This window comes from Streptomyces sp. NPDC046866 (genome assembly GCF_040704625.1).
Classification (GTDB): domain Bacteria; phylum Actinomycetota; class Actinomycetes; order Streptomycetales; family Streptomycetaceae; genus Streptomyces.
This window is the reverse complement of the sequence record NZ_JBEYXN010000024.1, coordinates 1-57,671: the sequence shown is the minus strand read 5'-3', so window position 1 is coordinate 57,671 and position 57,671 is coordinate 1. Positions and strand designations below refer to the sequence as shown.

General features: G+C 75.1%; 49 protein-coding genes (1 of these 49 running past the window's edge). 33 read left to right on the top strand and 16 right to left on the bottom strand.

The window, feature by feature from the left end; translation table 11 throughout:
* The 4 genes from AB0953_RS28345 to AB0953_RS28330 all read right to left on the bottom strand — a co-directional run.
* Window positions 1-418: the 5' portion of a hypothetical protein gene (locus AB0953_RS28345; protein ID WP_366862412.1), read on the bottom strand. It extends 41 nt beyond the left edge of the window; only the first 418 of its 459 coding nucleotides appear in the window; the start codon lies at window positions 416-418; the stop codon falls past the left edge of the window.
* Window positions 415-1,254, bottom strand: a complete 840-nt coding sequence (locus AB0953_RS28340) for a GNAT family N-acetyltransferase (protein WP_366862411.1) — start codon at window positions 1,252-1,254, stop codon at window positions 415-417. The genes AB0953_RS28345 and AB0953_RS28340 overlap by 4 nt, the downstream gene beginning before the upstream one ends.
* Window positions 1,255-1,401: 147 nt before the next feature.
* Window positions 1,402-2,217, bottom strand: a complete 816-nt coding sequence (locus AB0953_RS28335) for a PaaX family transcriptional regulator C-terminal domain-containing protein (protein ID WP_366862410.1) — start codon at window positions 2,215-2,217, stop codon at window positions 1,402-1,404.
* 4 nt (window positions 2,218-2,221) lie between these two features.
* Window positions 2,222-3,841 (bottom strand): AMP-binding protein, encoded by a 1,620-nt coding sequence (locus AB0953_RS28330; protein WP_366862409.1) that lies wholly within the window; start codon window positions 3,839-3,841, stop codon window positions 2,222-2,224.
* A gap of 138 nt (window positions 3,842-3,979) precedes the next feature.
* Between AB0953_RS28330 and AB0953_RS28325 the strand changes: the two genes are divergently transcribed.
* From AB0953_RS28325 to AB0953_RS28315, 3 genes are all read left to right on the top strand, one after another.
* Window positions 3,980-5,104 (top strand): acyl-CoA dehydrogenase family protein, encoded by a 1,125-nt coding sequence (locus tag AB0953_RS28325; RefSeq protein WP_366862408.1) that lies wholly within the window; start codon window positions 3,980-3,982, stop codon window positions 5,102-5,104.
* On the top strand, window positions 5,101-5,520 hold the full coding sequence (locus AB0953_RS28320; RefSeq protein ID WP_366862407.1) for a Rid family hydrolase: 420 nt from the start codon (window positions 5,101-5,103) through the stop codon (window positions 5,518-5,520). Before AB0953_RS28325 ends, AB0953_RS28320 begins: the two co-directional genes overlap by 4 nt.
* Window positions 5,521-5,596: 76 nt before the next feature.
* Window positions 5,597-5,926: a hypothetical protein gene (locus AB0953_RS28315; RefSeq protein ID WP_366862406.1), complete on the top strand. Its 330-nt coding sequence runs from the start codon at window positions 5,597-5,599 to the stop codon at window positions 5,924-5,926.
* A gap of 146 nt (window positions 5,927-6,072) precedes the next feature.
* On the opposite strand, the gene AB0953_RS28310 is transcribed toward AB0953_RS28315, so the two are convergent.
* The gene (locus AB0953_RS28310) at window positions 6,073-7,443 is read right to left on the bottom strand and encodes an aminopeptidase P family protein (RefSeq protein WP_366862405.1); all 1,371 of its coding nucleotides are present in this window, start codon (window positions 7,441-7,443) and stop codon (window positions 6,073-6,075) included.
* Window positions 7,444-7,699: 256 nt separating this feature from the next.
* On the opposite strand from AB0953_RS28310, the gene AB0953_RS28305 reads away from it, so the two are divergent.
* From AB0953_RS28305 to AB0953_RS28240, 14 genes are all read left to right on the top strand, one after another.
* The gene (locus AB0953_RS28305) at window positions 7,700-10,129 is read left to right on the top strand and encodes a collagenase (protein ID WP_366862404.1); all 2,430 of its coding nucleotides are present in this window, start codon (window positions 7,700-7,702) and stop codon (window positions 10,127-10,129) included.
* Window positions 10,130-10,233: 104 nt separating this feature from the next.
* The gene (locus AB0953_RS28300; protein WP_366862403.1) at window positions 10,234-11,391 is read left to right on the top strand and encodes an FAD-binding oxidoreductase; all 1,158 of its coding nucleotides are present in this window, start codon (window positions 10,234-10,236) and stop codon (window positions 11,389-11,391) included.
* Window positions 11,392-11,600: 209 nt separating this feature from the next.
* Window positions 11,601-11,936, top strand: coding sequence for a (2Fe-2S)-binding protein (locus AB0953_RS28295; protein WP_366862402.1), 336 nt, complete (start codon window positions 11,601-11,603; stop codon window positions 11,934-11,936).
* Window positions 11,917-13,386, top strand: coding sequence for an NAD(P)/FAD-dependent oxidoreductase (locus tag AB0953_RS28290; RefSeq protein ID WP_366862401.1), 1,470 nt, complete (start codon window positions 11,917-11,919; stop codon window positions 13,384-13,386). Before AB0953_RS28295 ends, AB0953_RS28290 begins: the two co-directional genes overlap by 20 nt.
* 130 nt (window positions 13,387-13,516) lie before the next feature.
* Entirely contained in the window at window positions 13,517-14,455 is a 939-nt protein-coding gene (locus AB0953_RS28285) for a dihydrodipicolinate synthase family protein (protein ID WP_366862400.1), read from the top strand.
* A gap of 17 nt (window positions 14,456-14,472) precedes the next feature.
* Complete coding sequence (locus AB0953_RS28280) at window positions 14,473-15,477, top strand: proline racemase family protein (protein ID WP_366862399.1); 1,005 nt, start codon at window positions 14,473-14,475, stop codon at window positions 15,475-15,477.
* The gene (locus tag AB0953_RS28275) at window positions 15,474-16,526 is read left to right on the top strand and encodes a proline racemase family protein (RefSeq protein WP_366862398.1); all 1,053 of its coding nucleotides are present in this window, start codon (window positions 15,474-15,476) and stop codon (window positions 16,524-16,526) included. The genes AB0953_RS28280 and AB0953_RS28275 overlap by 4 nt, the downstream gene beginning before the upstream one ends.
* Entirely contained in the window at window positions 16,523-17,479 is a 957-nt protein-coding gene (locus AB0953_RS28270; RefSeq protein ID WP_366862397.1) for an ornithine cyclodeaminase family protein, read from the top strand. Before AB0953_RS28275 ends, AB0953_RS28270 begins: the two co-directional genes overlap by 4 nt.
* A 56-nt stretch (window positions 17,480-17,535) precedes the next feature.
* Window positions 17,536-18,249, top strand: coding sequence for a GntR family transcriptional regulator (locus AB0953_RS28265; protein ID WP_366862396.1), 714 nt, complete (start codon window positions 17,536-17,538; stop codon window positions 18,247-18,249).
* 228 nt (window positions 18,250-18,477) lie between these two features.
* The gene (locus AB0953_RS28260) at window positions 18,478-20,220 is read left to right on the top strand and encodes an ABC transporter substrate-binding protein (RefSeq protein ID WP_366862395.1); all 1,743 of its coding nucleotides are present in this window, start codon (window positions 18,478-18,480) and stop codon (window positions 20,218-20,220) included.
* A gap of 30 nt (window positions 20,221-20,250) precedes the next feature.
* A complete protein-coding gene (locus AB0953_RS28255; RefSeq protein ID WP_366862394.1) occupies window positions 20,251-21,198 on the top strand; it encodes an ABC transporter permease in 948 nt (315 codons plus the stop codon).
* Complete coding sequence (locus AB0953_RS28250; RefSeq protein ID WP_366862393.1) at window positions 21,195-22,181, top strand: ABC transporter permease; 987 nt, start codon at window positions 21,195-21,197, stop codon at window positions 22,179-22,181. Before AB0953_RS28255 ends, AB0953_RS28250 begins: the two co-directional genes overlap by 4 nt.
* Window positions 22,181-23,209 carry an ABC transporter ATP-binding protein gene (locus AB0953_RS28245; protein WP_366862392.1) on the top strand — a complete coding sequence of 343 codons (1,029 nt, stop codon included), beginning with the start codon at window positions 22,181-22,183 and terminating at the stop codon, window positions 23,207-23,209. Before AB0953_RS28250 ends, AB0953_RS28245 begins: the two co-directional genes overlap by 1 nt.
* Window positions 23,210-23,310: 101 nt before the next feature.
* Window positions 23,311-24,246 (top strand): oligopeptide/dipeptide ABC transporter ATP-binding protein, encoded by a 936-nt coding sequence (locus tag AB0953_RS28240; protein ID WP_366862463.1) that lies wholly within the window; start codon window positions 23,311-23,313, stop codon window positions 24,244-24,246.
* Between the two features lie 98 nt (window positions 24,247-24,344).
* Here the strand turns inward: AB0953_RS28240 and AB0953_RS28235 are convergent, their stop codons facing one another.
* A complete protein-coding gene (locus AB0953_RS28235) occupies window positions 24,345-26,456 on the bottom strand; it encodes a prolyl oligopeptidase family serine peptidase (RefSeq protein ID WP_366862391.1) in 2,112 nt (703 codons plus the stop codon).
* A 185-nt stretch (window positions 26,457-26,641) separates the two neighbouring features.
* On the opposite strand from AB0953_RS28235, the gene AB0953_RS28230 reads away from it, so the two are divergent.
* A complete protein-coding gene (locus AB0953_RS28230; RefSeq protein ID WP_366862462.1) occupies window positions 26,642-28,129 on the top strand; it encodes an MFS transporter in 1,488 nt (495 codons plus the stop codon).
* Window positions 28,130-28,187: 58 nt separating this feature from the next.
* On the opposite strand, the gene AB0953_RS28225 is transcribed toward AB0953_RS28230, so the two are convergent.
* Window positions 28,188-29,798: a serine/threonine-protein kinase gene (locus tag AB0953_RS28225; protein WP_366862390.1), complete on the bottom strand. Its 1,611-nt coding sequence runs from the start codon at window positions 29,796-29,798 to the stop codon at window positions 28,188-28,190.
* A 280-nt stretch (window positions 29,799-30,078) separates the two neighbouring features.
* Here AB0953_RS28225 and AB0953_RS28220 point away from each other — a divergent pair, with 280 nt between their 5' ends.
* From AB0953_RS28220 to AB0953_RS28175, 10 genes are all read left to right on the top strand, one after another.
* Window positions 30,079-30,489, top strand: a complete 411-nt coding sequence (locus AB0953_RS28220; protein WP_366862389.1) for a hypothetical protein — start codon at window positions 30,079-30,081, stop codon at window positions 30,487-30,489.
* Between the two features lie 426 nt (window positions 30,490-30,915).
* The gene (locus AB0953_RS28215) at window positions 30,916-34,041 is read left to right on the top strand and encodes an AAA family ATPase (protein ID WP_366862388.1); all 3,126 of its coding nucleotides are present in this window, start codon (window positions 30,916-30,918) and stop codon (window positions 34,039-34,041) included.
* Between the two features lie 450 nt (window positions 34,042-34,491).
* Window positions 34,492-37,326, top strand: a complete 2,835-nt coding sequence (gene lanL, locus AB0953_RS28210; protein WP_366862387.1) for a class IV lanthionine synthetase LanL — start codon at window positions 34,492-34,494, stop codon at window positions 37,324-37,326.
* Window positions 37,323-39,149, top strand: a complete 1,827-nt coding sequence (locus AB0953_RS28205; protein ID WP_366862386.1) for a prolyl oligopeptidase family serine peptidase — start codon at window positions 37,323-37,325, stop codon at window positions 39,147-39,149. Before lanL ends, AB0953_RS28205 begins: the two co-directional genes overlap by 4 nt.
* A 6-nt stretch (window positions 39,150-39,155) precedes the next feature.
* The gene (locus AB0953_RS28200; protein WP_366862385.1) at window positions 39,156-39,272 is read left to right on the top strand and encodes an ALQxL family class IV lanthipeptide; all 117 of its coding nucleotides are present in this window, start codon (window positions 39,156-39,158) and stop codon (window positions 39,270-39,272) included.
* 81 nt (window positions 39,273-39,353) lie between these two features.
* Window positions 39,354-39,464 (top strand): ALQxL family class IV lanthipeptide, encoded by a 111-nt coding sequence (locus tag AB0953_RS28195; protein WP_366862384.1) that lies wholly within the window; start codon window positions 39,354-39,356, stop codon window positions 39,462-39,464.
* A 93-nt stretch (window positions 39,465-39,557) separates the two neighbouring features.
* A complete protein-coding gene (locus AB0953_RS28190) occupies window positions 39,558-39,674 on the top strand; it encodes an ALQxL family class IV lanthipeptide (protein WP_366862383.1) in 117 nt (38 codons plus the stop codon).
* 155 nt (window positions 39,675-39,829) lie between these two features.
* Window positions 39,830-39,946: an ALQxL family class IV lanthipeptide gene (locus AB0953_RS28185; protein WP_366862382.1), complete on the top strand. Its 117-nt coding sequence runs from the start codon at window positions 39,830-39,832 to the stop codon at window positions 39,944-39,946.
* A gap of 187 nt (window positions 39,947-40,133) precedes the next feature.
* Complete coding sequence (locus AB0953_RS28180) at window positions 40,134-41,951, top strand: ABC transporter ATP-binding protein (RefSeq protein ID WP_366862381.1); 1,818 nt, start codon at window positions 40,134-40,136, stop codon at window positions 41,949-41,951.
* Window positions 41,930-43,729, top strand: coding sequence for an ABC transporter ATP-binding protein (locus AB0953_RS28175; RefSeq protein WP_366862380.1), 1,800 nt, complete (start codon window positions 41,930-41,932; stop codon window positions 43,727-43,729). Before AB0953_RS28180 ends, AB0953_RS28175 begins: the two co-directional genes overlap by 22 nt.
* Window positions 43,730-43,959: 230 nt before the next feature.
* Here the strand turns inward: AB0953_RS28175 and AB0953_RS28170 are convergent, their stop codons facing one another.
* The 4 genes from AB0953_RS28170 to AB0953_RS28155 form a co-directional block, all read right to left on the bottom strand.
* The gene (locus AB0953_RS28170; protein WP_366862379.1) at window positions 43,960-44,682 is read right to left on the bottom strand and encodes a DUF1963 domain-containing protein; all 723 of its coding nucleotides are present in this window, start codon (window positions 44,680-44,682) and stop codon (window positions 43,960-43,962) included.
* A gap of 331 nt (window positions 44,683-45,013) precedes the next feature.
* The gene (locus tag AB0953_RS28165) at window positions 45,014-46,459 is read right to left on the bottom strand and encodes a cytochrome P450 (RefSeq protein WP_366862378.1); all 1,446 of its coding nucleotides are present in this window, start codon (window positions 46,457-46,459) and stop codon (window positions 45,014-45,016) included.
* Between the two features lie 118 nt (window positions 46,460-46,577).
* Window positions 46,578-47,192 carry an excalibur calcium-binding domain-containing protein gene (locus AB0953_RS28160; RefSeq protein WP_366862377.1) on the bottom strand — a complete coding sequence of 205 codons (615 nt, stop codon included), beginning with the start codon at window positions 47,190-47,192 and terminating at the stop codon, window positions 46,578-46,580.
* A 138-nt stretch (window positions 47,193-47,330) separates the two neighbouring features.
* Window positions 47,331-47,696, bottom strand: coding sequence for a helix-turn-helix domain-containing protein (locus AB0953_RS28155; RefSeq protein ID WP_366862376.1), 366 nt, complete (start codon window positions 47,694-47,696; stop codon window positions 47,331-47,333).
* Window positions 47,697-47,755: 59 nt separating this feature from the next.
* Here AB0953_RS28155 and AB0953_RS28150 point away from each other — a divergent pair, with 59 nt between their 5' ends.
* The gene (locus AB0953_RS28150; RefSeq protein WP_366862375.1) at window positions 47,756-48,394 is read left to right on the top strand and encodes an NAD(P)H-binding protein; all 639 of its coding nucleotides are present in this window, start codon (window positions 47,756-47,758) and stop codon (window positions 48,392-48,394) included.
* Window positions 48,395-48,424: 30 nt separating this feature from the next.
* On the opposite strand, the gene AB0953_RS28145 is transcribed toward AB0953_RS28150, so the two are convergent.
* Together AB0953_RS28145 and AB0953_RS28140 are read right to left on the bottom strand one after the other, a co-directional pair.
* Complete coding sequence (locus AB0953_RS28145; RefSeq protein WP_366862374.1) at window positions 48,425-48,940, bottom strand: NUDIX hydrolase; 516 nt, start codon at window positions 48,938-48,940, stop codon at window positions 48,425-48,427.
* Entirely contained in the window at window positions 48,937-49,137 is a 201-nt protein-coding gene (locus AB0953_RS28140; protein ID WP_366862373.1) for a ferredoxin, read from the bottom strand. The genes AB0953_RS28145 and AB0953_RS28140 overlap by 4 nt, the downstream gene beginning before the upstream one ends.
* Before the next feature lie 212 nt (window positions 49,138-49,349).
* Between AB0953_RS28140 and AB0953_RS28135 the strand changes: the two genes are divergently transcribed.
* Together AB0953_RS28135 and AB0953_RS28130 are read left to right on the top strand one after the other, a co-directional pair.
* Complete coding sequence (locus AB0953_RS28135; protein WP_366862372.1) at window positions 49,350-50,234, top strand: hypothetical protein; 885 nt, start codon at window positions 49,350-49,352, stop codon at window positions 50,232-50,234.
* A gap of 285 nt (window positions 50,235-50,519) precedes the next feature.
* Window positions 50,520-51,080 (top strand): hypothetical protein, encoded by a 561-nt coding sequence (locus AB0953_RS28130; RefSeq protein ID WP_366862371.1) that lies wholly within the window; start codon window positions 50,520-50,522, stop codon window positions 51,078-51,080.
* A 146-nt stretch (window positions 51,081-51,226) separates the two neighbouring features.
* Here AB0953_RS28130 and AB0953_RS28125 read toward each other — a convergent pair whose 3' ends face one another.
* Together AB0953_RS28125 and AB0953_RS28120 are read right to left on the bottom strand one after the other, a co-directional pair.
* The gene (locus AB0953_RS28125) at window positions 51,227-52,756 is read right to left on the bottom strand and encodes a UDP-N-acetylglucosamine 1-carboxyvinyltransferase (protein ID WP_366862370.1); all 1,530 of its coding nucleotides are present in this window, start codon (window positions 52,754-52,756) and stop codon (window positions 51,227-51,229) included.
* 111 nt (window positions 52,757-52,867) lie between these two features.
* Complete coding sequence (locus AB0953_RS28120; protein ID WP_366862369.1) at window positions 52,868-53,359, bottom strand: MarR family transcriptional regulator; 492 nt, start codon at window positions 53,357-53,359, stop codon at window positions 52,868-52,870.
* Between the two features lie 98 nt (window positions 53,360-53,457).
* On the opposite strand from AB0953_RS28120, the gene AB0953_RS28115 reads away from it, so the two are divergent.
* Window positions 53,458-54,342: a haloalkane dehalogenase gene (locus AB0953_RS28115; protein ID WP_366862368.1), complete on the top strand. Its 885-nt coding sequence runs from the start codon at window positions 53,458-53,460 to the stop codon at window positions 54,340-54,342.
* A 69-nt stretch (window positions 54,343-54,411) separates the two neighbouring features.
* Here AB0953_RS28115 and AB0953_RS28110 read toward each other — a convergent pair whose 3' ends face one another.
* Window positions 54,412-56,394 carry an amidohydrolase gene (locus tag AB0953_RS28110; RefSeq protein ID WP_366862367.1) on the bottom strand — a complete coding sequence of 661 codons (1,983 nt, stop codon included), beginning with the start codon at window positions 56,392-56,394 and terminating at the stop codon, window positions 54,412-54,414.
* 98 nt (window positions 56,395-56,492) lie between these two features.
* Here AB0953_RS28110 and AB0953_RS28105 point away from each other — a divergent pair, with 98 nt between their 5' ends.
* Window positions 56,493-57,494, top strand: coding sequence for a LacI family DNA-binding transcriptional regulator (locus AB0953_RS28105; RefSeq protein WP_366862366.1), 1,002 nt, complete (start codon window positions 56,493-56,495; stop codon window positions 57,492-57,494).
* The last annotated feature ends 177 nt before the right edge of the window (window positions 57,495-57,671 follow it).

Sequence of the window (57,671 nt, the reverse complement as noted above, 5' to 3'; positions counted from 1 at the left end):
GCTCGGGATGGTGCCACTCCGCCCAGCGCCAGGTCCGCAGCTCGCGCGCCTTGCGCTCGTACACGGCCGCGGCGTGCGCCGCGGCCGCCCCGTCCGGGAAGCCGGACCACTCGGCGGTCCGCAGGACGGCCGGGCTGCGCACCAGTTTCGGGCGGAAGGTGTGCAGGTGGCGGGTGGACACGAACGCCGCGACGTACCGCCTGGTGTGCCGGGGACGCCCGATCACCATGCAGTTCTCCGCTCCGTCCACCGACTCCTGGACGTACAGCCGGGAGCCGCCCTTGAAGCTCTTCGTGCCCGGACGCTGCCCCTGGCCGCCCTCGCCGTAGCGGCGCCACTGCACGACGTTCGCCACCACCATCCACAGCGGCTCGGGGCACTGTTCCCGGGCCTCCTGCGCCTCCCGCGAGCCGGTCACGCCGGGACCACCACCGCACGGTCCTCCACCGGGCGGAAGCCGAGGCGGAGGTACACGCCGGTGCTGGTCGGGTTCGCCGTGTCCGCGAACAGCAGCACCTCCGAGGCCCCGGCGGCCCGCGCCGCCCCGACCGCGGCATGCGTCACCCCGCCCGCGTACCCGCGCCGCCGCTCGGCCGGCGGGGTGTACACCGGGCCGATCCGCGAGGCCCCGCCCACCTCGGGGCTGAACGAGGCCACCGCGACCGGCCGCCCCGCGCCGTCCTCCCACAGCACCACCCCGCGCTGCGCGACCCGGTCGCGCATCATCGCGTCCCCCGGGTCGGGGTCGCCGAGTTCCCGCGAGAACGCGGTGAACCAGTCCCGTACGAGCGGCAGGTCCGCCTCGGCGGCGGTCCGGGCCCGCCCCGCGGGCGCGGGGTCGGGCGCGGCCAGCTCGCCCAGCCGGTACAGCCGCAGCACCTCCGGGGCAGCCACCGGCCGCCCCCAGGCCCGCGCGAGCCGCTCCCCGTCGGCGCGCCGCGCGTTGAACCCGCCGATGCCGCCCAGCAGCGGCTCCCGGTGCAGCGCCTCGCCGAGCGCCCTGACGGCCTCGTCCGGGACCCGGCCCAGCACCAGCGGGAACGGCGGTGTGCACATCAGAGCGCCCGCGACGGCCCCGTCGGCGCCGGTCCACCAGCCGAACACCGGGTCCTGGCCGGAGTAGGCGTGGAGCCCCCGGCGCACCAGGGAGCCCTCCACCGTCAGCAGCAGGGTGTTGGACACCGGGTCGGCGGCCACGGCCGGCCCGGCCGCGGCCCGGTAGGCGGCCAGATCGTGCGTGAAGGTCCAGGTCATGGCCTCATGATGGCGCCGCCCGCCACCCGCCCGCACCCGAAATTCCGGCCCGCCGGACCGGGCCCCCGGGCCGGGGAAGCCCCGAGCACGCCCACCGCCGGGTGCGCGCGCCGGGCACACGTCCGCCGGTGACGCGCCCGCCCTCCGCTACGGTTCCACGAACTGCGCCCCGACGTCCCGCAGCCGCGCGTGGAGTTCGCCGAAGACGGCCGCGGCCCGGTCGCCCGGCCAGTCCGACGGCAGCAGCTCGCGCGGCAGGCCGGGGTCGGCGTACGGCAGCCGCCGCCAGCTGTCCAGAGCCCGCAGGTAGTTCCGGTAGGCCTCCTCCGGGGTGGGCTCGGCGCCCTGCTGGAGGGCGCGCAGCACCGGCTCGTGCAGGTCGAGGAACTCCTCGTGGGCCTTGGCCAGGGCCGCCAGGTCCCACCAGCGGGCCACCGCCTCCGCGGTCGGCGCGAACCCCAGGTGCGCGCCGCGGAACAGTTCCACGTACGCCGTCAGGTGCAGCCGCTCCAGGGTGTGCCCGGTCTCCTGCTCCACATGGGCGGGGGCGATCCACACGCCCGGCGCCACCGCGCCGAAGCCGAGCCGGGCCAGGCGGGAGCGCAGCAGGTGCCGCTTGTGCCGCTCCTGCTCGGGGACCGAGAAGACCGCCAGCAGCCATTCCCCGGGGGCCTGCGGGGTTCCGGCGCCGCGGTCCCCGTAGATCCGCCGGTCGCCGTCGTCCAGCAGCCGGCGGGCCTCCGCGGAGAGCTCGTACCCGGCGGAGCCGTCCGCGGCGCGCGCGGGCAGCAGGAAGCCGCGCCGCTTGAGCCGGGACACCGACGAGCGGACCGACGGCGCGTCCACGCCGGCCGCGCCCAGCAGCCGGACCAGCGCGGACACCGGGACCGGGCCCCCGAAGGACCGCCCGTAGGCGCCGTAGAACGTGACGATCAGGGATCGCGGGGTGTGCTGCTCTGCCACGGGCTCACTCTAGATCGCGCAGCCGGTAGCGTTGCAGTTTGCCGGTGGCGGTTCGCGGCAGGGCGGGGACGAAGACGAACACGCGCGGGCACTTGTGCGGGGCGAGCTCGGCCCGCATGAACGTGCGCAGCGCCTCCTCCGACAGGGTGGACCCGGCCCGGGCGACGGTGTACGCGACCACGATCTGCCCGCGCCGCTCGTCCGGCCGCCCGACCACCGCCGCCTCGGCCACGTCGGGGTGGCGCATCAGGGCCTCCTCCACCTCCGGGCCCGCGATGTTGTACCCCGCCGAGACGATCATGTCGTCGGCGCGGGCGACGTAGCGGAAGTAGCCCTCCGGATCCCGGACGTAGGTGTCGCCGGTCAGGTTCCAGCCGCCGCGGACGTACTCCTCCTGCCGCGGGTCCGCCAGGTACCGGCAGCCCACGGGCCCGCGCACGGCGAGCAGCCCCGGCTCGTTGTCCGCGACCGGCCGGCCCGCGGCGTCGACCACGCGGGCCTGCCAGCCGGGGACGACCCGGCCGGTGGTCCCGGGGCGGATGTCGTCGTCGGCGGCGGAGATGAAGATGTGCAGCAGCTCGGTGGCGCCGATCCCGTTGATGATCCGCAGTCCGGTCCGCTCGTACCAGGCCTGCCAGGTCGCGGCCGGGAGGTTCTCGCCCGCCGAGACGCAGCGGCGCAGCGCGGAGAGGTCGTAGGCCCCGACGTGGTACGGGCCCAGCGCGTCCAGCATCGCCCGGTAGGCGGTGGGGGCGGTGAACAGGACCGTCACCCGGTGTTCGGCGAGGGCGGGCAGCAGCCGGCGCGGCCCGGCCTGGTCCATCAGCAGCGCGCAGGCGCCCGCGCGCAGCGGGAAGACGACCAGGCCGCCGAGGCCGAAGGTGAACCCGAGCGGCGGACTGCCCGCGAAGACGTCGTCGGGCCGGGGTCTGAGCACGTTGCGGGAGAAGGTGTCGGCCACCGACAGCAGGTCCCGGTGGAAGTGCATGCAGCCCTTGGGGCGGCCGGTGGTCCCGGAGGTGAAGGCGATCAGGGCCACGTCGTCGGCGGAGGTCTCCACGGCCGGGAAGGGCTCCCGGCGGCGCTCGGCGAGCCGCAGCAGGTCGCCGGGCCCCTCGCCGCCGTACGGGGCGATCCGCAGGCCGGGCACCGCCGCCCGGGCCAGATCGTCCAGCACCGACACGTGGCACAGCGCGTGCCGCACCCGGGCCATCGCGCACACCGTGGCCAGCTCCTGGGCCCGCTGCTGGGCCAGCACGGTGACGGCCACCGCGCCCGCCTTCATCACCGCGAGCCAGCAGGCGGCCAGCCACGGCCCGGTCGGGCCGCGCAGCAGCACCCGGTTGCCGGGGACCACGCCGAGGTCGGCGGTGAGCACGTGCGCCAGGCCGTCCACGCGGTCGCGCAGCTCCCCGTACGTCCACACCTCGCCGCTCTCGCTGCGGAAGGCGGGGCGGTCCGGGCCGAGGCGGGCGATGGTGCCGTCGAGGAGCTCGGCCCCGCAGTTGAGGCGGTCCGGGTAGGCCAGTTCGGGCAGTTCGAAGAGGAGCTGCGGCCAGGTGTGGGCCGGCGGCAGGTGGTCGCGGGCGAAGGTGTCGGTGTGGGCGGATGGCTTGAGCTCCAAGGCGGGTTCGCCCCCTTGCAACGGCAGCGGCCCCCTGGCGGGGACCGAAGTGGGTGGAGCCGGCCGTGCGGTGTTGCCACGAGCGTATCGTGATGGTGACGGCAGTCAATACGACGCGATAGAAGCGGGGATGTTCGGATGACCGGATTCGCGCTCGGAGCGGAACAAGAGGAGTGGTGCGCCGAACTGCGCACCCTGGCGGCCGCGCGGCTGCGTCCGCTGGCCGACAAGGGGGAGCCCGGGCGGGTCAACCGCCCGCTGCTGGCCGAGCTCGGCGCGCTCGGCCTGCTGGAGCGGGTCTTCGACGCGGGCGCCCTGGAGCTGTGCCTGCTGCGCGAGTCCCTCGCGTACGGGTGCACGGAGGCGGAGACGGCCCTGGCCCTCCAGGGCCTGGGCGCCCACCCGGTGCTGAGCGCGGGCACGGCGGAGCAGCGGGAGCACTGGCTGCCGCAGGTGCGGGCGGGGCGGGCGGTGGCGGCCTTCGCGCTGAGCGAGCCGGGGGCAGGGTCGGACGCGGCGGCGCTGGCCCTGGGGGCCGAGCCGGACGCGGCCGCGGGCGGAGCGGGCGGCTGGCGGCTGACCGGGGAGAAGTGCTGGATCTCCAACGCGCCCGAGGCGGATTTCTACACCGTGTTCGCCCGGACGGGTGAAGGGCCGGGCGCCAAGGGCGTCACCGCCTTCCTGGTCCCGGCCGACCGGCCGGGCCTGTCGGGGGAGCCCCTGGACATGCTCTCCCCGCACCCCATCGGCCGCCTGGTCTTCGACGGGGTCCCCGTGGGCCCGCAGGACCTGCTGGGCGAGCCGGGCCGCGGCTTCGCGGTGGCCATGGCCACGCTGAACCTGTTCCGGCCCAGCGTCGGGGCCTTCGCGGTCGGCATGGCCCGGGCCGCGCTGGACGCGACGCTCGCCCACACCGCGCGCCGGCCGGCGTTCGGCGGGGTCCTCGGCGACCTCCAGGCGGTCGGGCACCGGGTGGCCGAGATGGCCACCCGGACGGAAGCCGCCCGGCTGCTGGTCTACGCGGCCGCCGGCGCCTACGACGCGGGCGCCGCGGACGTCCCGCGCCGCTCGGCGATGGCGAAGCTGCTGGCGACGGAGACGGCACAGTACGTGGTCGACCACGCCGTCCAGCTGCACGGGGCGGCGGCGCTGCAGCGCGGCCACCTCCTGGAGCACCTGTACCGGGAGGTCCGCGCCCCGCGGATCTACGAGGGTGCGAGCGAGGTCCAGCGGACGATCATCGCGCGGGAGCTTTACCGGTGAGCCCCGAGCGCATCAACCCGGCCGAGCTCTCCCCGCCGGCGGGCTTCTCCCACGCGGTGGCCGCGACCGGGTCCCGGCTGGTCTTCCTCGCGGGCCAGACCGCCCTGGATGCCTCGGGCAAGATCGTCGGCGACACCCTGCCCGAGCAGTTCGAGCGGGCCCTGTCCGGGCTGCTGACGGCGCTGGCCGCGGCCGGCGGCACGGCGGCGGACCTGGTGCGCGTGACGGTGTACGCGGTGGACGTGGCGGAGTACCGGGCCTGCGCCCGCGAACTGGGCCGCATCTGGCGGCGCTTGGCGGGCCGCGACTACCCCGCGATGGCGGTGGTGGGGATCGTCCGGCTCTGGGACGTGGAGGCCCTGGTCGAACTGGACGGCATCGCCGTCCTCGACGGGGCGGCTCCACCACGGCTTTGACAGGGGGCGGACGAGGAGGGAGGGTGGATATGTCCCGGTTTGTGACATCATCAACAATGCTCGGAGGTGCATGGCCATGCGCCGAGGGATCATTGCAGCAGTCGTGGCGGGGGTCGCGGGCGCGACGCTCGGCCTCATGCCGGTGAGCAGTGCTTTCGCCGCGGGACCCACGCAGGTGCCCCAGAACAACCGCTGGTGCGACGACTGGCGCGGCGACTGGCGCGACTGCTGTGACTGGAACTACCGCGGCGACCGCTACGACCGGTGCTGGGACGTAGACGCCTGGTACGGCTACCGCAACTACGACCGGTACGACCACGGGAACCGCCACTACAACCACGACCACGGACGCGGCTACGTCATCGTGTACGGCAACTGGTACGACCCCTGGTACGACGGCCGCTAGCACGCACCCCTGAAGCGCATCGCCGGAGCGCCTCGCCGAAGCCCGCCGAGCCGCCTCGTGCGACGAGGGGCCGGCCCGGGACACCCCGGGCCGGCCCCTCCGCTTGCTGCCCGGTCGGCGCGGGCGGCCGGGCGCGCGCCCCGCGCTCAGCCCTCCAGCAGCGTCCCCATCCACTCCTCGATCCCGGCGACGGTGCGCGGCAGCGCCCCCGACATCAGGCGCGCCCCGGTCGCCGTGATGACGAGGTCGTCCTCGATGCGGACGCCGATGCCCCGCAGTTCCGGCGGCAGCGTCTCGTCGTCGGGCTGGAGGTACAGGCCGGGCTCCACGGTCAGCACCTGCCCCTCCTCCAGCACCCCGTCGAGGTAGGTCCCGGCGCGCGCCTTGGCGCAGTCGTGGACGTCGAGGCCGAGCATGTGGCCGCTGCTGCAGAGGGTGTAGCGCCGGTGGAGGTCGCCCTGCGCGTCCTTGAGCACGCCCCACTCCGCCAGTCCCTCCGCGATCACCCGCATCCCGGCGCGGTGGAAGTCGCGGAAGCTCGCGCCGGGGCGCAGCGCGGCGATGCCCGCCTCCTGGGCGGCGAGCACCAGCTCGTACACCTGCTTCTGGACGGGGGAGAAGCGGCCCGACAGCGGGAGGGTGCGGGTGACGTCTGCCGTGTAGAGGGTGTCGGTCTCCACGCCCGCGTCCAGCAGCAGCAGTTCGTCCCGGTCGAGCCGCCCGTCGTTGCGGATCCAGTGCAGGACGCACGCGTGGGCCCCTGATGCCGCGATGGTGTCGTACCCGGTGCCGTTGCCCTCGGCGCGGGCGCGCAGGTCGAAGACGCCCTCGATCCACCGCTCGCCGCGCGGGTGCGCCAGCGCCCGCGGCAGCGCCCGTACGACGTCCTCGAACCCGGCGGTGGTGTGGTCGACCGCGAGCTGGAGCTGCTCGACCTCCCAGGCGTCCTTGACCAGGCGCAGTTCGGAGAGCGCGGCCGCCAGCTCCGGGTCGGTGGCGGGATTGCGGCCCTCCGGGGTCCCCAGGGTGTCCAGGTGGGCGCAGCGCAGCCCGGTCAGGCGCTCCGCCTCCGCCAGGTCGGGGCGGCGGCCCACCCAGAACTCGCCGTAGCGGCGGTCCCGGTAGAACTCCTCGTTGCCGTCCGTGCGCGCGGAGCGCGGGCGCAGGTAGAGCACGGCCTCGTGGCCGTGCGGGCCCGCGGGCTCCAGCACCAGGACGTGGCCCACCTGGTCCTCGCCGGTCAGGCCGGTCAGCCAGGCGTACGCGCTGTGCGGGCGGAAGCGGTGGTCGCAGTCGTTGGAGCGGACCTTCAGCTCACCGGCGGGGACGATCAGCCGCTCGCCCGGGAACAGCGCCGAGAGCCGCGCGCGCCGGGCGGGGGTGACGTCGTACCCGGGGACCCGTGCCGCGTCGGGGAGCGGCGACGGTGCCCAGTTGCCGGCCATGAAGCGGGACAACTCGGGGGATACCGGCAGGTCGTGGCTGCCGATGTTGAGGCGGGAGGAGGCGTCGGTCACGGGGGCTCCCTGGGGAGGACGAGAACTGGTGGGTGCACAGGTCTTGTCAGTGCAATTTCACATTACTATGTTACAGCTCACACCGCGGCGCGTTAATCCCCGTCAAACGCCGTGCGTCACAAGGCAGTTCGCGTACCACGCGCGAGGCGCCATGCCCGCACCACGCACCCGCACCACGCACCAGCCTCACGCACCGCGTCCCACCCCAGCACCCTGCGCGCCATGTCCCCCACCTCCCCTTTTCCAGGAGTCCTTGGTGTCCCAGCACAGAGCCGTGCGTACGTCCCTCCTCTCGGCCGCCGTGGCCGTCACCCTCCTCGCCACCGCCGGGCAGGCCGTGACCCAGGCCGCCGAGACCGTGGCCGCCCCCGCCCCCGCCCGGGCCGGTGCCGCAGCCGCGCCCGCGGCCTTCACCGGCGGGGCGCCCGGCGCGAACCCGTTCGACGAGGTCGACCGCGTCGCCACGCAGAAGGAGGCCGTTCCCGCCCCGGCCCCCGCCCCCGGTGCCGACCGGGCCCCCGGCACCGCCCCGGCCCCCGCCCCCGCAGCAGGCCGTACGCCGGGCGCCGCCACGGCCGCGGCCGCGCCCGCCGAGCGCACCGAGAAGAGCCGCAGGTCCGTCGCCGCCCAGGCCGCGCCCGCCGGCAAGACCACCGCGGGGGTCCCCTGCACCCTCGACGGGATCACCGGCCTGTCGCCGGAGCAGTTCGCCGACTTCCTCGGCGACCAGGCCGTCACCGCCGAGGGCTGTCTGCGGAACCTGATCTGGACCTGGGACGCCCGCCTGGCCCCGGTCATGTCCGACGCCCACGTCCAGGCCGTCTCCCGGCGGATATCCGCCCTGGCCGCCGCCCACGACGGCCGCAACTCCTCCCACCTGGAGGAGATGTTCACCTACCTGCACGCCGTGGCCTACCACGACTACTCGCGCTCCGAGATCGACGTCACCGACGCCCCGACCGTCGACGCCATGCGCCGGGCCATCGCCGACTTCGGCGCCGCCGCCCACACCTTCGACACCACGGCCTCCAACGCCCGCACCCTGCGCGAGGCCCTCTACGCCGGCAGCGCGCCCGGCCTGCGCCAGCACCAGCTGGAGCTGATCAAGAAGGTCCTGGCCACCATGGACCCGGCGCACCCGGCCACGCACCAGGACACCGCCTGGGCGGGCGCCGCCCTGGCCGCCCTGTCCGTGAACTACCTCGGCGTCTACCCGGGCAACCAGGACACCGCCTTCCACGCGGCGGTGGCCGCCGACGCCGCGTACCGCGACGTCTTCAAGGCCTTCGCCGGATACGGCCACCTCAAGGGCACCGCCAACTCCTGGGTGGCGCGCGACGCGCTCGGCGAGTTCGGCCGCTTCGGCCAGGTCGACGCGGTCAAGGACCGCACCGTCGCCGACCTCGGCGCCCTGCTCCCGGTCGCCCGCTCCACCTTCGGCGACGGGAGCGAGCAGTGGGCCAAGGTGGTCTCCTGGCTCAACTTCTACGGGGCGTGCAAGCCGTACGGGGTGTGCAAGGAGGACATCGAGAAGCAGCTCTTCCCCCACACGTACACCTACGACAACGGCGGCATCAAGGTCCGCACCGCCCTGGACCGGGCCACCGTCGACCAGCTCTACTACGCCAGCAAGCAGGTCAAGACGCAGTTCCACCGGGTCCTGGGCACCGACCAGCCGCTCGCCGGCGATCCGAACACCACCCTGAACATCGTCCTGTACGCCTCCCGCGCCGACTACGTGAACTACCACCCGATCCTGACGGGCTACGGCACCAACAACGGCGGCATCTACATCGAGAACGGCGCCACCTTCTACACCTACCAGCGGCGCGTCCCGCAGGACTCCACCCTCACCCTCGAGGAGCTCTTCCGCCACGAGTACACGCACTACCTCAACGGGCGCTTCGCCGTCCCCGGCTTCTTCGGCCAGGGAGCCTGGTACGAGAACGACCGCACGACCGCCATGGACGAGGGCACCGCCGAGTTCTTCGACGGCGCCACCCGCGACAACGGCATCGCCGTCCGCAAGTCCCTGGTCCGCGGCATCATCAGCGACACCGCGGGGGGCGGCCCGCGCATGAGCGTCGACCAGCTGCTGCACGCCACGTACGACGGGGACGGCTTCCGCTTCTACAACTACGCGGGCACCTTCTTCGAGTTCCTGTGGACCGAGAAGCCCTCGCTGCTGCGCGAGATGTACACCCACCTGCGCAGCGACGACGTGGCCGGCTTCGACGCCTGGCGCCACCGGATGGGCTCGGACACCTACCTCCAGCGCGACTACGACCGCTTCCTGGACGCGCAGATCGCCAAGGTCAACGACCTGTACGTGCCGAACACCGTCTTCACGCCCAACGAGCAGCTGCGCGACTCCGCGCTCGCGGCCGTGAAGTCCTCCTTCGCCACGGCCACGTACAACACGCCGGACTGCGTGGAGAACGGGGACCCGGGCAAGCGGCGGTTCACCTGCACCGGGCGGATCACCGCGAACCTGAGCAACTGGCACAGCGACGACCAGAACTTCAAGGACATGTCGGAGACGGTGGACTACTTCCTCCTGGACCGGGCGGGCGCGGCCTCCAACAACCTCGCCGACATGAACTGCACCTTCGGCCCGGTGGAGGTCTGGTCCAACCACAAGGCCGGGACCTCGGGTTACAGCTGCGAGGGACCGCTGCGCAGCTGAGCGGCGCCGGCGGTCGGCCCCGCTGCCACGGGGGGCGGGGCCGGCCGCCGCGCAGGCCCGAGAGGGGCCTAGGCACCCACTAAAGAATGTGACATATTACTGCCGTGCCCAAGAGACATCCCCTGGACGTCGTGATCATCGGAGCCGGCGTCGTCGGCGCTGCCTGCGCGTACTACGCGGCCCGCGCCGGCCTGCGCACGGCCGTCGTCGACCGCGGCCCCGTCGCCGGCGGCACCACCGGTGCGGGGGAGGGCAACCTCCTCGTCTCCGACAAGGAGGCCGGCCCGGAGCTCGACCTCGCCTTGCTGTCGGCGGCCCTGTGGCGCCAACTCGCCGCGGAGCTCCCGCAGGAGGTCGAGTACGAGCCCAAGGGCGGCCTCGTCGTCGCCCCTGACGAAGCCACCCTGAAGGCACTGCGCGACTTCGCCGCCAGCCAGCGCGCCGCCGGGGTGGAGGCGCGGGAGGCCGACCCCGCCGCACTGCGCGACCTGGAGCCGCACCTCGCACCGGGGGCGGCCGGCGGGTTCCACTACCCCCAGGACGCCCAGGTCCAGCCGGCCCAGGCGGCGGCCCGGATGCTGGCCGCCTCCGGGGCCGAGCTCCACCTGGGCGAGGAGGTCACGGCCGTGCTGCGCACCGCCGACGGCCGCGTCCGGGGCGTCCGCACGCCCCGGGGCGACCTCGCGGCCCCCGCGGTGGTCAACGCCGCCGGGACCTGGGGCGGCCGCATCGCCGAACTCGCCGGCACCACGCTGCCGGTGCTTCCGCGGCGCGGGTTCGTCCTGGTGACGGAGCCGCTGCCGCGGCTGGTCCGGCACAAGGTCTACGCCGCGGACTACATCGCGGACGTCGCCAGCGGCTCCGCGGCCCTGCAGTCCTCGGCCGTGGTCGAGGGCACCCCGGCGGGCCCGGTGCTGATCGGGGCCACCCGGGAGCGGGTCGGCTTCGACCGCTCCCTGTCGGTGGAGGCCCTGCGCCGCCTCGGCGCCCAGGCGGCCGCGCTGTTCCCGGTCCTGGCGGACGTCCGGGTGCTGCGCACCTACCACGGCTTCCGCCCCTACCTCCCCGACCACCTCCCGGCCATCGGCCCGGACCCCCGCGTCCCCGGCCTCCTCCACGCCTGCGGCCACGAGGGCGCCGGCATCGGCCTGGCCCCGGCCACGGGGGTGCTCATCGCCTCGTCCCTGACCGACACCCCGCCCCCCGTCCCCCTCGCGCCGTTCGACCCGAACCGTTTCCCTCCCAGCCCGTCCGGCGTTTGAGGACCGGAAGTCCGGGGGCGGAGCCCCCGGGATACGGAGAAAGGGCGGGGCGGGGAGAGGCTCCGCGCAGCGGCCCCCGCCCCGGACCGCCCACCCCCCGCCCGACCGCACCACAGCCCACCCCCCGCCCGACCGCAACAGGCCCACCCGCCCGGACCACCCTGCCCGCCCGGTGGCGACCGGCCCCACCCGCCGAGGGAGACACGAAGATGACCCACCCCGCCCCCCGGCCGGACCGGACCCCCCGCACCCTGGTCGGAGGCCACCCGGACGCCACCTACACCCTCCGCTTCGACGGCCGCGAACTGACCGCCGGCGCGGGCCAGAGCATCGCCGCCGTCCTGTGGGCCGCCGGGATCCTCGCCTGGCGCACCACCCGCGTCGGCGGCCGCCCCCGCGGCGCGTTCTGCGGCATCGGCAGCTGCTACGACTGCCTCGTCACCGTCAACGGGCGCCCGAACCAGCGCGCCTGCCTCGTCCCCGCCCAGCCGGGCGACACCGTCACCACCCAGGAAGGGACCGGCCGTGCCGACCTCGCCGTCTGACCCGCGACCGAAGCCTTCGCAGCCGCCGCAGCCCCCGGCCGACCTCGCGGTGGTCGGCGCCGGCCCGGCCGGCCTGGCCGCCACGGTGGCCGCGGCCTCCCTCGGCCTGCGCGTGGTCCTGCTGGACGCGGGGGAGCGGCCCGGCGGCCAGTTCTACCGGCACCCGGCCCCCGCCCTGGGGGCCGAGCGCCCCGAGGCCCTGCACCACGGCTGGGGCGCCTTCGCCGAGCGGGACGCCGCCCTCGCGGCCCACGTCGCGGCGGGCCGCGTCACCCACCTCGCCGGCCACCACGTCTGGACGGTGGTCCCGGCGGCCGCGGAGGCCCCGGCGGCGACTCCTGGGCCGGCCGAAGCCTCCCCCGCCTGGACCCTGCACGCCGTCGCCGCCCCCGACGACCGCCCGGCCACCGTCCACGCCCGAGCCGTCCTGCTGGCCACCGGCGCGTACGAACGCCAGCTCCCCTTCCCCGGCTGGACCCTCCCCGGGGTGGTCGGCGCGGGCGGCGCCCAGGCCATGCTCAAGTCCGGCCTCGTCCTGCCGGGCCGGCGCGTCGTCGTGGCCGGCAGCGGCCCCCTGCTCCTCGCCGTCGCCGGCTCGCTCGCCGCGGCCGGGGCCCGGGTGCCGGCCGTGGTCGAGGCCGCCGCCTACACCGCGTACGCCCCGTACCTGCCGGCCCTGCTGCGCAATCCGGCCAAGCTCGCCGAAGGCGCCACGTACGGCGGCGCCCTGCTGCGCCGTCACATCCGGCTCCTGACCCGCCACGCGGTGACCGCCGCGCACGGCACCGACCGCGTCGAGGCCGTCACCGTGGCCCGCCTGGACCGGGACTGGCGGCCGGTGCCCGGCACGGCCCGCCGGATCCCGTGCGACGCCGTCGCCGTGGGCCACGGGCTGGTTCCGCAGCTGGAACTGGCCACCTCCCTCGGCTGCGCCACCCGCCGCGCCGCGGACGGCACGGTGGCCCTGGAGCTCGATGCGCGCCAGCGGACCTCCGTTCCCGGCATCTGGTCCGCGGGCGAGACCGGCGGCATCGGTGGCGCCCAACTGGCCGTGGTCGAGGGGGAGATCGCCGCCCATGCGATCGCCGGCCGACCCGTTCCCGCCGCCCTGTCCCGCCACCGCGCCCGGCTGCGCGCCTTCGCCGACGCCATGGGCGCGGCCCACCGCCCGGGCGCCGGCTGGACGGACTGGCTGACCGACGACACCGACGTGTGCCGGTGCGAGGAGGTCCCGGCCGCCCGGATCCGGGAGGCCGTGTGCGACCTCGGCGCCCGGGACGCCCGTACGGCCAAGCTCCTCACCCGCGCCGGGATGGGCTGGTGCCAGGGCCGGATGTGCGGCCCGGCCGTGGCGGCGCTCGCCGGCGAGGAGCCGGCCGCGGACCGCCGGCCCCTGTCCTGCCCGGTGCCCCTGCGCCATCTGGCCGAACTGCCCGCCCCCGAGGCCTGATCGGCGGCGCACCCACGGCCCGCCGGGTTCCCGCCCGCACTCCGCCCGCCGCCGAACCGCAGGCTCCGGCCCCTTGTGGCCGAGTCGCACCCCCAAGTAAAATGTCACACACCACTCTAGGGAGCTCTCCATGACCGACGCGCACACCGCCGCGCCCGCGCCCTCCGCCCCCGCGGACACCCGTACCCGCCCCTGGCACGGCATCATGGTCGCCACCGCCCTGCCGCTGCGGGAGGACCTCTCCGTCGACTACGACGCCTACGCCGAACACGTCGCCTGGCTCATCGCCAACGGCTGCGACGGCGTGGTCCCCAACGGCTCCCTCGGCGAATACCAGACCCTCACCGACGAGGAGCGCGCCCGCGTCGTCCGCACGGCCGTCGAGGCCGCCGGCGACGGCGGCCGCGTCATGCCCGGCGTCGCCGCCTACGGCAGCGCCGAGGCCCGCCGCTGGGCCGACCAGGCCGCCGAGGCCGGCGCCGGCTCCGTCCTCCTCCTGCCGCCCAACGCCTTCCGCGCCGACACCGAGGCGGTCCGCGCGCACTACGCCGAGGCGGCCCGCTCCGGCCTGCCGGTGGTCGCGTACAACAACCCCATCGACACCAAGGTGGACCTGACCCCCGAACTGCTCGCCCGGCTCCACGCCGACGGCAGCATCGTCGCCGTCAAGGAGTTCAGCGGCGACGTGCGCCGCGCCTACGAGATCGCCGAACTCGCCCCGGGCCTGGACCTGCTGATCGGCGCCGACGACGTCCTGCTCGAACTCGCCCTCGCCGGCGCGGTCGGCTGGATCGCCGGCTACCCCAACGCCCTGCCGCGCTCCTGCGCCACCCTCTACCGGGCCGCCGTCGCCGGCGACCTCGCCACCGCGCTGCCGCTCTACAAGTCCCTGCACTCCCTGCTGCGCTGGGACTCCAAGACCGAGTTCGTCCAGGCCATCAAGCTCTCCATGGACCTGGCCGGACGCCACGGCGGCGCCACCCGCCCGCCCCGCTTCCCGCTGGCCGGGGACACCGAGGCGGCCGTCCGCGCCGCCACCGAGAAGGCCCTCGCCGAGGGACTCAACTAGCCGACCGGGGGGACCCCATGCGCACGCGCCACATCTACCACGCGGTGGACTCGCACACCGAGGGCATGCCGACCCGGGTGATCACCGGCGGCGTCGGGGTGATCCCCGGCGCCACCATGGCCGACAAGCGGCTCCACTTCATCGAGCACATGGACCACGTCCGCACCCTGCTCATGTACGAGCCGCGCGGCCACTCCGCGATGAGCGGCGCGATCCTCCAGCCCCCCACCCGGCCCGACGCCGACTACGGCGTGCTCTACATCGAGGTGTCGGGCCTGCTGCCCATGTGCGGGCACGGCACCATTGGGGTCGCCACCGTCCTCGTCGAGACGGGCATGGTGGCGGCCGTCGAGCCGGTCACCACCGTCCGCCTCGACACCCCGGCCGGACTCGTCGCGGTCGACGTCCGCGTGGAGGACGGGGCGGCCACCGCCGTCACCCTCACCAACGTCCCCGCCTTCTGCGTCGGCCTCGACCTCAAGGCCGAGGTCCCCGGCTACGGCACGGTCACCTACGACCTCGCCTACGGCGGCAACTTCTACGCCTTCGTCGAACTCGACGCCCTGGGCCTGCCCTTCGACCGCGCCCGCAAGGAAGACCTGATCGCCGCCGGCCTCGCCGTCATGGACGCCGTCAACGCCTCCGGGGACCGGCCCGTCCACCCCGAGAACCCCTCCATCGCCGGGGTCAAGCACGTCTACCTCGCCGCCCCCGGCTCCGACGCCCGCCGCTCCCGGCACGCCATGGCCATCCACCCGGGCTGGTTCGACCGCTCACCCTGCGGTACGGGCACCAGCGCGCGCATGGCCCAGCTGCACGCGCGCGGCCTGCTCGCCCTCGACACCGACTTCGTCAACGAGTCCTTCATCGGCACCGAGTTCACCGGCCGCCTCGTCGGACGCACCACGGTCGGCCCGTACGAGGCCGTCGTCCCCACCGTCACCGGCCGCGCCTGGATCACCGGCACCGCCCAGTACTTCCTGGACCCGACCGACCCCTTCCCCGGAGGCTTCCTGCTGTGACCGAGCTGACCGCCGTACGGACCGTCGACTACCACACGGGCGGCGAGCCCTTCCGGATCGTCGACACCCGCGCCGCCGGGCTGCCGGCCGTGCCCGGGGACACGGTCGCCGAGCGCTGCGCGACCGCCATCGGGCCCGGCGGCTCCGGGACGGCCCCGCGGCGGGGCGGGCTGGACGACGTACGGCGGCTCCTCGTGCAGGAGCCGCGCGGGCACGCCGGCATGTACGGCGGGTTCGTCGTGCCGCCCGACGACGACGGCGCCCACCTCGGAGTGCTGTTCTGGCACAAGGACGGCTACTCCACCGCCTGCGGCCACGGCACCATGGCGCTCGGCGCCTGGGCGGTGGACACCGGCCTCGTCGCCGCCCCCGACCACGGGGACGTGCAGGTGCGGATCGACGTGCCCTCGGGGCGGGTCGCGGCCACCGTGCACCGCGACGGCGGCCGCACCACCGGCGTCACCTTCCGCAACGTGCCGGCCCGGGTCGCCGCCCGCAAGGTGCCCGTCGCGACCACCCTCGGGCTCGCGGAGGCGGACATCGCGCACGCCGGCGCCTGCTACGCCTCCGTGCGCGCCCGCGACCTCGGCCTGGAGGTCTCCCGGGCCGCCCTGCCCGACCTGGTGCGCGCCGGGCGGGAGATCCGCACCGCGCTCGCCACCCATCCCGCGACCTGGCATCCGGGCGGGCCGCTGCTCTCCGGGGTCTACGGGGTGATCCTTTACGAGGAGCTGCCCGACACCCCGTTCGGCCCGCACCAGCGCAACGTCACCGTCTTCGCCGACGGGCAGATCGACCGCTCGCCCTGCGGCTCCGGCACCTCGGCGCGGCTCGCGCTGCTGGCGGAGGACGGGCGGCTGGGGGCGGGGGAGGACCTGCTGCACGAGTCGGTGGTGGGCACGGTGTTCACGGGCCGGTTGCTCGCGCCGGACGCGGGCCACGAGGCCGAGGGAGTGGTCACGGAGGTCACCGGCACTGCGTACCGGACCGGCGAGCACCTGTTCACCCTCGCGCCGCACGACGCCCTCGGCCAGGGCTTCCACCTGTGATCCGGCAGTTCGGGGCCGAGGAGCTCGCCGGGCTGATCGGCCCGGCCGGGGCCGCCGACGCCCTGGCCGACGCGCTGCGGGCCGGGCTGGACCCGGAGTCCTGCCCGCAGCGCAGTGCGGTGGCCGTGCCGGGCGGGGGAGAGCTGCTGCTGATGCCGGCCGCGCAGGGGGCGTACGCCGGGGTGAAGATCGCCGGGGTCGCGCCCGGCAACCCGGCGCGCGGCCTGCCCCGCATCACCGGCTCGTACCTGCTGCTGGACGGGGCCACCCTGCGCCCGGTCGCCCTGCTGGACGGCGCCGCCCTCACGGCGCTGCGCACGCCCGCGGTCTCGGCGCTGGCGCTGCGGTACCTGGCGCCCGAGGGGCGGCCGCTGCGGCTGGTGCTGTTCGGCAGCGGGCCGCAGGCGTACGGCCACCTCCACGCCGCCGCGGCCGTACGGGAGTTGGGGAGGGCCGTGGTCGTGGCCCGCGACCCGGCCGGGGTGCGGAAGCTGGTCGGGCACGCCGAGTCCCTCGGGATCCCCGCCCGCGCGGGCACGGCGGCGGACGTGGCCGGCGCCGACCTGGTGCTGTGCTGCACGACGGCCCGCACCCCGCTCTTCGACGGGCGCCTGGTGGACCCCGGGGCGGTGGTCGTCGCGGTCGGCTCGCACGAGCCGGACGCCCGGGAGACCGACACGGCCCTGGTGCGGCGCTCGGCCGTGTACGTGGAGGCGCGCTCGGCGGCCCTGCGGGAGGCGGGGGACCTGCTGATCCCGGAGGCGGAGGGGGCGATCGGCCCCGGTCATATCAACGGCACCCTGGCCGACCTGGTGGCGGGCCGGATGCCGGCGCCCGGACCGCCGGGTTGTCCACAGCTCTTCAAGAGCGTGGGCATGGCCTGGGAGGATCTTGCCGTGGCGGTGGCGATGTACCACGCGGCCGGGGCGGGCGGGGCACACAGCGAAACGTGACATTGTACGCTGTTCCTCTGCACCTCGGTGGTGTGATGGGGTCTCGGAGGAAAGCAATGGGTGACCTGAAGCAGCACAGTCTCATCAAGGCCCAGGAGCGGCTGCGCGACCAGGTCGGCCACGCCCTGCGGGCCGCCCTGATAGCGGGCGAACTCCGCCCCGGCAGCGTCTACTCGGCGCCCGGGCTCGCCGCCGAGCTCGGCGTCTCGGCCACCCCGGTCCGCGAGGCCATGCTCGACCTCGCCCGCGAGGGACTGGTGGAACCTGTCCGCAACAAGGGCTTCCGGATCACCGAGGTCAGCGAGCGCGACCTGGACCAGTACACGGAACTCCGCACGATGATCGAGGTCCCGACGGTGGGCAAGGTCACCAAGATCGCCACCAAGGACCAACTGGAGGCCCTCCGCCCGATCGCGGAGGAGATCGTCACCAGCGCCCGCGAGCACAACCTCATCGGCTACCTCGAAGCGGACCGCCGCTTCCACCTCACCCTCCTCGGCCTGGCCGGCAACGACCGCCTGGTCGAAACGGTGGGCGACCTGCGCAAGCGCTCCCGCCTCTACGGCCTGACCGGCCTCGACGAGGCGGGCAAGCTGGTCTCCAGCGCGGAGGAGCACATCGAGCTCCTGGACCTGATGCTCTCGGGCGACGCGGAGGCCGCCGAGGCCTGCATGCTCCGCCACCTGGGCCACGTCCGCTCCCTGTGGGCCCAGGGCCGCAACGAACCGGTGGGCCGCCCCACCCCCACCACCCTCGGCTCCGCCCTCTGACCGAAGGCCCGGCGCCGCGCGGCGCATAGGACGCCGCGGCCGCCCGGTCGCTGACCGCCGCATCGGCCCGGCGGTGCGCCGGGCTGCGTCCGCGGGGTCCCAACTGCCGTGCGGAGCCTTCCGTTTGGACACGGGTGGGTAACGGCGCCGGTCAGGGGTTGTCAGTGCAATTTCACATTACTATGTTACCGGTCACATCATAGAGCGCGGCCCTTCACTGGAGTGACCATGACCAAGCGCACCCAACTCGCCCTCGCCACCGCCCTGGTGGCCGCTCTCGCACTCGGTGCCTCCGGCTGCTCCGACCCCAAGAAGGGTTCCGCCGGCGGCGGTGCGTCCAACCCCGCCTCCGCCAACGACGGCAAGGTCCTCGGCGGCACCCCCGTCAAGGGCGGCACCCTCACCGTCCTGTCCAACCAGGACTTCGCCCACCTCGACCCCGCCCGCAACTGGGTCATGCCGACCATGGACTTCGGGACCCGGCTGCTCTACCGCACCCTCGTCACCTTCAAGGCCGAGCCCGGCAAGGGCGGCAGCGAACTCGTCCCCGACCTCGCCACCGACCTCGGCACCCCCTCCAACGGCGGCCGCACCTGGACCTTCACCCTGAAGGAGGGCCTCAAGTACGAGGACGGCTCGCCCATCAAGGCCCAGGACATCAAGTACAACGTCGAGCGCTCCTTCGCCCCCGACCTCACCGGCGGCCCCGACTACGCCGCCCAGTACCTGGCCGGCACCGAGGGCTACAAGGGGCCGCTCCAGGGGCAGCACCTGGACTCCGTCAAGACCCCCGACGACCGCACCATCGTCTTCGAACTCAAGCGGCCGGTCGCCGAGTTCTCCGCCACCGCCACCCTCCCCACCTTCGCGCCCGTCCCCCAGTCCCAGGAGAAGGGCACCCAGTACGACGCCCGCCCCTTCTCCTCCGGCCCGTACAAGATCGAGACGTACGACCGCGACAAGAAGCTCGTCCTCGTCCGCAACGAGCACTGGGACCCCAAGACCGACACCGTCCGCAAGGCCTACCCGGACAAGTTCGTCGTCGTCATGGGCCTCAAGGGCGGCCAGATCGACGACCGCATCATCGCCGGCGAGGGCGCCGACGCCTCCGCCGTCGAGTACTCCAACATGCGCCCCGAGAGCGCCCCCAAGGTCCTGCCCAAGCCGGAGGTCAAGTCCCGCCTGCTCGCCGAGTCCCAGGGCTGTACGACCATGCTCCACCTGAACAACTCCCGCGCCCCCTTCGACGACCCCAAGGTCCGCGAGGCCCTGCAGTACGCCGTCGACAAGGAGGCCGTGGTCACCGCCGGCGGCGGCCCCGCCTTCAACGAGGTCGCCACCGCCTACCTGCCGCCCGCCCTCACCGGCGGCAAGCAGGCCGACACCCTCAAGATCGCCCCGGCCGGCGACCCCGCCAAGGCCAAGGAGCTCCTCAAGGCCGTCGGCAAGGACAAGCTGAAGGTCTCCCTCGCCGTCTCCACCGGCGACAAGGCCAAGGCGGAGGCCCTCCAGCAGGGGCTGGCCCGCGCGGGCGTCGAGGTCGTCATCGACACCGTCGACCCGGGCGCCTACTACGACGTCATCGGCGACCTGTCCACCACCCCCGACATGACGTTCACCGGCTGGTGCCCCGACTACCCCTCCGGCTCGACCTGGATCCCGTTCGTCTTCGACGGACGAACCATCAAGGACAAGGGCAACCAGGGCAACTACGCCCAGTTCCGCGACGAGGCCACCATGAAGCGGATCGACGAGATCAACGCCATGGCCGACGCCAAGCAGGCCAACCAGGCCTGGATCGACCTCGACGCCGAGATCATGAAGAAGTCCCCCGCCATCCCGGTCCTCCTGGAGCGCAAGCCGCTGCTCGTCGGCCCCAACATCGCCGGCGCCTACGGCCACCCCGCCTGGACCGGAACCATCGACTACGGGACCGTCGGCCTGAAGGACCCCGCGAAGAGCCAGGGCTGAGCAGGCCAGCGACCGAAGGCCACCACCGCCATGACCACCACCGCAGCCCCCCAGGGCGCGCCGGTGAAGGACCTCCCGCCCGGCAGCAGCCCCTGGCAGCTCGCCCGGCGGGAGCTCCGCCGCCGCCCCGCCGTCCGCATCAGCCTCTGCCTCGTCGCCCTCTTCGTCCTGATGGCCGCCACCGCCCCCTGGCTCAGCGCCCTGGGCGGCTGGTCCCCGCAGGAGTTCGACAAGGCCGCCGTCGACCCCTACCTCGGCGGGCAGCCGCTCGGCTCCCTCGGCGGGATCAGCCCCGAGCACTGGCTCGGCGTCGAACCCGTCACCGGCCGCGACCTGTTCGCCCGCGTCGTCACCGGCGCGCAGGTCTCGCTGCTCATCGCGTTCGCCGCCACCGCGATCGTCGTCGTCACCGGCACCGCGGCCGGGATCGCCGCCGGCTACTTCGGCGGGCGCACCGATGCGGTCCTGTCCCGCCTGATGGACCTGACCATGTCCTTCCCGTCCCTCATCTTCATGATCGCGATGCTGTCGGTCGCCAAGGACGTCAACCGCATCGTCCTCATGACCGCCGTCATCGGCGTCTTCGGCTGGCCCGGCGTCGCCCGCGTCGTGCGCGGTCAGACCCTCTCCCTCAAGCACCGCGAGTACGTCGACGCCGCCCGCGTCGGCGGCTCCGGCCCCTGGCGGATCCTCACCCGGGACATCCTCCCGGGCGTCTCCGGCCCGGTCATCGCCTACACCACCCTGCTGATCCCCGGCATGATCAGCACCGAGGCCGCGCTCAGCTACCTCGGCGTCGGGGTCCGCCCGCCGACCCCCTCCTGGGGCCAGATGATCGCCGAGTCCGTCGCCTTCTACGAGACCGACCCGATGTACTTCGTCATCCCCAGCGCCTTCCTCTTCCTCGCGGTCCTCGCCTTCACCCTCCTCGGCGACGCCCTGCGCGACATCCTCGACCCGAGGGGAGCCCGCAGTTGATCCTCTACCTCGTGCGCCGGCTCCTCGCCCTCGCCGGCGTCCTGCTCGCCATCGCCGCCGTCACCTTCCTCATCTTCTACGTCCTGCCCGCCGACCCCGCCGCGGCCGCCTGCGGAAAGACCTGCAGCGCCGAGCGCATCGCCGACGTACGGGCCTACCTCGGCCTGGACCAGCCGCTGTGGCGCCAGTTCTGGGACTTCCTCACCGGCATCTTCACCGGCCGCACCCTCGGCACCGGCCAGTACGCCGTGCGCTGCGACTTCCCCTGCCTGGGCTACTCGTACGAGAACTCCCTGCCCGTGTGGGACCTGCTGATGGACCGCCTGCCGGTCTCCGCCTCCCTCGCCGTCGGCGCCGCCGTGCTCTGGCTCGTCCTCGGCCTCGGCGCCGGCGTCACCGCCGCCCTGCGCAAGGACACCGCCACCGACAAGACGCTGATGGTCGGCGCGGTCGCCGCCGCCTCCCTGCCCGTCTACTTCACCTCCGTGATGCTCATCTACGGGGTCATCCGCGTCGCCGGGCTGCTGCCCTACCCCTCCTACCGCTCCCTCGGCGACGACCCGCTCGGCTGGGCCTCCAACCTGCTGCTGCCCTGGACCGCGCTCGCCCTGCTGTACGCCGCCATGTACGCCCGCCAGAGCCGCGGCTCCATGATCGAGGCGATGGCCGAGCCGTACATCCGCACCGCCCGCGCCAAGGGCATGCCCGAGCGGACCGTCGTCGTCAAGCACGGGCTGCGCTCCGGGATGACCCCGATCCTCACCATCTTCGGCATGGACCTCGGGGGGCTCCTCGCCGGCGCCGTCATCACGGAGTCCATCTTCGGACTCCCGGGCGTCGGGCGGCTGTTCTACGGCGCCCTCGTCAGCTCCGACCAGCCGGTCGTCCTCGGGGTCACCCTGATGGCCGCCTTCTTCATCGTCGTCGCCAATCTCGCCGTCGACCTCCTGTACGCCGTCGTCGACCCGAGGGTGAGGTACTGATGCCCGCCTCCACCGCCTCCACCGCCCCAGAGGCACAGCCCCCGCTGCTCGAAGTGCGCGAGCTGAGCGTCACCTTCGACACCCCGCGCGGCCCCGTCCGCGCCGTCGACTCGCTCGGCTTCACCGTCGAGGCCGGCCGCACCCTCGGCATCGTCGGCGAGTCGGGCTCCGGCAAGTCGGTGACCTCCCTCGCCGTCATGGGCCTGCACCGCGGCGCCGAGGTCACCGGCTCCATCCGGCTCGCGGGCCGGGAGCTCACCACGACCGGCGAGAAGGAGCTCTCCCGGCTCCGCGGCCGCAGGATGGCCATGATCTTCCAGGACCCGCTGTCCAGCCTGCACCCCTACTACACCGTCGGCGAGCAGATCGCCGAGCACGTCCGCGTCCACTTCAAGGCCCGCCGCAGCGCCGCCCGCAAGCGGGCCGTGGAGATGCTCGGCGAGGTCGGCATCCCCGAGCCGGGCCGCCGCGCGGGGGAGTACCCGCACCAGTTCTCCGGCGGCATGCGCCAGCGCGCGATGATCGCCATGGCGCTGGCCTGCGAACCCGACCTGCTCATCGCCGACGAGCCGACCACCGCGCTCGACGTCACCGTCCAGGCGCAGATCCTCGAGCTCCTCGCCCGCCTCCAGCAGGAGCGAGGCCTCGGCATCGTGATGATCACCCACGACCTGGGCGTCGTCGCCCGCGTGGCCCACGAGGTGCTCGTCATGTACGGCGGCCGCGCCGCCGAACAGGCCGGAGCCGACGCCCTGTTCGCCGACCCGGCCCACCCCTACACGCGCGGCCTGCTCGACTCGCTGCCCCGCCTGGACGACGCCGACGACGAGCCGCTGCGCGCCATCCCGGGCTCCCCGCCCTCCCTCCTGGCGCCCGCCCCCGGCTGCGCGTTCGCCCCGCGCTGCCCGAAGGCCGCGGCCCGCTGCACCGACGTGCGCCCGGCGCTGGAGCCGTACGGGCGGCAGCCCGGGCGGACGGCCGCCTGCCACTTCGCCGGATCCGCGATCGCCGAGGAGGCGGCCCGATGACGCCCACCCCCACCACCCCGACCCCCGTCCCGAGCCCCGCCGGAGCGGACGCGGGCGCCGGCACCGGCACCGCCCCGCTGCTCTCCGTACGCGACCTGACCATGGCCTTCCCCGGCCGCCGGTCGGCGACCGGGCGCCGGGGGGCGCCCGTGCGCGCCGTCGACGGGGTCTCCTTCGACCTGGCCGCGGGCGAGACCCTCGGCCTGGTCGGCGAGTCGGGCTGCGGCAAGTCCACCACCGGCCGGATGATCGTCCGGCTGCTGGAGCCCACCTCGGGCGGGATCTCCTTCGAGGGCCGGGACATCACCCGGCTCCCGCAGCGCGCCCTGCGCCCCCTGCGCCGGCACCTCCAGATGGTCTTCCAGGACCCGCACTCCTCGCTCAACCCGCGCCAGACGGTGGCCCGGATCATCTCCGACCCGCTGCTGGTGCAGGGCTGGTCGGCCGCCGACGCCCGGCGCCGCGCGGCCGAGCTGATGGACCTCGTCGGCCTGATCCCCGAGCACATCGACCGCTACCCGCACGAGTTCTCCGGCGGACAGGCCCAGCGCATCGGGATCGCCCGCTCGCTGGCCACCAGCCCCCGGCTGATCGTCGCCGACGAGCCGGTCTCCGCCCTCGACGTCTCGGTCCAGGCCCAGATCGTCAACCTGATGGAGCGGCTGCGCGCCGAACTGGGCCTGGCGTACGTGTTCATCGCGCACGACCTGTCCGTGGTGAAGCGGGTCAGCGACCGGGTCGCCGTCATGTACCTCGGCCGGATCGTCGAGATCGGCGACAAGCGCGCCCTGTACGAGAGCCCCCAGCACCCGTACACGCGGGCGCTGCTGTCCGCCGTCCCGCTGCCGGACCCGGCGGCCGAGCGGCGGCGCGAGCGGATCGTGCTCCTCGGCGACCCGCCGAGCCCGGCGGCGCCGCCCCCGGGCTGCTCCTTCCACCCGCGCTGCCCGAAGGCGCAGGAGGTGTGCCGCACCGAGCGGCCGCTGCTGCGGATCGCCGCCTCGCGCGAGGTGGCCTGCCACTTCCCGGGGGACTGACGGGGATCCCGGGAATCCGCAAGGGCCCCCCGAGCCGACACGATCGGCTCGGGGGGCCCTTCACATGCCGGCTGCGGCGGGGCCGGGGCGGGCGTCCGTCAGGCCGCGCCCAGCTCCTTGCGGAAGAACTCCAGCTCCAGCGCCATCAGCTTCTCCCTCGTCCCGTTCGGGGTCATGTGGGTGACCCCGGGCAGCGCCAGCAGCTGGTGTGGGCGGCCCGCGTCCGTCAGCGCCTGCGACAGGCGCAGCGTGTGCGAGGGGTGGACGTTGTCGTCGGCCAGCCCCGTCACCAGCAGCAGCGGCCGGGTCAGCCGGGGCGCCTCGGCGATCAGCGACTCCTGCTCGTACACCTCGGGGTTCTCCTGCGGCAGGCCGAGGTAGCGCTCGGTGTACGCGGTGTCGTAGTGCCGGAAGTCGGTGGGCGCGGCTCCGGCCGCGGCCGCGTGGAAGACGTCCGGGCGGCGCAGCACCGCGAGCGCCGCCATGTAGCCGCCGTAGGACCAGCCGCGCACCCCGACCCGGCCGAGGTCGAGGTCGCCGTGGCGGGCCCCGAGCGCCTGCAGCGCGGCGACCTGGTCCTCGAGGGTGACCTCGGAGAACCGGCGGTACATGGCGTGGGTGAAGGCGGGGGAGACGTACGGGGTTCCGCGGTTGTCGGCGGTCACCACCGCGAAGCCCTGGTCGGCCCACCACTGGCGGTGCTGCCAGCGGCGCGGCTCGGCGCTGACGTCCTGGAAGCCGGGGCCGCCGTAGCCGTCCACCAGCACGGGCAGCTTCCGGCTGCCGGGGACGTGGCCGCGGGGCAGCACCAGGGCGGTGGGGACCCCGTGCTCGGTGACGCGCTCCAGGACGGGGGCGACGCGGTACGGCAGCGGCTCGGACAGGTCGGCGGGGGTGAACTCGCGCCCGTCGGCGGTGCGCACGGTCCGGCGTATGCCGTCCCGGCCGGCGGCGGTCAGCAGCAGCGTGCCGCCCGAGGCCTGGACGGTGTGGACGGTGGGCACGTCGGTGTCGTCGGCCAGGACGGTCAGCTCGCCGGTGCCGGGGTCCAGCAGCAGCACCTGCTGCTCGGCCGGGTCGCGCAGGCCGGCCTCGATCAGCAGCCGGCCCCGGTGGAGGCCGGCGACGCCGCGGACCTGGATGTCGTCGCCCGTGAGCAGCTTGCCGTCGAGGGCCAGGGCGCGGGCGGCCCCGCCGGGGGTGTCGGCGGCGGTGAGCATCCGGCCGTCGGGGAGCCGGGCCGGGGTGCCGGGCACCAGGGGGTCGACCCACTGGGGGTGCGTGGTGCGCGACAGCTCCCGGGTGCGGCCGGTGGCCGGGTCGGCGCCGAGGAGCAGCACGTTCTGCTGGAGCCGGTCCTGGACGGTCAGCAGGATCTCCTCGGACGACTCCCAGCCCGCGTCCGAGACGTACGGGTACTGCTGCGCGTCCCAGTCGAGCCGGACGCGGTGTCCGCCGGGGCCGAGGACCCACAGCTGGACCTCGGCGTTGGGCCCGCCGGCCTCGGGGTACGCGAAGTCCTCGGGCGGCAGCTCGGGGTGGGCGGGGTCGGCGAAGTGGCGCCGCTGGAGGGCGGATTCGGCGACGCGGGCGGCCAGCAGGGTGACCCCGTCCGGGGACCACCAGTGGCCGCGGGAGCGGCCCAGCTCCTCGGCGGCGGCGAACTCGGCGACGCCCCAGCGGGCCCCGTCCTCGGGGCTGATGCGGCCGCCCGGGGCGGTGTACAGGGCGTCGCCGCTGACGTAGGCGGTGCGGGAGCCGTCGGCGTTGGGGCGGGGGTCGAAGACCGGGCCGGCGGCGGGGATCTCCCGGGGCGGGGCGCCGTCGTACGGGGCTGCGTCGCGCGGCGCGTCCGCAGTGCCCTCGTACGCCACCGTGAACAGCCGTCCGTACAGCGCGAAGACCGCGCTGCGCCCGTCGCCGGAGAGCGCGTACGAGCCGATCCCGGCGGCCACGAGGCGGATCCGCTCGCGCAGCCGGCGCTCGGCCGCCGGGAGGGGGCCGGGCTCGGGGGCCAGGGTGCGCGGGTCGGCGAGGAGGGTCTCGCGGCCGGTGGCGGTGTCCATCACCCAGAGCCCCTCGAAGGGATCGGTGGGGCCGGTGGAGCGGAGGAACCAGAGGAGCCGGCCGTCGTCGCCGAAGGAGAACGCGCGCGGTGCGCCGCGGGTGAAGCGCGCCGTGGCGGCGGAGAGCCTGAGGAAATCATCCATGATCGCATTGTGACATGTGATATGGCACAGTGTACATGTCACGCTGCCCGCCCCCATTCGAGTGGTGCACCCCCGGACCCGGGCTTAGCGTCGAAAAGGTGGACCCGAACCCCTCGCCGACGACGGACGGGACCGGCGGCCCGGCCGGCGACGACGGCAAAGCCGGCGGCAGCGGCAACGGCAGCGTGCTCGCCCTGGCGGTCATCGCCTCGTGCCAGCTCATGGTCGTCCTCGACATCACCATCGTGAACATCGCGCTGCCGCACATCCAAAGCGCCCTCGCCTTCTCGACCGAGAGCCTCTCCTGGGTCGTCAGCGCCTACACCCTCACCTTCGGCGGGCTGCTGCTCCTCGGCGGCCGCACCGGTGACATCCTCGGCCGCAAACGCGTCTTCGTCTTCGGCGTGCTGCTCTTCGGGCTGGCCTCCCTGCTGGGCGGACTCGCCCACACCGCAGGCCAGTTGCTGGGCGCCCGCGCCCTGCAGGGCGTCGGCGCGGCCGTGGCCTCGCCGACCGCGCTCGCCCTGGTCACCACGACCTTCCGCGAGGGCCCGGCCCGCAACCGGGCCTTCGGCGTGTTCGCCGCGGTCTCCTCGGCCGGCGGCGCGATCGGCCTCCTCGCCGGCGGCGTGCTCGTCGAATGGCTCGACTGGCGCTGGGTGCTGTTCGTCAACGTCCCCATCGCGGTGCTGATCGGCCTGCTCGCCACCAGGGTCCTGCACGAGTCCCCACGCCATCCCGGCCACTTCGACCTCGCCGGCGCCCTGCTGTCCACGCTCGGCATGGTCACGCTCGTCTACGGGTTCATCCGCGCGGCCCAGGACGGCTGGCGCGACCCCCTCACGCTCGGCTCCTTCGGCGTGGCCGTGGTCCTGCTGACCCTCTTCGTCGCCAACGAGCGCCGCTCCGTACAGCCCATCACCCCGCTGCACATGTTCGCCGACCGCAACCGGGCCGGGACCTACGGCATCATGCTCTTCCTCGCCTGCGCCATCTTCGGCATGTTCTTCTTCCTGACCCTGTTCGTGCAGAACGTGCTGGACTTCAGCCCGCTCCGCGCCGGCCTGGCCTTCCTGCCGGTGAGCGCGGTCATCGCGGTCGGCGCGGCCTTCACCTCCCGGCTGCTGCCGAGGTTCGGGCCCAAGCCCTTCATGGTCGCGGGCGCGCTGAGCGCGGCCGCCGGCCTGGGCTGGCTGACCCGGACCGACATCCACTCCACCTACCTCGGCAGCATCCTGGGCCCCATGCTCCTCTTCGGCCTCGGCATGGGCCTGCAGTTCGTCTCGCTGACGGTGATGGCGCTGTCCGACGTCCCCGACCGCGAGTCCGGCGCGGCCTCCGGACTGCTCAACACCACCCAGCAGGTGGGCGGCTCGCTCGGCCTGTCCGTCCTCGTCACCGTCTTCGGCACCGCCAGCCGCAACGAGGCCCACAGCCAGGTCCCCGCTTTCATCGCCTCCGCGACCCCGCAGCAGCGGCTGTCCTTCCGGCGCACCGGGCAGCTGCCGGACCCGTGGGGCGACCAGGTGCTGACCGCCGGCGTCAGCTCGGCCTTCACCGTGGCGGCCCTGTTCACCCTGGCCGCCGCGCTCATCGCCCTGTTCGCGATCCGGGTCCGCCCCTCCGACCTGGCCCGGCTCCAGGGCCGCCACCCCAGCCGGACGGCGGCTTAGTACTGCCAGGGGCCGAGCCGGGCCCGGAACCGTCGGCGGCGTCGCCGGTGGGGGCGGTTCAGCGGGGACGTGTCAGGGTTGCGGGCGCACCTGCGGACTGGGCCCCCTCCGACTCCAGCGTCAGCCGGTCCGGATCCGCCATGGTGAGCACGTACAGATTGCCCCGGGGGCAGTCGAACGTCGCCGCACGGTCCGTGGGATGGCTGGTCACGGCAGCGAAGACAGCGGTGTTCCGGCCGACCTGCCGCAGTTCGAGGGCCTCGGTGCAGCCCAGGTTGCGTCCGCTGGACGACTCCTTGACCTCGCTGACCTGCCGGCCCACCACCTGGCCCACGGCGCCGGGGTTGAGGGTGACCGTGACGGTGAACTCTCCCGTCCGCGCGCGGAAGACGCCGTCCGCGTCCGGGGTACCGGGGCCGACGCCGGACCAGGTACCGGCCCACGACGCGGGCAGCGCCTGCGCCGAAGGAGAGGACCCGGACGGGGCCGCGGCCGGGCTGCCCGAAGGGGGAGCGCTCCTGGCTCCCTCCCCGCTCCAGGGGAAGCGGACCGGGAGGACGGCGGCGGCCGCCAGTACGGCCGCTCCGGCGGCAGCGCCGAGCAGCACGGGCCGGCGCCACGCCCGTCCGCGGGGGCGCCCGGATCCGGCCCGGGAGGCCGGCGGCCCCTCGGGCGCCGTGGCCGGGACCTGCGGCGGCGCAGCGGGAGGAGGCGGAGCGACCGGCACGGCGCCGGTGCGCGCAGGGGAAGAGGCGGGCGACCGGGGCGGGGCGAGGAGGAGCCGGAGTTCGGCCTCCCTGCGGGCGGCCTCCGCCGCCAGCGCCGGCGGCACCGCACCGCCCCAGTCCGGCCCCGCACCGGCGCCGAGTCGTACGCACATCTCCTCGGCGGTCGGACGCCGGCCGGGATCCTTGGCGAGGCACTCCGGCACCAGGGGGAGGATCTCTTCCGGTACGCCGTCCAGCAGGGGCTCGTCGTGGACGATCCGGTACAGCAGGGCCGGCAGGTCCAGCTCCTCACCCGCCCTCAGGAACGGGCTGCGCCCCGTGGCCGCGTACACGAGGACCGCAGCGAGGGAGAACACGTCGGCCGGCGCCGCCGCGAGGCCTCCGGTGGCCTGTTCCGGCGCCAGGAAGCCGGGCGTTCCGACCACCGCGCCCGTTCGGGTGCGGCGCGGGTCCTGTGCTGCGCGGGCGATGCCGAAGTCGATGAGGTAGGGCCGCTCCGGGCCCAGCAGTACGTTCCCCGGTTTGATGTCGCGGTGGACCACCCCGGCCGCGGCCACGGCGACGAGCGCGGCCGACAGCTCCCGGGCCAGGCACGCCACGGCGGGTGCGGCCAGCGGGCCGTGCGTGCGCACCCAGTCGCCCAGCGACGGGGCGGCGACGTACTCGGTGGCCAGCCACTGCGGTACCGCGCCCGGCGGGCTGAAGTCCACCACGGAGACCGTCCAGGCGCACCGGACCCGGTCGTTGGTGCGTATCTCCCCGGCGAACCGTTCGGCGAAGTCCTGCTGGACTCCGAGCTCGCGGCGCACGGTCTTCAGGGCCAGGGGCCGGCCGGAGGCGGTCCGGGCGAGGAACACCTCGCCCATGCCCCCCTCACCGAGCCGCGCCAGCAGGCGGTAGCCGCCGATCTCCGGCGGGTCACCGGGCCGCAGAGCCTCCACACGTTCCCCCGTCTGCATCGCCGTTGCGGTCCCGCGGTGCACGGGCCGTCCTGCGGGCCACCCTAGGCCGTCTCTTCCGGATCTTGCCTGACCCGCACCGCCCGGCACCGCACCTCGCTGCGTTGTCGAGGCACCCGGGGACGTCCAGTGATCGGGAGCCTCTCCGCCCTGCGATGCACGGGCACCGGACGACGCGGGCTTGACCGGCAAGATCCGAAAGAGACGACCCAGGCCTGTGACCGGGACCTGCGCACGGCGCGGGGCCGCGTACGCTCGCCCCGTGCCCCGCAACCCGAAGAAGCCCCGCCGCCTCGTCGCCGACGGGCGCGTGTACCTGTGGTCGCTGCGCCACAGCCACGTCCTGCCGCCGGACACCGGCCGGCCCGCGCAGTGCCGCCAGACCCTCACCCTGGTCCCGCAGCCGGCCGGCACCGGCGGCCCGCTGCGCATCGTCTTCGCCGCGGGCCCCGACCGGTACGTCCCCGGCGGCGCCCCGCTGGGCTCCGGGGACGTGGGGTACGTACGGGGCCCCGACCTGAACCTGCACGAGCCGGGCGCCGTACGGGCCCTGCTGGACGCGGCGCTGGCCCGCGGGTGGCAGCCGGAGGGCCGCAGCCCGGTGGAGCTCGACGGCTGGCCCCTGCTGGAGGCGGCGGCCGCCGCCCGGTCCGGGCGGTCGGGACCGGCTTAGGCCGGCACTCTTCCGGATCTTGCCTGACCCATGCAGCCCGGCACCGCACCTCTCCCCCCGCTACCGCTGGGTGGTGCCCCGCAAGATCCGAAAGAGACGACCGAGCGGCGGCCCCGTTCGTCGCAGGCGGCCGCCCGCGGGGCGAGGCGCGCCTGGGACCGGTGTCGGGCGGGGGTGGCGGACTCCACTGCGCCGGCCTGGGCGCCGGCCCGTCGCGGTGGCTCGCGCAGCTCAATGCGGTTCCAGTGCACGGCAGTTGATCCTCCCCTCGACAGGAAGCGCGACGGAGGCGATGATCAGCTTCGGTTCGGGGGAACGTACGGGCGTGACGTGAATGTCTGGTGTCGGTCGTCCGGGACGGGTGGCCGCGCCATGCCCGCGACATCAGGGGAGATGCCGGTGTTTCGAGCGGTGACGGATGCGGGGATGACGGCGGGTCTGCCGAAGGTTTCGGCGGGGCCGCTGGTGGGACGGGACGGCGAAGTCGACCAAATCGCCGGACTGTTGACGCAAGGCCGCCGGGCGAACAGGGTCGCGGTGGTCGAGGGCACGGCCGGCATCGGCAAGACCCGGCTGTTGTGCGCGTTGGCCGAACGGGCCGCGGCGGCGGGGCGCGAGGTGCTGCGAGCGGCGGCCACGCCGGCCGACGCCGAGGTGCCGTACGGGCTGCTGATGCACGCCCTGTCCCACACCCCGGCGCTGGACCTGCTCGAGGAGTTCGGCGAGCAGCCGGTCACGGGGGCTTCCCAGCGCCACCGGAGGCTCCGCCGGCTGCGGGAAGCCCTCGCGGAGCACGCCGGTCGCGCGCCGGCCGTACTCGTCCTGGACGACCTCCAGTGGGCCGACGAGGAGTCCCTGCGCCTGCTCGAAAACCTTTTGCGCGGGCCTGCCGACGGCCGCCTCGGTCTCGTGCTGGCCCACCGGTCCGGGGGCTGCCCGCCGTGGCTGGCGCGGACGCTGGGGGACGCCGCGTCGCTGCGGATCGCACTGGCTCCCCTCGCCCCCGCGGACGCCGCCCGGCTGGTGCCGGGCGTCCCGCCCACCCGGCAGCGCCGGCTCCTCACTGCGGGTCGCGGCAACCCGCGCCAGCTGCGTGCCCTGCACTCCCTGACGGCCGGACTCCCCGCCGACCTGGCGGACGAGCTGGCGGGCGAGCTGGCCTCGGGTGATCCCCGTCCGGTGGGGCTGCTCGACGGCTGGTGCCCGGATTCGGACCTGCTCGGCGAGTTCGACAGTCTGCCGGCCCGCTCCCGGGCGGTGGTGCAGGCCGCGGCCGTGGCCGGGGCGGAGTTCACCCAGGCACTCGTCGCGGAGGTGGCCGGCCTGCCGGAGCGCGAGGTGGGCATCGTCCTCGACGAGCTGGCCGACCACGGCTGTGTGATCGGCAGTGCCGGGTGGTACCGGTTCGGCAGGCCGCTGCTGGGCTCCGTCGGCTACCGGCTGGCGGGCCCGGTCTGGCGGGCCGAGGCCCACCGGCGGGCCGCCGCCCATCTCGAGCGGCGCGGCGCCGCGCCCGGCGCCTGGGCCGCGCACGTCGAGCACGTGGCCCATACCGCGTCCGGGGACGAGCTGGCCCGGCTGGTGGACATCGCCCGGGCCGAGCTGCACCAGGCGCCCGAGACCAGCATCCGGCGGCTGCGCACCGTGCTGCGCGTGCTCGCCGACCGGGACGACGCGGTTCAACTCGGGCAAGCGGCCGAGCTGTTGGGGCGGGCCCTCACCGTCACCGGCCGGCTCGACGAGGCCGCCGAGGTGCTGCGCCCGCTGCTGTCGGCACCGGAAGGCGGCTCGACGGCCGCAGCGGACCTCCTGGCGCTGGGCGAGCGGCTGCGCGGCCGGGGGGAGCGCGCCTACCGGCTGTTGTGCGAGTCCGGACTTCCGGTACCCCCGCCCACCCCCGACACGCCCACCGCCGACACGCCCACCGAGCTCACATCCACCGGCCACGCTCCCACCGGCGATGTGCACCCCGGTCACGCTCCCGCCCGCGATCACGCCGGCGAAGCGAACCCCGGTCACGCGCACCCGGATCACGCTCCCACCGGCGACGCCCCGGTCCCGCACCAGTGGTCCCGTACGGCAGGCGGCGCGGGCCGCCCGGCGGTGGCCGCGGACGCCCGGCCCGGCGCCTCGGCGGAGGCCGAGATCAGCCTGGCCAGGAGAGAGATGATGAACGGCCAGGGGGAGCGATGTCTGGGCCGGCTCGGTACCCTCGCCATCCCGTCCGACCGCCCGGAGCTCGCCGCGGCGGCCGACGCCCTCAAAAGCCTGAGCCTCATCGTCCAAGGGGACGTGACCGGCGCCGGCGACGCGCTCGACTCGGCGGAGCGGCTGGCCGACGCACTGACGGTCAGCGAGCGGCTGCGGCTGATGGGCGGACTTCCGGACCTGTGCTGGGCGGAGATCCTGCTGGAGCGTCCGTACCGGTGCGCACGCCGCGTCGAGGAGGCCATCGCCCTCGCCGAGACCCACCGGCACCGCTACATGCTCCCCGAACTGCACGTCGTGCGGGCGGCCCTGCTGGTCCAGAGCGGTCCCATGGAAGACGCCCTGGCGGCCGCGGACACGGCCCTCGAGCTGGGCCGGTCGCTCGGCACGACCGAGATGCTCGCGCCGGCGGCCGGCCTGCGGCTGCGGGCCCTGCTGTGGAGCGCCGGCCCGGAGGCCGCCGCACCGGCCCTGGCCCTGCTGGAAGGCTCCCCCGAGCCCGAGACCTGGATGTGGGCGGGGTTCGTGCGGCACGTACGGATCGAAGCCGCGCTGGCCCTGGGCCGCCCCGTACCGCCGGCGGAGGCGGTCCGGCTGCTCGGATCCCCCAACGGGCGGCGCACCGACCCCATGTCCGCGTACGGCCATGCCCTCGCGGCGGAGTTCTGGGCCCGTGAGGGCAACGTCGAGGCGGTCGCCGGGCACGTCGCGCAGGCGACCGGCGTCCGGGTGCCCGGTCTCGCGGTGACCGGTGCCATCGTCCAGCTCGCCGGGGCCCGGCTGGCGGCCGTCCGCGCCGAGCACGCGTGGGCGGCGGAGCTCGCGAGCCGTGCGGGCGACCAACTGGCAGCAGCCGGCATGCCCGTCAAGGCCGGCCAGGCCTACATGGTCGCGGCCCGCTCCGCCGGCGCCATGGGGTGTGCGGAAACCTTCGCCCGGGCCGTCGGCGCCGCGGAGGACCAGTTCGAACGGGCCGGCGCGCACGCGCTGCGCACGACGGCGGTGCGGTTGCGGGAAGAGCACACTCTGGCCGGCCCGCGCGCGGAGGGGCAGGACGACGGTGTCCCCGCCCCCGCGGCACCCGCCCCCGCGGCACCCGCCGACGGGCAACGGCCCGTGGAACGCGCACCGTCGGCCCCGCGGGCCGGCGCCCCGGCGGACTCGGTCCTGTCCGCCCGGGAACGCGAGATCGCCGCCCTGGTCCTCGAAGGGCTCACCAACCAGGACATCGCCGCCCGGCTCTTCCTCAGCGTGCGCACCGTGGAGACCCATCTGACGCGGGTCTACAGCAAGTTGGGGATCGCCCGGCGCGGTGCGCTCGCCCGGGCCCTGGACTCGGTCTGACCGCCGGCCCCGCGCGACGCCTCCCCCCGACCTCGCGCACCGCTCACCACCCGCCGCGGGTCAGCCCCGTGTCGCCCCCGACAGGGCAGAGCAACCCCGACCAGGACAGCGCCACGCCCGAACGGCACAGAACGCCCAAACGCCTTCCGACGGCCCCGGAGCATCCCCGCAGCACGGCGGGGACGCCCCGGGGCCGACCCGTTTCCCGGCCCCCGTACGTACGTGTCGTGGTTTCCCGCAGCCCCGCCGCGCCGCGCCCGATACGAGTTCCTCCTGCGGGAATCCACGATCCGGCGCGCGCACCCGCCGCCTTAGCGTCCTTCCCGTGCCCGGCAGACGCCGGGTCACACGGCCGGCCCCCCGCACCACGACGTGCCGGGGCGAGGCACCCCCCGCCGGCCGGCGGAACGGGGTGGCGCGGCCGGTACGGCACACGAAGGGGAGGCAGCGGTGCGGCAGGTCGAAGGGTCGGGCGAGAAGCCGGCGACGGCCGGCGCGGCGGACGGGTTCCGCCTGCAGGGCCTGGCACGGGCGGTCCTCGCCGAGCAGGGTGCGCAGGGCTGGACCGTCACCGAGGACGACGCCTGGTGCCGGGTGATGCCGCCCGGACGGGACGAGCGCGTCCAGGGCTGGAAGCTGCACCTGTCCGCGACCCGGCTCTCGGCGCCCGAGGTGGTGCACCGCGCGGCGAGCGTCCTGGTCGCGGCCGGCTGCGGCTTCAAGTTCGCCAAGAACATCGCGATGGTCGCGGAGATGACCTCCGACCGCTACGACCGGGCCCAGTGCGGCAAGATCGTCACCTGCTACCCGCGGGACGACGAGCAGCTCCGCAGCCTCGCCGCCGCCCTGGACGAGGCCACCGCCGGACTGCCCGGACCGGCCATCCTCTCCGACCGCCGCCTGCGGCCGGGCAGCCTGGTGCACTACCGCTACGGCGTGTACGGCGGCGTGCCCGTACTGACCAACGACGGCAGCCACCAGCTACGGGTCCAGGCGCCGGACGGCACCACCATGGAAGACCTGCGCAAGCCCTGGTTCTGCCCGCCGGCGTGGGCCGTGTCGCCCTTCCCCGAGCCCGCGGCGACCGCGTCCACGGCGCAGGGGTCCTCCGCCCCCAAGACGCCCGGACCGGTCCTGCTCGCCGACCGGTACGAGATCCGCGACGCGATCCGCCACTCGGCCCGGGGCGGCGTCTACCGGGCGCTGGACCACCGCACCGGAGCGGACGTGGTGGTCAAGCAGGCCCGGGCGCACGTGGGCACCCGCGTGACGGGCGAGGACGCCCGCGACGCACTGCGCCGCGAGTCCGCCGTGCTCGCGGAGCTCGACGGCGTCGCCGCCGGGCACGTGGACCTGTTCGACCTCGACGGCCACACCTTCCTCGTCCAGGAGCTGCTGCCCGGCACCACCCTGACCCAGTGGGTCCAGGACGGGCTGGACCGCACCGACCGCCTGGCGGGCCCCGAACCGGCGCGAGTGGCCCGGACGGCCCGGCGGCTCGCCGCCCTTCTGGAGCAGGTGCACGCCCGGGGCCTGGTCTACCGGGACTTCACCCCCAACAACATCATGGTGGGACCCGACGGCGAACTGCGGCTGATCGACCCGGAGTTGGCGGTCCGGCCCGGGCAGTGGACCACGCGCGGCCATACGGACGGATTCGCCGCACCCGAACAGCTCCACGGCCCGCGGTTCGGCCCGGTGCCCGGTCGGGAGGCGGACCTCTACGCCCTCGGCGCCATCCTCTTCTACGTGGCCGTGGGCACCGCGCCTACCTTCCCCGAGGACCGGCCCCTGCCGTCCTCCCACCGCCCCCGGCTCGCCGGCCTGCTCGCCATGAGCGGCGTCCGCAACCTGGCCGCCCGCCTGATGGCACCCGCCGTGCTGGGACTGACCGCCGACGACCCGCAATCGCGCTGGACCCTCGCCCGGCTGGGCGAGTTCCTGGACGACCTCGATCCCGACGGCAACGGCGACGACCGGCCCGTGGAAGGCGGTCGGCACGAGGACGCGGCGAACGGGGGGCAGCCCGCCGACCGGCTCGATCCCCGGCTGCAGCAGCTCCTCCTCCACGACGGTCTGGCCCACCTGCTGGCCACCCTCCCGGACCCGGGCGACGACCCCCGGCGCCTGTGGCCCAGCACGCCCTTCGGCAACGACACCGACGCCTGCAGCGTGCAGCACGGCGCGGCCGGTGTGCTCGCCTTCCTGACCCTCGCGGACACCCACGCCGCCGCCGGCGCCGACGACCGCGACGCGCTGCGCGCCGCCCTGACCGCGGTGGCCGGCTGGCTCGACCGCCGCCGCACCGACGTACCCCGCCTGCTCCCCGGGCTCTACTTCGGGCGCGCGGGCACCGCCTGGGCGCTGCACGACGCCGCGCAGCGCCTCGACGACCCGGCCCTTGCCGGCCGCGCCGCCGAGCTGGCCCTCGCCCTCCCCGTCCGCTGGCCCAACCCGGACGTCTGCCACGGCACCGCCGGCAGCGCGCTGACCCAGCTCCGCTTCTGGCACACCACGGGGCGCGAGGAGTTCCGCCGGCGGGCCGCCGAGGCAGCCGACGACCTGCTGGCCGCGGCCGAGTACGACGGCGACCGGGTGTACTGGCCCGTCCCCAAGGACTTCGACTCCGCCCTGGCGGGCATCCGCCACCTCGGCTTCGCCCACGGCGTCGCCGGTGTCGGATACACCCTGCTGGCCGCCGCCCGGGCCACCGGCGAGCAGAAGTACCTGGACGCCGCCGTCGACGCCGGAAACACCCTCGTGGCGGAGGCCGAACGGGGCCCGTGGGGGGCCCGCTGGCGCAGCGACCGCGACGACGCGCCCGGCACGGGCATGCTGTACCACTGGTGCAGCGGCGCCTCCGGCGTCGGTACGTTCCTGGTCCGGCTCTGGCAGGACACCCGGGACCCGGCCCACCTGAGGGCCGCCGAGGAGGCCGCGGTCGCGGTCCGGGGCGCGCGCTGGTCCTCGCCCACCGCGGCCTGCCACGGCTTGGCCGGCAACGGCGAGTTCCTGCTCGACCTCGCCGACGCCGTCGGGGGACCGTACCGGGACTGGGCCCGGGAACTGGCGGCCTCGCTGTACGCCCGGCACACCGTCAGGGACGGCCGCCTCCTCGTCGCCGACGAGAGCGGTGTGCAGGTCACCGCCGACTGGAACGTCGGCCTGAGCGGCGTTCTCGGCTTCCTGCTGCGCCTGCGGCACGGCGGTTCGCGGCCGTGGATGGCCGACGGCCCGGCGCCTTCCCGGGGCGAGCCGGCCGGCCGTACGCGGGTGCGGCCGTGAGCGCCCGTACCGGCGTCCGGCCGCCGACCGGGGGCCGCTCCGTGCCGGCCGCCGCCGACACGGTGGTCCGCAGCAGCTTCCGCTTCTGCGCCGACGGCACGCGGGCCGCCTGTGTGGCCACCGCCGCCGACGGCCGCCACGTCGCCGAGGGCTGGACCCTGGGCCCGGCGGGTCCCCGGCCCGTCCTGCGCACGCCACTGGGCACCGACCCGGCCTGGACCCAGCTCCTCCCGCTCGACGACACGAGCGTGCTCGCCTCCTGGTACGGGGCGCGCGGCGCGCAGTCGCTCGCCCGGCTGACCGGCGAGGGCCCCCGCGGCACCGTCGCCGTGCCCGTCACACGGCCGCTGCGGCTGCTGCCCGCGCCCGCGGGGTCGGGGCTGCTCGCCCTCGGGGTGAGCGGCGGCGCCGCGGACGACACCCTCGTCGTCGCGGTGCGCGAGGACGAGCCGCGGTTCGAGGAGAGGGCCCGGGTGCCGGGCAGGCTGCTCGGCGGGACCGTGCTCGGCGACCGGGTCCTGTTCACCCGGCTGCTCGACGGCGTCCCGGAGCCGGTCGTGCTCGATCTGCGCGACGGCGGGCTCCGCCCCCTGACGGCAGGCGGTGATCCGGCCCACGTGCTGGCCGCGGCGGCCGGCCGGGTGCTGCTGGCCCGGGTCACCCGGGAGGGCGGCCGCCTCGCCCTGGCGGACGTGGACGTGGCGGCGCCCGCGCGCGAGGTCCGGGGCGAGACCGGTCTGCCCGGCACCGTCCACCCGCTCGCGCTCGCCCCGACCGGCGACCGGCTGGCCCTGCTCACCACCTCCGGGGCAAGGTCGTACCTCGCGGTCCTGGACCCGGTCTCCGGCGCCGCACGCCACGTCGACATGCCGCCGGGGGACCTGCTGCCGACCGCGGCGTGGACCGGGCACGGGCTGTGGCTGCCCCACTCCGACCCGGGCCGGCCGCGCACCCTCGGCTGGCTGCCGCCCGACGGCACCGCCCTCGAACTCGCCGAACCGGCCCGGCCGGGCCACCGGCCGGCCCGCTTGGAGACCTTCCCGGGCGCGGACGGTCCCGTCGAGGCCGTGGTGTACGGGCCCGACTGGCGCACCGCCTCCCGGGTCGTGCTCGCCCTGCACGGCGGCCCGAACAGCCGCTGGACCCTCGGCTACGACCCGCTCCTGCAGGCCATGGCAGCGGCCGGCCTGGCCGTGGTCGCCCCGAACCAGCGCGGCAGCACCGGCTACGGCGCCGCCCACACGCTGGCCATCAGCGGCGCGTGGGGCGGTCCGGACCTGGCCGACGTCACCGCCATCGGACGCCACTTGACCGGAGTGCGGGGCGATCGGCGCGAGCGGCCGGCCCTGTACGGCGTGAGCTACGGCGCCTACCTGGCCTTGCTGACGGCGGCGGCCGAACCCGAGGGCTGGGCGGCCTGCGCGGCGGTGGCGCCGTTCCTGTCCGGCCCGCGGCTGCACGCCGACGGCTCGCAGCAGGTCCGCGGCATGGTCGAGCGGCTGGACGGGCTGACCGCCCTGCACGACCGGCTCGGACCGCGCGACGTCGAGCGGCTGGCCCCCGCCCTGGAGGCGCCGTTGCTGCTCGTGCACGGTGCCCGCGACGACTCGGTGCCGGTCGCCCACTCCAGGGCGCTGGCCGCCCGGCTGACGGCCCTCGGCCGCCGCCCCGGCACCGACTTTCACTACCTGGAGCTTCCCGACCGCGGCCATGCCGTGCTCGGGGCCGGAACCGACGATCCGGTCGTCGCATCGGTGGTGCGGTTCCTCACCGGGCGGGGCAGGCCCGCGCCGTCCGGCACCCGCGGACGCGAGGGGAGGTGATCACTGGTGGAACTCGATCCCGACGCCCTGCAGCAGCTTCCCGCCGAGGAGGAGCAGGCCAACTGGCCCTGCCGCTACTCCTGTTGCATTTCGTGCCCGGCCACGGGCGGGGACCCGCTGTGACGGCGGCCCGCAGCAGCGGACCCCCGCCCGGCACCACCACGGCCCCTCGGCCCCTCGGCCCCTGAAAGGAGGTGAACACCCATGGAGCTCGACCTCGACGCCCTGCAGCAGCTGCCCTCCGAGGAGGAGCAGGCCGGCATCTGCGGCTACACCTGCAAGATCACCTGCCCTTACACGCAGGACGCCTCGTGACGGCGGTCCGGTGACCCGGACTCCCCCGCACCGTCCCGCGGCCCGCTCGCGGGACCTCACACACCCCGCTCAACCCATCGAAAGGTGATCACCATGGAGCTCGACCTGGACGCCCTGCAGCAGCTGCCCGCCGAGGAGGAGCAGACGACCATCTGCCGCATCTCCTGCAAGGTCAGCTGCGACATCACGTGCAGCGCCACCGGCGCGTAAGTCCCGCAGGGAGCAGCGGACGGCGCGTCTGCCGACCGCGCACGCGTCCCGCAGGAACCAGCGGACGGCCGGCCGGCCGACCGCACGCACGGCCCGTACGACACCGCGGACGGCGAACCCGCCGGCCGTACCCGTTCTCAGAGAGGAACACCGTCATGGAGCTCGACCTGGACGCCCTGCAGCAGCTGCCCGCCGAAGAGGGGCAGGCCGGGGTCTGCGGCTACAGCTGCCGCGTTTCCTGCCCCAGCACCTGCACCGTCACCGGCGCCTGACAGCCGGCCGGCAGGCCCGGCCGGAGCCGGGTCCGGTCCGGCGGTCGTGACCGCCGAGCCGGGTGCCGGGTGCGGCGGTCACGACCGCCGCACCCGGCCGGGCCCGCCGCCACGGTTCCACCACCGGTCCGCCCCGCACGCCGCGGGGCGGACCGGTGGGCGTCGATTCCCGAAAGGATTGCCCGCCATGGAGAACGCCACCGGCACCGCCACCGGCACCGGCACCGGCGACGCCCCGGACGCCGGGCCGAGGGAGCGCGGGCCCGGCAGCCGCCGGCCGGTTGACGCCGCCCTGGCCCCCGTGCGGCCGCGGCTGGCCGTCCTGACCGCCCTCATCGCGGTCCGTACAGTGGTGGGCGTCGCCCTTCCGGCCCTCCTCGCCACCGCGGTCGGCGCGGTGCTCGACGGCGGCGACGTCCGCGGCCCGGTCGCCGCCCTCGCCGCCGTACTGGCCGCGGGCGCCCTCTGCGAAATCGCCGCCGGACCGCTGGCCTCGTCGGCCAACGCCTCCGGCACCCGCCGGCTGCGCACACTGACGGTACGTCACCTGCTGGCGCTGGGGCCCCGCTCCCCGTACGCCGTCGGAGAGGCCGTCACCCAGGTCGTCCAGTCGGCGCCGATGGCCGCGGCTCTGCCCGCCCAGGCCGCCGAGAGCGCGATCGCGCTCCTGGGCTCGGTGGCGGGCCTGATCGCCCTGTGGTGGACGAACTGGGAGGCCGGTCTGGTCTTCACGCTGGCCATGCCGCTGACGGTTCTGATCGCCCAACGCTTCATGAAGGAGGCGGGCCGGGCCCAGGAGGACTACCTCGGGGCCCAGTCGCGGATCGCGGACGCACTCGTGGCGGCCCTCGCCGGCGTCCGTACCATCCGGGCCGCCGGCACCCTGGCCACGGAGGCGGACCGCGTCCTGGCCCCGCTGCCGCACCTGTCGGCCGCGGGCCGGGCGATGTGGCGCACCGAGCGGGACGTCGTATGGCGCCTCGGACTGCTGCTGCCCCTCACCGACGTGCTGGTTCTGGCGGTTGCCGGCCTCGCGGTGGCCCACGCCCGCCTCAGCCCCGCCGGCCTTCTGGCCGTCTCCGGCTACCTGGCCCTGGCCTCGGGCATGGTCGACCAGATCGACGCCCTGCTCGCGATCGCCCAGGCCCGCGCCGGAGCCCGTCGCCTCTCCGAGGTGTTCCGGCACGAACCGGCGGCGGGGGGCACGGCGAGCGCCACACCCGCCGACGGCGCGGTCCGGCTGCGCGGCGTCACCGTCCGCCGCGCCGGCGCACCCGTGCTCCACCGGCTCGACCTGGACCTGCCCGCCGGTGCCTCCGTCGCCCTGGTGGGACGGACCGGCGCGGGCAAGAGCCTGCTGGCCGGGCTGCTCGGCCGGCTCACCGACCCCGACGAGGGCGAGATCACGATCGGCGGTGTCCCGGTGCGCGGTCTGCCCCTGGACCGGCTGCGCAGCTACGTGGTGTACGCCTTCGAACGGCCCGAGCTGTACGGGCGGACGGTCCACGACGCCCTCTCCTGCGGCCGACCCGGGGTCAGCCGCGCCGACGTGGTCCGGGCCGCCCGCGCCGCGCGGGCCGACCGGTTCGTGCGACGGCTCCCCGCCGGCTACGACACCCCGCTCGACCACACCCCGATGTCCGGCGGCGAACGCCAACGCCTGGGTCTGGCACGGGCGTTGGTACGTCCGGGACTGGTGCACGTCCTGGACGACGCGACCTCGGGGCTGGACACGGCGACCGAAGCCGAGGTCAGTCGTTCGCTCACCGGCCTGCTGGCCGGCCGCAGCAGCCTCGTGGTCGCGCACCGCCCCGCCACCGCCGCCCGCTGCGACGTCGTCGCCTGGCTGGACGGCGGCCGGATCCGCGCCTTCGGCCCGCACGACCTGCTCTGGGCGGACCCCGACTACCGGGCGGTCTTCGGCCCGGCGGGCGCAGTGGTGACCCGTACCGGCCCGTCGACCCCACAGATGAAGGAGCAGCGGTGTCCCGGCGAACACCCGTGAAGGCGCACCTCGGCCTCAGCGCCCCCGCGGCGCGGCTGCTCGCCGACGGGCTCAGCGGCAGCGGCGGACCGCTGCGGCGGATCGGCGGCTGGTCGGTCCTGGAAGCAGCTCCCGCGCTGGCCTCAGGCTGGGGGACCGCGGCCGCCCTCGATCACGGCTTCCTCGCCGGGCGGCCGGGGGTCGGTCTGGCCTGGATCACCCTGCTGGCCGCACTGTTCCTGGCCCGGGCCGCCGCCGAACGCGCCCTGTTCACCCCCCTGGCCGAGGTCGTCGAACAACTGCGGGACACCCTCGTACGCCGCGTGGTGCGCGGGGTGCTGGAGCGGGCGACCACCGCCGGGCGCGGCGCCGGCTCCGCGGCCGTCGCCCAACTGAACGGCCAGGTCGACACCGTACGCAACCTCACCGGGACCCTGCTGCGCACGGCCCGCCCGCTGACCGTGTCACTGGTCGCCGCGGTGATCGGGCTGGCCGCGCTCGACCCGCTGCTCGCCGCGCTCGTACTGGCTCCGCTGGTGCCGGCGCTGACGGTGTTCCTCTGGTCGATGCGCCGGCTGACGGCCCGCCGCCGGCTCCTCGTCCTGGCCGAAGAGCAGGTCGCCGAACGCACCGGAGCGGCGCTCGGTGCCTCGCGCGACATCACCGCGCTGGGGACTCACCGGCACGCCGCCTCGATCGTCGAGGAGGCGGCGGCCGCGGCGGCCACGGCCCAGGTCTCCGTCGGCCTGGCGGCCGCACTGCGAGTGCCCGTGGTGCTGTTGGGCGGTCACCTGCCCCTGCTGCTCCTGCTGCTGGCGGGCCCCGCGCTGGTGGCGCACGCACAGGTCACCCCAGGAGCCGTGGTGGGCGCCGCCACGTACGTGGCGGCCCACCTCCTGCCGGCCCTGCAGATGCTGTCCGGCGCCGTGTCAGGGCACTGGAGCCGGCTGGGCGTCGTACTGCACCGGCTCGCCGAGGCGGCCACCGTGCCGCCGGCCCCGTCTGCGCCGCCCCCCTCCCCGGCGCCCCGGCTGCGCGGGGCGGCCCCGCACATCGCCGTCCGGGAGCTCGCCTTCGCGTACGGGCCGCACGCCGATCCGGTCCTGAACGGGCTCAGCCTCGACATCCCCTTCGGCGACCACCTCGCCCTCGTGGGCCCCAGCGGCATCGGCAAATCCACCCTCGCGGCCCTGCTCACCGGAATCCTGCCGCCGACCGCCGGCACGATCGGCCTGAACGGCCGGCCGGTGACCGCCCTCGAAGAGGCCGAACGCTGCCGGCTGTTCGCCCTGGTGCCCCAGGAGGCGTACGTCTTCCCCGGCACGCTCGCCGCCAACCTGGCCTACCTGACCCCCGGGGCCGCCCCGGCCCACCTGGAGCGCTCCGCCGCGGCGGTCGGCCTCGGCGAGCTGATCGAGCGGCTGGGCGGACTGGACGCCCACCTGCACTCCCCGTCGACCGAACTCTCCAGCGGAGAACGTCAGTTGATCGCCCTGGCCCGCGTCCATGCCTGCGACGCCCCGATCGTGGTCCTGGACGAGGCCACCTGCCATCTGGACCCCGTGGCCGAAGAACGCGCCGAGGCCGCCTTCGCCGACCGCCCCGGCACCCTCATCGTCATCGCACACCGCCTCGCCTCGGCCACCCGCGCCCGCCGCGTCCTCCTCCTCGACGGAGCCCGAACGGACCTCGGCACCCACCCCGAACTCCTGGCCCGCACCCCGCACTACGCGACCCTGGTCGGCCACTGGCAAGGCACGGCGCCCTCCGCCACGTCAACCTCCCGCAGCCACCGGTGAGCCGTGCCACGGCGCGGCGGCCCCGAAGCGAGCGACGCCGCGGCTGGGCCATCTCTACCGGATCTTGCCTGACCCGCGCCGCCCGGCACCGCACCTCGCCGCGTTGGCGGTGCACCCGAGTACGTCCAGTACAAGGGCGCCCCGCCAACACGCCGATGCACGGCACCGGACGGCGCGGGCTTGATCGGCAAGATCCGAAAGAGACGAGCTAGCGCGGTTCGACCGCCGGTTCAGCACTGCCACAGGAAGGCGGCCTCGGCACACGGCTCGCAGGCGAAGGCGTAGGCCCTGCCGCTGCCGAAGTTCATCACCGGGCCGGGATCGATGCCTTCCTGGAGCTGTGCGACCAGCGGCATGGGGCGGGAGCAGGCGCGGCACGACGGCGTGTCGTCCCACTGGATCCAGGCGGGGGCGCCGCCGAGCTGCCCGATCACCTCCGACGCCGGGCGGCCGGAGCGGGCGGCCCAAGCCTCGCGGGCCCGGCGGTAGTCGGACTCCTCCTCGCGGGCGCGGGCTACGGCCCGGGTCCCTTCGAGCAGGAGGACGTTCTCCTCGTCGTCGTACGCGTCGTCGTACGCGTCGTCGTCCTCGTCGGACTCCTCGTCGGACTCCTCGGCGGGGTCGTCGGTCCTGGGCAGCGGGATCGGCTCCAGGCCCTCCGCCGGGAAGAGCAGGGCCCGGTTCCCGCCCGAGGCCGGGTCCCAGTCCGCACACCCGCCCGGGTCGTTCTGGCAGGCGAACACGGCGAGCACCGGTCCCGGCGCGGCCCCGTCCGGCCGCGCGGCGCCCCCGACGTCGTCCAGGAGGATCTGGACGAGGAACTGCATCGGCCCCCCGCACGCCGAGCAGTGGGGCCACGCCGTGCCCGCCGGAGCCAGGGGCACCCCGCCCACCCGGGTCACCGGCGCATCCGGTGCGGCGGCCGGACCGGAGTCGATCATCAGGGTCGTCATGGCCCTGACACTAGGTGCCGTACGGGCCCCGCGTCTCGGCGTGCCGGCGCGCCCGGTGGAACCCGTGCAGCGCCAGCGCGAAGCGCCCCGCCCTGCCCGGTCCGCCGCGCAGGGCGGGGCCGTGGCCGAGCCGCCCCAGCAGGCGGCCGAGCCGTTCGAGGGGGTCGAACAGGGCGGCCGCCGCGTCGGCCAGGTCGTCCGGCAGGGCGGTCAGGAACCGGACGAGGAAGAAGCCGCCGAGCCGGCGCAGCAGGGACGGCGAAGCCGGGGAGCCCGGCAGCAGCGCCCGCGGCGGCCTGCGTGCCTCCGATCCGTGATGGCCGCCCGGCCGCTACCCGGCCAAGCTCCGGATGCGGCAGCGCGTCGGCCCGTCGGTCCGCAGGGTGATGCCGACGCTGACGGGCACGTCCACGTCGACGGCCTCGAACTCGTACGCCCGCAGCAGCATCGCCAGCGCGATCACCGACTCCAGCATCGAGAAGTGCTGTCCGATGCAGGCGCGCGGGCCGCCGCCGAAGGGGAACCACGCGTACCGCGGCCGGGCGGCCTCCGCTTCCGGAGCGAACCGGTCCGGGTCGAAGCGGTCCGGGTCGGACCAGTACCGCGGGTGGCGGTGCGTCACCCACGGGGCCAGGATGACGTCGGCGCCCGCCGGGATCGTGACCCCGCCGACCTCGGTGGCGGCGACCGAGCCGCGGCCGATGACCGGGGCCGCGGGGTAGAGCCGCATGGCCTCCTTCAGCACCTGCGTCAGGTACGGCAGCCGCTCCATGTCGGCGGCCTCGGGCGTACGGTCGCCGAGCACGCGGGAGATCTCCTCCCGGGCCCGGGCCTGGTGCTCGGGGTGGCGGGCCAGCAGGTGCAGGGAGAAGGCGAGCGAGGTCGCGGTGGTCTCGTGCCCGGCGAGCAGGAAGATCAGCACCTGGTCGCGCAGCTCGGCTGCGTCGAAGGCGGCGTCCTCGCTGCTCGTTGCGGCGGACAGCAGGGTCAGCAGGTCATCGCCGGCCGCCCGGCCCGCCCCCGCCGAACCTTCGCCCGGGCCCCCTTCGCCCGTGCCGCCGGCGGCGGCACGGCGCTCGGCGATGATCCGGTCGCACACCGCGTACAGCTCGTCCATCGCCGCGGCCGCCCGCTTGTTGGCCGGTGTCGGCCAGCTGCGGGGGATGTTGGCGGGGGAGTAGCCGCGGCGCAGCACGTACTCGGTGATGACTGGAAAACACCGGTCGACGACGTCGACGGTGGCGTCCACATCGGTGCCGAACAGGATGCGGGCCACCGCGCGCAGCGCGAGGTGCATCATCTCGTCGGCGACGTCCACGGTGCCGCCGGGGGCCTGCTCCCAGGCGGCGAGGGTGGCTCGGGTCTCGTCGGCGACGGCGCCCGCGTACCCGTCCACCCGGCGCTTGGTGAACAGCGGCTGCACCAGGCGCCGCTGGCGCAGGTAGTCTGCGTCCTGGCTGGTCAGCAGGCCGTTGCCGAAGGACTCCCGGATCTCCTCGTAGAAGGAGTTGTCCTTGCGGAAGTTGGCCGATTCCGAGGCCAGGACCTGCTGTGCGCCCTCCGCGGAGAAGACGCAGTACAGCTCGGCGCGCAGCCCGGGCGGTCCGGCCGTGATCCGTACGACGTCGCCGTGCTGCTGCTGGGCCCGCAGGTAGGTGCCCAGTGAGTCCGACTTCAGGTCGAACAGGGAGCCCAGCAGCGGCACTCCCGCGAGGGAAGGCGCCTGCGTGCCGCCACCGCCCGCCGCCTGCGTATCCGTGTGTGCTCCGACTGCCATGGCCGCCCCCTCGACACCGTACCGACGGGCCGATTCTGCCTGCTCCGCGGTACCGCGGGCGAGGGCGGCCCGGCCATCAGGCCGAATTCCGCCCTTGCCGTCCCGCGTTCGGGTGCGCTCACGTGTCGCAGGCGATCCCGTCGTTGTCCCGGTCGAGGCTGCGGCTGTACCCGGGCTCGCCGCGCCGCATGGGGGCGGCCCCGGCGGCGCGGGCCTCGGCGCAGCTCTTGAAACTGACGCTGCCGCCTCCGCTGCCGCCGGTGCTGCTGCCGGTGGAGCCCCCGCTGCCGCTGCTGCTGCCCGAGCCGCCGGTCGTGCCGGCGGCGGACCGCGAGGCCGCCGGCCCGGGGGCGGTGGGGCTCTTCGACGGGTGCAGCGCCGCCCCCGCCTGCGCGGGGCAGGCCGTACCCGGTGCGACCAGGGTGAGCTCGACGGCGGTACCCGGCGGCAGCGGGCTCTGCGCGGCAGGGGTCTGGAAGCACACCGCCCACTGGGCGTGGTCGCCGGCGAGGGAGACGTCCGTGTAGGCGCTGCGGGCCTCCACGGGGGCGCTGACCAGCTTCTTCACCGCGGCTTCGGCGTCGGTGAACCTCTGTCCCACCAGCTCCGGCATCACCGGCCGGGGGCTCGCCACCGGCGCGGGTGCGGCGGCAGGCGGCCCGTCCGCCTTGGCCGGTGCCGGATCCTCGCACCCGCTCCCCAGCAGCACCACCGCCCCCACGGCCGCTGCCACGGCAAATCCACGACGGTGGAACATGCAGGCCCCCCAGATCACGCTGTCACGATCAAGCTTGCCGAGAACCGCCGCAGCGTACGCGCGCCCCGGCCCGGCCGGGGATCCCGTTTCAGGCCAATCCGCGGAGCCGGTCCGTCAGAGCCCGGCCGCCAGTCCTGCCTCGCGGGCGTCGATGAGCTCGTCCCAGTGCTCGCGCGTCCACGCACACGCCGCGTCCAACTGGCCGAGCAGTCCGCGCCCGAGCGCGGTGAGCGCGTAGCCGCCGGCCTCCTCCCGTACGACGAATCCGTCCCGCTCCAGCAGCCGCAGCGACTGGGTCAGCGACTTCGAACTGATTCCGCGCAGCGGCACCTTCAGCTCCGAGAACCGGCGCGGGCCGCCCTCCAGGCAGCGCAGCACGGACGCGGCCCACTTGTCGCCGAGACGGAACGGCACCAGCGGCGACGGGCAGACCGGGTCGAACAGGTCGGGGTCCAGGGGCCGGGGCTTCGACGTCGTCATGATCACCACGTTAGGCCGGTATCCGATCGGTAACCAGCCCCTCTCCTAAGGTCGCCGGCATGACGCAGACACAGCCCCGAGAAGAACTGCCCCTCAAGCTCATCGTGTTCGGAGCCTCCGGCCGCACCGGCCGGGCCGTGGTGGCCGAGGCGCGGCGCCGCGGACACGCCGTCACCGAGGCCGGACGGGCCGACGGCTCGGTCACCGACCCGGCGGATGTGGCCCGCCTCGCCGCCGGGCACGACGCGGCCGTCGTCGCCGTGTACGACCCGTCCGCCCCGCCCGGCGCGTACTTCCCCGCCGTCGCCCGCGCCCTCGCCGAGGGCCTGCCGGCGGCCGGGGTGGGGCGCCTGGTCTCCGTCGGGCTGGCCTCCGTACTGCCCACGGCGACGGGAGAGCTGCTGATGGACACCCCCGGGTATCCGCAGGAGTGGCGGGAGTTCTACGTCGGCCACGGCGCCGGCACCGACGCCCTGCGTGCGGCCGCGCCGGCCGGGCTCGACTGGGCGGTGCTCAGCCCCGCCGGGGACTTCGACCACGAGGGGGTGCCGGCCGGCGGCTACGCCCTGGCCCCGGCGCGGGCGGACGTCCGGATCACCCCCGCCGACTTCGCCCGCGCGGTGGTCGACGAGGCCGAGGCCCCGACCCTGCACGCCACCCACGCCGGAGTGACGGGGGGAGCGCAGAAGGAGAAGTGAACAGGCGGGGGTAGGCAGGGGCGGCGGGCGTCAGTCCCCGCCGTCCTCCCCCCAGTCCCACGTGTCGAAGTAGGCGGTCTCGCCGGTCCGCCGGGCCCGCATGACCGCCTCCAGGCGCTCGAAGTCCCGGGCCGGCATCAGGGTGCGCCATTCCTCCGGCGCCAGGGCCCGTACGTCGTCGTGCTCGGCCGGGTTGAGGGTGATGGCCTTGATCCGGTCGGCGGTGAGCCGGCCCCCGTCGAACACGAAGCCGACCGTGCTCAGCGGCCACTTCCGGCCCGGCAGGCCGAAGACCGTGGCCAGCAGCCGCGGGGGACCCCCGTACACGATGCCGGTCTCCTCCCGGCATTCGCGCAGGGCCGTCTCCCAGGGGCGCTCGCCCTCGTCCATGCAGCCGCCGGGCCACTGCCACGGGTGGCTGCGCGAGTACACCGCATGCAGCTGCACCGGGCGTTCGTGCTCGTCGGTGAAGAACAGGCAGGCGAAGGCGGAGGCCTTCGGCAGGGTCTCGGCGAACTGCTCCGGCGGCAGCCAGCCGGAGGTCACTCGCCCGGAAGGGTGATCGCCTGTACCGGACATGCCCGGGCGGCCTCCTTCAGCATCGGCTCGCCCGCACCGTCCTCGCGGCCGGGGATCACCATCCCGAATCCGTCGTCGTCGCTGGTGAACACCCCCGGCGCTCTCAGCGCGCACTGGCTGCTGCCGATGCAGACGCTGCTGTCGATGCTGATCCTGTCGGCCATGGATCCTGCCCTTCGAGAGCCCTCGGCGCACGCGGACGCATGCGCTGCCCATGATCGCGTGCAGCGTTGCCCGTCCGGGCGAGCCGCCCCGATGTTCACCCCCACGGACGAGCCGGCACCGCGCGCCGGGCCGGGGCGGCCGTGCACGCCCCGCAATGGACAGGCGCCCGACCGTCCGGCGCCCTACGATCGGCGCCCTGGGGGTGGTGCGCATGTGGCGCCGACGCAAGCACGGGAAGAAGACGGACGACGACGCCGGGAACCACGGCCCGCAAGGGGCGGAGGGCAGCGGCGGCGCCGGGGAGCCGGACGCGGGGGGCGTCGACCCGGCGGTGTTCGAGGCCTGGGGCCGGATGGCGGACTGGCAGGCGTGGCTGCGCCGTTCGCCCGAGGCGCTGACGGCGCGGATGTGGTGGGCCGACGCCGACCGGCTGCGCGTCCTGCTCGGCGAGAGCGCGTACCGCGAACGGCTGGGCGAGGTCCTCTCCCGGCTGGCGCCGCGCGACTTCGCGGCCCTCGGCCTCGGCTGCAACCGCCGCGTCGACCGCTCGTGCCGGGCCCCCGAGACCTGCTCCCTGGACCCGGTCCCGCCGGCGCCGGGCGAGGCGCGCCGGGAGCGCCACGGCCCGGTGGCGGGCGCGTGCAGCAGCTTCGTCGACTGCTACACCTCGCTCGGGATGCGCGCGGACTTCACCGCCGACGACCGCCACCGGGCGGTGGTCGTGGAGGGCCCGTACTCCACGGTGATGCTGTGGGTGGACGGGGTCCGGGTCGATGCGCCGACGTTCCTGGACGAGACCGGGTACTGGGTGGACGACCGCTACTACGTCGTGGAGATGGCGGGCCCGGCCGACCACCCCCGCCAGGGCCACTCCGCGATGGGCATCCTGGCGGACATCCTCTCCCTGGTGATCCACGACGTGGCCGCGCACACCACCCACGTCGTCGACCCGGAACCGCACGAGCACTGGTCGGACCCGGTGGCCGCCCGCCGCGACGGCACCTGGCTCTTCTACCCGACCCCCGAGGCCTTCGCCGCAAACACCCCGGACCGCACCCTCACCACCCTCCCCCCACCCCTGGCGCCCCGGCCCTGACGGTCCCCTGCTCGTCGACCGGGCCCTGCGGGGCCGGGGTCAAGGCGTGGTCGACGGGTACGGCGCCGGATTGCCGGAGCCGTCTCCGTCTTCGGAGCCGGCCCAGCAGCCCCACCGCCAGGCGACGGTGAAGGTGGGACTCTGCGAGGCGGCGCCGAGGACGCACCAGCCATCGCCCTTACGCTGAAAGCCTCTACCGGTCGGTACGGAGAGTGAGACGGTCGGGCCCCGGCGGGCCGCGTTCTCCCCTCCTCATCCTGACCCTCCGCGCATACCCTCGGCGCCATGGATGCATCCTGGGCCGCTGTCATCGCTGCTGGTTCTGCCGTGGTGGCCAGTGCAACGACGGGTTGGTTCACGGCCCTTGCGGCCAGGACCCAGGCCCGCTTGAACCGTGAGATGCAGCGGGACCAGCTTCGGCACGCGCAGGTCGAGCACCGGTACCAGCAGCGTCGCCAGGCGTACGCGGAGTTCGCCAAGGCCGCCGGTGTACTGCACAGCAGGCTCGGTGACATGGTCGCGGTCGCCGGCCAGGCGGAGGCGTTCTCGCTGCTGCTGGACGAGGCGCGCGCGGACCGGGCCGTGCTCTTGAGCACGATGCACGTGGCCTTCCTGGAAGGGCCCGCAGAGGTGGGAGCGGCTGTCCGGGAGCTCTACGAGACGGTGAACGCCTTCTGGGGCGCGACGCGTCGGCTTCATGACGCCGTGTGCTCTGCCGCACCCACCCGCATCGCGGAACACCGCGCGCTGACGGACCAGCGCCGCAGGGAGGCGCGAAGCAGCCGTGATGCCTTCGTGGTGGCGGCCCGCGAAGCGCTCGACTTCTCCGTCCGTGCGGCCGTGTAGCCGTCGGACCTTGAGCCGTCAGGCCCCTTCGGGCGACAGCCGACACGAGCGCGGAGGGCCGCCGACGGAGTCTTGCGCGAAGGCAGAGACACCGGCGACGGCCCACGGGCGGTCGAGAAGGACGGAACTGTCCTGATCTGCGCGAGTCAGATGTCGCGGAAGATCTCGATCTGGGCGCCCACGGAGTTGAGGCGTTCGGCCAGGTCTTCGTAGCCGCGGTTGATGACGTAGACGTTGCGCAGGACCGAGGTGCCCTCGGCGGCCATCATGGCCAGGAGGACGACCACTGCGGGGCGCAGGGCCGGGGGGCACATCATTTCCGCCGCGCGCCAGCGCGTGGGGCCCTCGACCAGGACGCGGTGGGGGTCCAGGAGTTGGAGGCGGCCGCCGAGGCGGTTGAGGTCCGTGAGGTAGATGGCGCGGTTGTCGTAGACCCAGTCGTGGATCAGGGTCTTGCCCTGGGCGGTGGCCGCGATGGCCGCGAAGAACGGGACGTTGTCGATGTTCAGCCCGGGGAACGGCATCGGGTGGATCTTGTCGATCGGCGCCTCGAGCTTCGAGGGGCGGACCGTCAGGTCGACCAGGCGCGTGCGGCCGTTGTCGGCGGAGTACTCCGGGGAGCGGTCGTGGTCGAGGCCCATCTCCTCCAGGACCGCGAGCTCGATCTCCATGAACTCGATCGGGACCCGGCGGATCGTCAGCTCCGACTCCGTGACCACCGCGGCCGCGAGCAGGCTCATCGCCTCGACCGGGTCCTCGGAGGGGGAGTAGTCCACGTCCACGTCGATGTTCGGGACGCCGTGGACCGTGAGGGTGGTGGTGCCGACGCCGTCGACCCGTACGCCGAGCGCCTCCAGGAAGAAGCACAGGTCCTGGACCATGTAGTTGGAGGAGGCGTTGCGGATGACGGTGACGCCGTCGTGCCGGGCCGCCGCGAGCAGGGCGTTCTCGGTGACCGTGTCCCCGCGCTCGGTCAGCACGATCGGGCGGTCCGGGCTGACGCCGGCCTCGACCTTGGCGTGGTAGATGCCCTCGGTCGCGGTGATGTCCAGGCCGAAGCGGCGCAGGGCGATCATGTGCGGCTCGATGGTGCGGGTGCCGAGGTCGCAGCCGCCCGCGTAGGGCAGGCGGAACTGGTCCATCCGGTGGAGCAGCGGGCCCAGGAACATGATGATGCTCCGGGTCCGCACGGCCGCCTCCGCGTCGATGGCGTCCATGTCGAGGTCGGCCGGCGGGATCAGTTCGAGGTCGACGCCGTCGTTGATCCAGCGGGTGCGCACGCCGATGGAGCTCAGGACCTCCAGGAGGCGGTAGACCTCCTCGATGCGGGCGACCCGGCGCAGCACCGTGCGGCCCTTGTTCAGGAGCGAGGCGCAGAGCAGTGCGACGCAGGCGTTCTTGCTCGTCTTGACGTCGATGGCGCCGGACAGGCGGCGGCCGCCGACGACGCGCAGGTGCATCGGGCCGGCGTAGCCGAGGGAGACGATCTCACTGTCGAGCGCTTCGCCGATGCGGGCGATCATCTCAAGGCTGATGTTCTGGTTGCCGCGCTCGATCCGGTTGACGGCGCTCTGGCTGGTGCCCAGGGCGTCTGCGAGCTGACTCTGCGTCCAGCCACGGTGTTGCCGGGCGTCACGGATGAGCTTGCCGATGCGTACGAGGTAGTCGTCTGCCATGGGGAGCACCGTATCTCAGATATGAGATGAGGGCCGAAGCGGGTCGGGTGGACGGGTGGTGCGTGTCGCCGGTTTGTGGGAGTTGTGCGGGGTTGTGGGAGTTGCGCAGGCTTATGGAGCGTCAGGGGTAGTTTGCGGCATGGGGGCTGCCGTTGTCGCGTGATGGTCCACGATGCGGCCGAGGAGGCGGATGAGCTGGGTGCGCTCCGACGTGGACAAAGGGGACAGGAGTTCCTCCTGGGCCGTGTCGAGGAGTTGCTCCAGCCGGCGCAGCCGGCCGCGCCCGGAGGTGGTCAGGGAGACCGTGTTGCGCCTGCGGTCGGCGGGGTCGGGGGCCCGTTGCACCAGCCCGCGTTCGGCGAGTTCGTTGATGACGGCGACCAGGTCGCTGCGGTGGATGCCGGTGCGGCTGCTCAGGCCGGCCTGGCTGGCGGGGCCGTACGCATCCAGCGCCACCAGTGTCGCGTAGTGCCAGGTCCGCGCGTCCGCGGTGGTCAGCTGCTCGGCCACCAGCCGCTGGGCGTGGGTGGCGGCCTGCGCCAGCAGGCGGCTGGGCAGCTCCCGCAGCCGCGGCGGAACGGTCTGGTGCTCCTCGGTGCTCATGGGGGGATCGTACCGGCGCTTGTGTTGGTGCGACTAACAATGTAGTTTCGTTGGTGCCACGAACGTTAGGTGGACTCATTGATCTGAGGGGGGCTCTCATGGCCACGGTCGGCGTTCTCGACTCGACGATGTACTACGAGGAGCGCGGCGCGGCGGACGCCGCGACCGTCTTCGTCTTCCTGCACGGCAACCCCACCTCCTCCCACCTCTGGCGGGGCGTCCTGCCCCGGATCGAGGGGGTGGACGAGGGCCGGGTCCGCCTCCTGGCGCCGGACCTCATCGGCATGGGCCGCTCCGGCAAGCCCGGTGGCGCCTACCGCTTCGACGACCACGCCCGCTACCTGGACGCCTGGTTCGACGCCCTCGGCCTGGCCGACGTGGTCCTCGTCGGCCAGGACTGGGGCGGGGCGCTCGCCTTCGACTGGGCCTCCCGCCACCCCGGACGGGTCCGCGGCGTCGCCTTCATGGAAACGATCCTGCGGCCGATGACCTGGGAGGAGTACCCCGAGGGCGCCCGCGCCCGCTTCGAGGCGCTGCGCACCCCCGGCGTCGGGGAGGAGATGGTCCTGGACCGGAACCTCTTCATCGAGGACAGCATCCGGCAGACGGTCCTGACCGGGATCGACGAGACCGACCGCGCCGTCTACGCCGCCCCCTACCCGACCCGCGAGAGCCGCCTGCCCATGCTCCAGTGGGCCCGGTCGATGCCGCTCGGCGGCGAACCGGCCGACGTCGTCGCCCGGGTGGAGGCGTACGACGCCTGGCTGGCGGCGAGCCCGGAGGTGCCGAAGCTGCTGCTGACCTTCGACGGCTCGCCCGCCCTGATGGTCGGCCCGGCCCTGACCGCCTGGTGCGAGGAGAACGTCTCCGCGCTGGAGACCGAGTACTGCGGGCAGGCGGCCCACCTGTGCCCCGAGGACCGGCCCCGGGAGATCGCGGCCGCCGTCAACGGGTGGGCGGCGCGGCACGGGCTCGGCGCATAGGCCCTCACCCGCCGCTGCGCCGCCGGTCCCACCGGCCCCTCCGGTCCTGCCCGACTGCGCCCCGCCCCGTCAGTGGCCGCCGCCGGCCGTGCAGCCGCACGCGCGGTGCCTGCCGCCGTGGACCGCCGCGTACGAGGCCGGCCGCGGGCCGGCGGCGGCGCGCGCCGCCCGGGCCGCGGCCGCACGCCCCGCCGCCGATCCGGCGTCGTGCACCACCCGGCCGCCGACCAGCGTCAGCCGTACCCCGGTCCCGCTGATGTCGGCCACCGGACAGCGGGTCACATCCCGGTCCAGCAGGACGAGGTCCGCCTCCTTGCCCGGCTCCACCGTGCCCGTCAGGGAGTCCTGGCGCAGCTGCCAGGCCGTCCCCGCCGTGTGCATCCGCAGCACCGAGCTCCGGCCCAGCCCCTCCAGCTCCGGGTACAGCGGCCCCGTCCCGTACGCGCCCTGCCGGTCGATCGCGGTCCGCAGCTGGTTCCACACCTGCAGCGCGTCCACCGGCCAGTCCGAGCCGCCCGACAGGCGGGCCCCGGCCCGCTCCAGGCTGCGCGCCGGGTACAGCCGGAGGTGCCGCTGCGGGCCGATGTACGGCAGCAGCGCCTCCATCGTCCAGGTGTCCTGGGCCGCCCACTGCAGCTGCATGCAGGCCGCGACGCCCAGGGGCGCGAACCGCCGCAGGTCCGCCGGGTCCACGAGCTGGAGGTGCGCCACGGCGTTGCGCGCGTCGCGCCGTCCGGTCTCGCGGGCCGCGTACGCATATCCGTCCAGAGCGGTCCGTACCGCGCGATCCCCCAGCCCGTGGGCGTGCATCTGCCAGCCGGCCCGGTTGAAGGCGGCGGTGAGCCGGCCGTAGTCCGCCGCCGAGGCGTACAGCTCGCCGCGGTTCGCGGTCGGTCTGCCGTTGCCGTCGAGGTACGGCTCCAGCAGGGCGGCCGTCTGCGCGGGGTACTCGATGACCCCGTCCAGGAACACCTTGACCGTCCCGAACCGGAGCCCCGCCACCCCCTCGAACTCCCGCCGCAGCCCGTGCGCGTACGCGAGGGCGGCCGCCGGGTCCCGGGTCTGCTCGGCATCCAGCCGGATCGCGGGCACGATCCGCTGCGGGAGGCTGCGGCCCTCGGCCAGGGCCCGGTAGAGCAGCAGTTCGTGCCGGCCCACGAGGGCGTCCATCATCGTGGTGACCCCGGACGCGGCCGCCAGCTCCAGCACCTTCGCGCAGGCCGCGACGAGCTCGGCCGTGGACGGCTCCGGGACGTGCCGCTTCACCAGGTCCTGGGCGTCGTCCTTGAGGACGCCCGTCGGCTGCCCGTCGGGGCCCTTCACGATCCGGCCGCCGACCGGGTCGGGGGTGGCCGCCGTGATCCCGGCGAGGTCCAGGGCCCGGCGGTTGGCCCACAGATTGTGGCCGTCGCCGCCGACGAGGACCACCGGCCGGCGGGTCGGCAGGGCGTCCAGCACCGTGTGGTGGGGGGCGGTGCCCGTGGGCAGCAGCCCGACCGGGTTCCAGTCCTCCACCACAAGCCAGCGGTCCGGCTCGGCCTGCGCGCCGCCGGTGTCGGCGAGGAAACCCGCCAGCAGCTCCAGGAGTCGGGACACGGTGGTCTCGGCGCTCTCCAGGGAGGGGCGCAGGGAGCGGTCGCCGGCGCCGAGCGGGTGGACGTGGCCGTCGTGGATTCCGCTCATCACCGTGGCGCCGCGGGCGTCGACCACCTCGGTGTCCCGGCCGGCGTGGCGGCGTACGGCCGCGCCGGTGCCGGTGGCCAGGATCTTTCCGTCCCGGCCGACCGCAACCGCCTCGACCGGCGCCGGGGAGCCGGTTCCCGTGAAGACGCGGGCATTGCGGATCACCAGGGCGGCCGAACCGCGGCCGCGCGCGGGCGTCGTGGCCGCGGTGGCCGCGGCCGCGGCCGTCGGAGCCGCGCCGAACAGGCCCGCCGCGCCGGCGGCCCCGGCGGCCGCGAGGAGGCCGCGGCGGGACAGGGGCGAGGGGGAGGGGGCGGGCGAAGGGGAGGGGGCGGGGGCGGGGGCGGAAGCGGGGGCGGAAGCCGGCACGGGCCACTCCAGACGTCGCGGGATCGGTAGCTGGACCCTGGGTGATTAAGGGGTTAACCAGAACCCGCCCGCGCCGACGAAATCCGTACGATGGCCCGGTGCCCGGGCCCGGACCGACCATCGCCGACATCGCGCGCGCCGCGGAGGTCTCCACGGCGACGGTCTCCCACGCGCTGGCCGGAACCGGGCGGCTGGGCGACTCCACCCGGCGCCGGGTCCGCGAGGTGGCGGCCGCCCTCGGCTACAGCGCGGCCCGGCGCGGTCCCCGTACCCGCACGCTCGGCCTCGCGGTGACGACGTACGCGGGCTCCGCCTGGAACTTCGTCGAAATCGCCTACTTCTCGCGGCTGCTGACGGCGGCCACCGCCGCCGCACACGCCCACGGCTACGCGCTGACCGTGCTGCCGGCCGAGCGGGGTGCCGAGCCGCTGTGGCACACCCTGGCCGTGGACGGGATGCTGCTGCTCGACAGCCCGGCCGGGGATCCGGTGCTGGCGGCCCTGCGGGCGCGCGGGCTGCCGCTGGTCTTCGACGGGCGGCCGCCGGATCCCCGGCCCGCGGACGTGTGGGTGGACAACGACCACGAGGCCGCCACGCGGGAGGTGCTGGACCACCTGGCCGCAGCGGGGGCCCGGCGCATCGCGCTGCACGCGGCGTACGGGCGGGAGCACTACACGGCGGCCGTCGGCGCGGCGTACGGGCGGTGGTGCGCGGAGCGGGGGATGGCGCCGCTGGTGGTTCCGTTCGACCCGCAGGACGGGGCGGGGCACGCCTTCGACCCCCTGTTCGCGGCGGCCGGGCAGCGGCCCGACGCCGTGCACTGCGCGTACGACCCGGGCGGGCGACAGGTGCTGGCCGCTGCCGCGCGGCACGGGCTGCGGGTGCCGGAGGAGCTGCTGCTCGTGTGCGCGAGCGAGGATCCCGGGTACGGGTGGGGGGAGCCGGCGGTGACGACGCTGAGCCTGGGGCCGGAGCTGGTGGGGGAGCGGGCGGTGGCCGCCCTCGTGGCCCTGGTCGAGCGGCCGGACGACGCCCCGGCGCCGCCGGCCCCCGTCCCGACCACCCTCACCCCCCGCGCCTCGACCCACCGCCGCCGATAGCCCGCCTCCGCCTTCCCCTCCGCCCGGGCCCCCGCCTCAATCGCCGGCGGGGCTGGTTGCGCGGTCCCGCGGCCGCGGAGGCGGGAGGCGGGCCCCCGGGGGCCCCGGGGGGGGGGGGGGGGGGGCGGCGCCCCCGCCGACCCGGCTCCCCGCCCCCACCCCCCCCCACCGCCCGCC

Coding starts and splice junctions, on each gene's coding strand:
- AB0953_RS28240 (WP_366862463.1), top strand. CDS start 23,311: ATGGCCTTCCCCGGCCGCCGGTCGGCGACCGGGCGCCGGGGGGCGCCC.
- AB0953_RS28155 (WP_366862376.1), bottom strand. CDS start 47,696: ATGACGACGTCGAAGCCCCGGCCCCTGGACCCCGACCTGTTCGACCCG.
- AB0953_RS28195 (WP_366862384.1), top strand. CDS start 39,354: ATGGAGCTCGACCTCGACGCCCTGCAGCAGCTGCCCTCCGAGGAGGAG.
- AB0953_RS28140 (WP_366862373.1), bottom strand. CDS start 49,137: ATGGCCGACAGGATCAGCATCGACAGCAGCGTCTGCATCGGCAGCAGC.
- AB0953_RS28185 (WP_366862382.1), top strand. CDS start 39,830: ATGGAGCTCGACCTGGACGCCCTGCAGCAGCTGCCCGCCGAAGAGGGG.
- AB0953_RS28130 (WP_366862371.1), top strand. CDS start 50,520: ATGGATGCATCCTGGGCCGCTGTCATCGCTGCTGGTTCTGCCGTGGTG.
- AB0953_RS28315 (WP_366862406.1), top strand. CDS start 5,597: ATGCGCCGAGGGATCATTGCAGCAGTCGTGGCGGGGGTCGCGGGCGCG.
- AB0953_RS28165 (WP_366862378.1), bottom strand. CDS start 46,459: ATGGCAGTCGGAGCACACACGGATACGCAGGCGGCGGGCGGTGGCGGC.
- AB0953_RS28295 (WP_366862402.1), top strand. CDS start 11,601: ATGACCCACCCCGCCCCCCGGCCGGACCGGACCCCCCGCACCCTGGTC.
- AB0953_RS28280 (WP_366862399.1), top strand. CDS start 14,473: ATGCGCACGCGCCACATCTACCACGCGGTGGACTCGCACACCGAGGGC.
- AB0953_RS28170 (WP_366862379.1), bottom strand. CDS start 44,682: ATGACGACCCTGATGATCGACTCCGGTCCGGCCGCCGCACCGGATGCG.
- AB0953_RS28325 (WP_366862408.1), top strand. CDS start 3,980: ATGACCGGATTCGCGCTCGGAGCGGAACAAGAGGAGTGGTGCGCCGAA.
- AB0953_RS28120 (WP_366862369.1), bottom strand. CDS start 53,359: ATGAGCACCGAGGAGCACCAGACCGTTCCGCCGCGGCTGCGGGAGCTG.
- AB0953_RS28215 (WP_366862388.1), top strand. CDS start 30,916: ATGACGGCGGGTCTGCCGAAGGTTTCGGCGGGGCCGCTGGTGGGACGG.
- AB0953_RS28245 (WP_366862392.1), top strand. CDS start 22,181: ATGCCCGCCTCCACCGCCTCCACCGCCCCAGAGGCACAGCCCCCGCTG.
- AB0953_RS28265 (WP_366862396.1), top strand. CDS start 17,536: ATGGGTGACCTGAAGCAGCACAGTCTCATCAAGGCCCAGGAGCGGCTG.
- AB0953_RS28190 (WP_366862383.1), top strand. CDS start 39,558: ATGGAGCTCGACCTGGACGCCCTGCAGCAGCTGCCCGCCGAGGAGGAG.
- AB0953_RS28340 (WP_366862411.1), bottom strand. CDS start 1,254: ATGACCTGGACCTTCACGCACGATCTGGCCGCCTACCGGGCCGCGGCC.
- AB0953_RS28135 (WP_366862372.1), top strand. CDS start 49,350: ATGTGGCGCCGACGCAAGCACGGGAAGAAGACGGACGACGACGCCGGG.
- AB0953_RS28150 (WP_366862375.1), top strand. CDS start 47,756: ATGACGCAGACACAGCCCCGAGAAGAACTGCCCCTCAAGCTCATCGTG.
- AB0953_RS28235 (WP_366862391.1), bottom strand. CDS start 26,456: ATGGATGATTTCCTCAGGCTCTCCGCCGCCACGGCGCGCTTCACCCGC.
- AB0953_RS28255 (WP_366862394.1), top strand. CDS start 20,251: ATGACCACCACCGCAGCCCCCCAGGGCGCGCCGGTGAAGGACCTCCCG.
- AB0953_RS28285 (WP_366862400.1), top strand. CDS start 13,517: ATGACCGACGCGCACACCGCCGCGCCCGCGCCCTCCGCCCCCGCGGAC.
- AB0953_RS28115 (WP_366862368.1), top strand. CDS start 53,458: ATGGCCACGGTCGGCGTTCTCGACTCGACGATGTACTACGAGGAGCGC.
- AB0953_RS28180 (WP_366862381.1), top strand. CDS start 40,134: ATGGAGAACGCCACCGGCACCGCCACCGGCACCGGCACCGGCGACGCC.
- AB0953_RS28260 (WP_366862395.1), top strand. CDS start 18,478: ATGACCAAGCGCACCCAACTCGCCCTCGCCACCGCCCTGGTGGCCGCT.
- AB0953_RS28125 (WP_366862370.1), bottom strand. CDS start 52,756: ATGGCAGACGACTACCTCGTACGCATCGGCAAGCTCATCCGTGACGCC.